This is a genomic window from Hyella patelloides LEGE 07179 (assembly GCF_900659865.1).
In the GTDB taxonomy this organism is placed as follows: domain Bacteria; phylum Cyanobacteriota; class Cyanobacteriia; order Cyanobacteriales; family Xenococcaceae; genus Hyella; species Hyella patelloides.
Map to the genome: position 1 here is coordinate 1 of NZ_LR213793.1, position 40,717 is coordinate 40,717.

37 protein-coding genes and 1 pseudogene are annotated in these 40,717 nt (G+C 37.2%); 23 read left to right on the top strand and 15 right to left on the bottom strand.

What is annotated here, in order from left to right:
- Both H1P_RS06805 and H1P_RS06810 read right to left on the bottom strand, forming a co-directional pair.
- Positions 1-533 (bottom strand): CocE/NonD family hydrolase (locus H1P_RS06805; protein ID WP_144865413.1); only part of this gene is annotated, 533 nt, incomplete at its 3' end.
- A 25-nt stretch (positions 534-558) separates the two neighbouring features.
- Positions 559-1,557: an alpha/beta hydrolase family protein gene (locus H1P_RS06810; protein WP_144865415.1), complete on the bottom strand. Its 999-nt coding sequence runs from the start codon at positions 1,555-1,557 to the stop codon at positions 559-561.
- 233 nt (positions 1,558-1,790) lie between these two features.
- Here H1P_RS06810 and H1P_RS06815 point away from each other — a divergent pair, with 233 nt between their 5' ends.
- The 4 genes from H1P_RS06815 to lpxA all read left to right on the top strand — a co-directional run bounded on the left by H1P_RS06815 (position 1,791) and on the right by lpxA (position 5,210).
- On the top strand, positions 1,791-2,774 hold the full coding sequence (locus H1P_RS06815; RefSeq protein WP_144865481.1) for a tyrosine-type recombinase/integrase: 984 nt from the start codon (positions 1,791-1,793) through the stop codon (positions 2,772-2,774).
- A gap of 142 nt (positions 2,775-2,916) precedes the next feature.
- Positions 2,917-3,744, top strand: a complete 828-nt coding sequence (gene lpxC, locus H1P_RS06820; RefSeq protein WP_186375870.1) for a UDP-3-O-acyl-N-acetylglucosamine deacetylase — start codon at positions 2,917-2,919, stop codon at positions 3,742-3,744.
- A gap of 115 nt (positions 3,745-3,859) precedes the next feature.
- Positions 3,860-4,297 carry a 3-hydroxyacyl-ACP dehydratase FabZ gene (fabZ, locus tag H1P_RS06825; RefSeq protein WP_144865417.1) on the top strand — a complete coding sequence of 146 codons (438 nt, stop codon included), beginning with the start codon at positions 3,860-3,862 and terminating at the stop codon, positions 4,295-4,297.
- A 112-nt stretch (positions 4,298-4,409) separates the two neighbouring features.
- Positions 4,410-5,210 carry an acyl-ACP--UDP-N-acetylglucosamine O-acyltransferase gene (gene lpxA, locus H1P_RS06830; protein WP_144865419.1) on the top strand — a complete coding sequence of 267 codons (801 nt, stop codon included), beginning with the start codon at positions 4,410-4,412 and terminating at the stop codon, positions 5,208-5,210.
- A gap of 332 nt (positions 5,211-5,542) precedes the next feature.
- Here lpxA and H1P_RS06835 read toward each other — a convergent pair whose 3' ends face one another.
- Complete coding sequence (locus tag H1P_RS06835) at positions 5,543-5,785, bottom strand: hypothetical protein (RefSeq protein ID WP_144865421.1); 243 nt, start codon at positions 5,783-5,785, stop codon at positions 5,543-5,545.
- Between the two features lie 441 nt (positions 5,786-6,226).
- Here H1P_RS06835 and H1P_RS06840 point away from each other — a divergent pair, with 441 nt between their 5' ends.
- The gene (locus tag H1P_RS06840; RefSeq protein ID WP_144865423.1) at positions 6,227-6,487 is read left to right on the top strand and encodes a glutaredoxin family protein; all 261 of its coding nucleotides are present in this window, start codon (positions 6,227-6,229) and stop codon (positions 6,485-6,487) included.
- A gap of 52 nt (positions 6,488-6,539) precedes the next feature.
- Positions 6,540-8,024, top strand: a complete 1,485-nt coding sequence (locus H1P_RS06845; RefSeq protein WP_186375872.1) for a UDP-N-acetylmuramoyl-L-alanyl-D-glutamate--2,6-diaminopimelate ligase — start codon at positions 6,540-6,542, stop codon at positions 8,022-8,024.
- 289 nt (positions 8,025-8,313) lie between these two features.
- Here the strand turns inward: H1P_RS06845 and H1P_RS06850 are convergent, their stop codons facing one another.
- The 4 genes from H1P_RS06850 to H1P_RS06865 all read right to left on the bottom strand — a co-directional run bounded on the left by H1P_RS06850 (position 8,314) and on the right by H1P_RS06865 (position 12,690).
- Positions 8,314-9,372 (bottom strand): peptidylprolyl isomerase, encoded by a 1,059-nt coding sequence (locus H1P_RS06850; protein WP_144865427.1) that lies wholly within the window; start codon positions 9,370-9,372, stop codon positions 8,314-8,316.
- Between the two features lie 233 nt (positions 9,373-9,605).
- Entirely contained in the window at positions 9,606-10,289 is a 684-nt protein-coding gene (gene rppA, locus H1P_RS06855) for a two-component system response regulator RppA (RefSeq protein ID WP_144865429.1), read from the bottom strand.
- Positions 10,290-10,501: 212 nt separating this feature from the next.
- On the bottom strand, positions 10,502-12,127 hold the full coding sequence (locus H1P_RS06860; protein ID WP_144865430.1) for a DUF3352 domain-containing protein: 1,626 nt from the start codon (positions 12,125-12,127) through the stop codon (positions 10,502-10,504).
- 83 nt (positions 12,128-12,210) lie between these two features.
- A complete protein-coding gene (locus H1P_RS06865; protein WP_144865433.1) occupies positions 12,211-12,690 on the bottom strand; it encodes a YraN family protein in 480 nt (159 codons plus the stop codon).
- A gap of 136 nt (positions 12,691-12,826) precedes the next feature.
- On the opposite strand from H1P_RS06865, the gene H1P_RS06870 reads away from it, so the two are divergent.
- The 7 genes from H1P_RS06870 (at position 12,827) to H1P_RS06900 (ending at position 18,601) form a co-directional block, all read left to right on the top strand.
- The gene (locus H1P_RS06870) at positions 12,827-13,273 is read left to right on the top strand and encodes a pentapeptide repeat-containing protein (RefSeq protein ID WP_144865436.1); all 447 of its coding nucleotides are present in this window, start codon (positions 12,827-12,829) and stop codon (positions 13,271-13,273) included.
- Between the two features lie 102 nt (positions 13,274-13,375).
- Positions 13,376-14,326, top strand: coding sequence for a GTPase Era (gene era / locus H1P_RS06875; protein WP_144865438.1), 951 nt, complete (start codon positions 13,376-13,378; stop codon positions 14,324-14,326).
- A 382-nt stretch (positions 14,327-14,708) separates the two neighbouring features.
- On the top strand, positions 14,709-14,960 hold the full coding sequence (locus H1P_RS06880; protein ID WP_144865441.1) for a MoaD/ThiS family protein: 252 nt from the start codon (positions 14,709-14,711) through the stop codon (positions 14,958-14,960).
- 318 nt (positions 14,961-15,278) lie between these two features.
- On the top strand, positions 15,279-16,850 hold the full coding sequence (locus tag H1P_RS06885; RefSeq protein WP_144865443.1) for a hypothetical protein: 1,572 nt from the start codon (positions 15,279-15,281) through the stop codon (positions 16,848-16,850).
- A 426-nt stretch (positions 16,851-17,276) separates the two neighbouring features.
- Positions 17,277-17,618, top strand: a complete 342-nt coding sequence (locus H1P_RS06890; protein ID WP_144865445.1) for a hypothetical protein — start codon at positions 17,277-17,279, stop codon at positions 17,616-17,618.
- A 240-nt stretch (positions 17,619-17,858) separates the two neighbouring features.
- On the top strand, positions 17,859-18,194 hold the full coding sequence (locus H1P_RS06895; RefSeq protein WP_144865447.1) for a hypothetical protein: 336 nt from the start codon (positions 17,859-17,861) through the stop codon (positions 18,192-18,194).
- Positions 18,195-18,220: 26 nt separating this feature from the next.
- Positions 18,221-18,601, top strand: coding sequence for a hypothetical protein (locus H1P_RS06900; RefSeq protein ID WP_144865449.1), 381 nt, complete (start codon positions 18,221-18,223; stop codon positions 18,599-18,601).
- 509 nt (positions 18,602-19,110) lie between these two features.
- Here the strand turns inward: H1P_RS06900 and H1P_RS06905 are convergent.
- Positions 19,111-20,085 (bottom strand): Gfo/Idh/MocA family protein, encoded by a 975-nt coding sequence (locus tag H1P_RS06905; protein WP_144865451.1) that lies wholly within the window; start codon positions 20,083-20,085, stop codon positions 19,111-19,113.
- Between the two features lie 518 nt (positions 20,086-20,603).
- On the opposite strand from H1P_RS06905, the gene H1P_RS06910 reads away from it, so the two are divergent.
- Positions 20,604-20,897 carry a ferredoxin gene (locus tag H1P_RS06910; protein ID WP_144865453.1) on the top strand — a complete coding sequence of 98 codons (294 nt, stop codon included), beginning with the start codon at positions 20,604-20,606 and terminating at the stop codon, positions 20,895-20,897.
- A 592-nt stretch (positions 20,898-21,489) separates the two neighbouring features.
- Here H1P_RS06910 and H1P_RS06915 read toward each other — a convergent pair.
- Together H1P_RS06915 and H1P_RS06920 are read right to left on the bottom strand one after the other, a co-directional pair.
- Positions 21,490-21,798, bottom strand: coding sequence for a DUF6679 family protein (locus H1P_RS06915; RefSeq protein WP_144865455.1), 309 nt, complete (start codon positions 21,796-21,798; stop codon positions 21,490-21,492).
- Between the two features lie 132 nt (positions 21,799-21,930).
- Complete coding sequence (locus H1P_RS06920; protein ID WP_144865457.1) at positions 21,931-22,914, bottom strand: hypothetical protein; 984 nt, start codon at positions 22,912-22,914, stop codon at positions 21,931-21,933.
- 543 nt (positions 22,915-23,457) lie between these two features.
- On the opposite strand from H1P_RS06920, the gene H1P_RS06925 reads away from it, so the two are divergent.
- The 3 genes from H1P_RS06925 to H1P_RS06935 all read left to right on the top strand — a co-directional run bounded on the left by H1P_RS06925 (position 23,458) and on the right by H1P_RS06935 (position 29,309).
- The gene (locus H1P_RS06925) at positions 23,458-25,734 is read left to right on the top strand and encodes a ribonuclease R family protein (protein WP_144865459.1); all 2,277 of its coding nucleotides are present in this window, start codon (positions 23,458-23,460) and stop codon (positions 25,732-25,734) included.
- 185 nt (positions 25,735-25,919) lie between these two features.
- Positions 25,920-27,221: a TldD/PmbA family protein gene (locus H1P_RS06930; RefSeq protein WP_144865461.1), complete on the top strand. Its 1,302-nt coding sequence runs from the start codon at positions 25,920-25,922 to the stop codon at positions 27,219-27,221.
- A gap of 432 nt (positions 27,222-27,653) precedes the next feature.
- Positions 27,654-29,309 carry an acetolactate synthase large subunit gene (locus H1P_RS06935; RefSeq protein ID WP_144865463.1) on the top strand — a complete coding sequence of 552 codons (1,656 nt, stop codon included), beginning with the start codon at positions 27,654-27,656 and terminating at the stop codon, positions 29,307-29,309.
- A 188-nt stretch (positions 29,310-29,497) separates the two neighbouring features.
- Here H1P_RS06935 and tsf read toward each other — a convergent pair whose 3' ends face one another.
- Entirely contained in the window at positions 29,498-30,157 is a 660-nt protein-coding gene (tsf, locus tag H1P_RS06940; RefSeq protein ID WP_144865465.1) for a translation elongation factor Ts, read from the bottom strand.
- A 267-nt stretch (positions 30,158-30,424) separates the two neighbouring features.
- Positions 30,425-31,378: a 30S ribosomal protein S2 gene (rpsB, locus tag H1P_RS06945; protein WP_144865467.1), complete on the bottom strand. Its 954-nt coding sequence runs from the start codon at positions 31,376-31,378 to the stop codon at positions 30,425-30,427.
- Positions 31,379-31,931: 553 nt separating this feature from the next.
- On the opposite strand from rpsB, the gene folD reads away from it, so the two are divergent.
- From folD to H1P_RS39260, 3 genes are all read left to right on the top strand, one after another.
- Positions 31,932-32,810: a bifunctional methylenetetrahydrofolate dehydrogenase/methenyltetrahydrofolate cyclohydrolase FolD gene (gene folD, locus H1P_RS06950; protein WP_144865469.1), complete on the top strand. Its 879-nt coding sequence runs from the start codon at positions 31,932-31,934 to the stop codon at positions 32,808-32,810.
- Between the two features lie 68 nt (positions 32,811-32,878).
- A complete protein-coding gene (locus H1P_RS06955) occupies positions 32,879-33,850 on the top strand; it encodes a DNA cytosine methyltransferase (RefSeq protein WP_144865471.1) in 972 nt (323 codons plus the stop codon).
- Positions 33,851-33,887: 37 nt separating this feature from the next.
- Entirely contained in the window at positions 33,888-34,145 is a 258-nt protein-coding gene (locus H1P_RS39260; protein WP_222426966.1) for a HaeII family restriction endonuclease, read from the top strand.
- Between the two features lie 18 nt (positions 34,146-34,163).
- On the opposite strand, the gene proB is transcribed toward H1P_RS39260, so the two are convergent.
- The gene (proB, locus tag H1P_RS06965) at positions 34,164-35,273 is read right to left on the bottom strand and encodes a glutamate 5-kinase (RefSeq protein WP_144865473.1); all 1,110 of its coding nucleotides are present in this window, start codon (positions 35,271-35,273) and stop codon (positions 34,164-34,166) included.
- 99 nt (positions 35,274-35,372) lie between these two features.
- Between proB and H1P_RS06970 the strand changes: the two genes are divergently transcribed.
- From H1P_RS06970 to H1P_RS06980, 3 genes are all read left to right on the top strand, one after another.
- A complete protein-coding gene (locus tag H1P_RS06970) occupies positions 35,373-36,101 on the top strand; it encodes an ABC transporter ATP-binding protein (protein WP_144865475.1) in 729 nt (242 codons plus the stop codon).
- 354 nt (positions 36,102-36,455) lie between these two features.
- A complete protein-coding gene (locus H1P_RS06975) occupies positions 36,456-38,168 on the top strand; it encodes an ABC1 kinase family protein (RefSeq protein WP_144865485.1) in 1,713 nt (570 codons plus the stop codon).
- Between the two features lie 457 nt (positions 38,169-38,625).
- Complete coding sequence (locus H1P_RS06980; RefSeq protein ID WP_144865477.1) at positions 38,626-39,510, top strand: SWIM zinc finger family protein; 885 nt, start codon at positions 38,626-38,628, stop codon at positions 39,508-39,510.
- Between the two features lie 86 nt (positions 39,511-39,596).
- Here H1P_RS06980 and H1P_RS06985 read toward each other — a convergent pair whose 3' ends face one another.
- Complete coding sequence (locus tag H1P_RS06985) at positions 39,597-40,340, bottom strand: DUF1995 family protein (protein WP_144865479.1); 744 nt, start codon at positions 40,338-40,340, stop codon at positions 39,597-39,599.
- 121 nt (positions 40,341-40,461) lie between these two features.
- Positions 40,462-40,717: pseudogene (locus H1P_RS37265) on the bottom strand (hypothetical protein); the annotation flags it as partial.

Below are 40,717 nucleotides of genomic sequence, written 5' to 3' on the forward strand. Positions count from 1 at the left end.
TAAGCCGTTTCATCTCCATTTAGTCTGGCTGTTTCTGCTGCTAATTGAATCGCCCAACCCAGGTTAGCCTGTAAACAAAACGCACCGTTTTCATACGCCCAGTCCGAGTATAAATCGTATCCTACCATAGCAGGTGAGATCGCCTTTAATCGAGAAGACTTCCCCATAGCTGCATATAGTTGCGTCATTCCCTGATAGGAAAAACCATACATCCCAATATCACCTGTACTTCCTGGTAATTGGGATACCCAATCAATCGTATCAATCCCGTCTGTTATTTCTGTTTCAAAAAGCTTGAATTCTCCTTCTGATGTACCTCTTCCCCGCACATCTTGAATCACCACTAGATACCCTTGGGCAGCATACCACATGGGATGAGCATAAACCACCGTAGATGCGATCGCTTTTCCATAAGGCTGTCTCATCAGTAGTATTGGTAGCTCTTCTTGAGTATCAGGGCGATAAATAGCTGCGTCTAACCTGACACCATCTCTGGTAATCATCGAAGCAGTTTCTTGACGAATTTTCAGCATTATTAACGAATAAGGAGCTAACTTTTTACTTCATATGAGATTTAAACCACTCAATAATTCTCTTCTCGCTATTTTCTCGATTAAATGACAAGAAATGGTCATCTCCTTCGTAAACGATTAATTGATGTGATTTTTGAGATTCTTGTAACTTTTGTGCCAATGCTAAAGCTTGGCTATCTAGGTTACATCGCCAATCGGCACTGCCATGTAAAATTAGAATTGGGGAATCAAGCTTATCTGACCAGTATACAGCAGAGCGATCGCGTAAACATGACCCACGATTTTTTTTAAGATCGGGGATTAATTTTTGCCATCTATTGAGCAGTTCGGGAAATGTATTAAGATTGGCTTCGAGGTCTGACAAACCACCAATTACTGCCACAGCATTGACACTAATACCCTGTTTTAGAGTCAAATAACTCGTCATTCCGCCACGCGATGCACCAAACATAAAAATATTGTTTGTATCGATATATTCTAGAGATTTAGCAAGCGGAATTAAATTTAGAACGTCATGAATATCTGCACCACCAAACTCTTCTTTTCCTTGACCTCCATCATTACCACGGTATTGCGAACCTATTACGACAAAGCCGTTGCTAAGAAAATTATAAAATCCAAACCTTAACCCCAGTCTAGGAGTTAACTTTCCTAATTCGAGACTTCCACCTCGATTAACAATAATTAGTGGTAGCTTTCTACCTTCAGTATTCTTGGGCTTCCAAATATAGCCGATAACTTTTAAGCCATCACTCCAATATTCGATACGCTTACATTCAAAACCCACATAAGCTCTTTTTAATTCAAACTCTTCTTTGGTTGGAAGAAAAGGTACAAGTTGCTCCCAAGATTGCATGACAACACCTCGTTGTTGAGCATATTCAAATTCCGATAAGTAAGCTTTTTTCTGTTTTTCAATAAACTGCTCATATATTTGATGTTTTGGCTGACAGACAGACTGCTTGATAATAACGCCATTCTTCTGTGATGCAACATCATATTGTCTAAACTTTAAGACACCCATAATTTTCTACCACTAATCCATTGCAGCATTTGAGATAATTTCATAAAGAGCTTTTTTAAACTAAAGACTTGAGATTATTTTACTGTGGCTTGCTTGCACCATAAATACTTTTGCGACACTTCTAGTTCTCCAAAGATACTTGAGATTAAGGGAAACTGGAATAAAAATGTTATGATTGTGCCAATTTTATAACCATATATCCAAATTATTACCTGAAATTCATATAAAATATGATGCTGGCAACAAATAATACTAATACAGCAATAATTACTCCCGTTTCCATAGATTATTTATTGGAAGTTTTTGCTGAATTTTTAGATATAGATGTTAGTGCGGGAGACGCAGCATCAGACACATTAAAAACTTATCGCCGTCAATTACAACAGTTTCTTCAGTGGTGCGATAAACATCAAATTCATCCTGCCGATGCGATCAAAGATGATGTGAAACGCTATCGTCGGTGGATGATTAAAACTAAACAATATAAACCCGCTACTATCGCTCTAAAATTAGCAGTTGTCAGACGTTTTTATCAAGCTGCTGTAGAAAAAGGTTTGCTGGGAATTAATCCCGCAGCAGGTGTTAAACCACCAAGAGAAAAACGCGATCCTGCCGATAAAATAACTTATTTAGAAACCGAAGAAGTTAATCAATTATTACAAGTAATTCCTGAAGATGGCTCAATAAAATGTGCTAGAGATCGAGCTATTATTGCAATTATGGCATTAGAAGGAACTCGTACCATTGAGTTACATCGAGCAGATATTTCTAGTTTAGTTAGGCAGGGAAAGAATCTCGGTATTAGAGTAGAAGGAAAGCGCAGTATTCGGGTAGTTCCTTTAACACCAGAAATTGCCAAAGTATTGGTTTTTTATCTGAAGTTAAGAGAAGCAACAGGAGAAAAACTCAGACCCCATCGCCCTCTCTTTATTGCTGTAGGAAATCGTGCAGGAGGTAAGAGAATTTCTCGGCGAGGTATCAGATTAATTGTGGATAAATACCTCAATAAAGCAGACTTAAAACACAATCCTGGGAGAACTATTTCCGCCCACAGTTTAAGGCATACTGCGGGTACTTTAGCACTTAGATCGGGAGCAGAATTACGCCAAGTACAAGATTTACTAGGACATAGTGACCCCCGTACTACTTGTATTTATGCTCATGTAGGGGATAGATGGGAAAATAATCCTGCTTTGAATTTGGATATTGATATTTAATTTAACTGGTTAGTAGTTAGTAGTTAGTGGGTAGAGACGTTCTGTCAAAATGTCTGTACATTAGTTAGTAGTTAGTGGATAGAGACCTCTTATTTCGTATCTCTACAGTATTGATTGATAAATGTTAAATGTTAAATAATAAATGATGAATACTATTCTCAAACAAGCATTTGAATTATCAGGAGTAGGGTTACATTCTGGTATTACTACTACAGTAAAAGTAACTCCCGCATCATTAGGGAAAGGAAGATATTTTATTCGTATAGATTTACCAGATAAACCAAAAATTCCTGCTACTGTTAACGCTGTCAGTCAAACTACTCTTTCTACAGAATTAGCAGCAGGAGAAGCCAAGGTAAGAACGGTAGAACATTTATTAGCTGCTTTATCCGCTAGTGGCATTAATGATGCTTGTATCGAAATAGATGGTGCAGAAGTTCCCCTATTGGATGGTTCGGCAAAAGTTTGGGTAGAAGCAATTAAAAAAGCAGGAATGGTAGTAAATGAGCCTCAATTATCCGATCTGCAACTTCTTTCTCCCATAGTGATTCAAGAGCAGGACAGTTTTGTCGCAGCCATACCCGCAGCAGAAACCCGTTTTACCTATGGTATCGATTTTCCCTATAAAGCGATCGCTAATCAATGGCATAGTTGGCATCCTACAACAGAAGATTTTGCCACAGAAATCGCTCCCGCCCGCACTTTTGGTTTTGCCGAACAAATAGAACAATTAAAACAAGCGGGTTTAATTAAAGGAGGAAACCTTGATAATGCTTTGGTTTGTAGCCATGAAGGTTGGTTAAATCCACCATTGAGATTTACGAATGAGCCAGCCCGTCATAAACTATTAGACTTAGTGGGAGATCTCAGTTTACTGGGTTCATTTCCCCAAGCTCATTTTATTGCTTATAAAGCGAGCCACAAATTACATATTGAACTAGCAAAAAAATTATTAATGGTTAATAGTTAGTTGTTCGTTGTTATTACTCATGACCTTAATTACTTGCTACTTACTACTTAAAAACTCCCTCATTTCTCATTCCTCATTCCTCATTCCTCATTCCTCATTCCTCATTCCTTAAAGTATGACCCCTGTTTTAACCGTCGAACAAATTCATCAACTACTACCCCATCGTTATCCTTTTGCTTTGGTAGACCGCATTATTGAGCAAGTCCCAGGAGAAAAAGCAGTAGGTCTTAAGAATGTTAGCTTTAATGAACCCTATTTCCCTGGGCATATACCAGAAAGACCTTTGATGCCTGGCGTGCTACAAATCGAATCAATGGCACAGGTAGGGGGAACAATTTTGATGCAAATACCTGAATTGAAAGGTAAATTTTTTGCCTTTGCAGGAATTGATAAAGCCCGCTTCCGCCGTCCTGTTGTTCCTGGCGACCAATTAATTATGACAGTGGAACTTTTATCCTTAAAACGCAACCGCATCGCCAAAATGCAGGGCAAAGGAGAGGTAGATGGACAACTTGCAGTACAAGCAGAAATGCTGTTTTCTTTGATTGATTAGTTAATTGTTGGTGGTTGGTTATTCGTGGTTAATTGTTATTTGTTGATAGTTAGTTGTGACCTATTACCTATTCCTATTACTTATTACCTATTACCTTTTCTCCTCAAATTAAATGTTCGCTAATTCCTTAATTCATCCGACAGCGATTGTCCATCCTGACGCTGAACTCCATCCCACAGTTCAGATAGACCCTTATGCCATCATTGGTGCGGAGGTAAAAATAGGTGCCAACACCAAAGTAGGCTCTCATGTAGTAATCGATGGTTGCACAGAAATTGGTAGAGATAATCAGATTTTTCCTGGTGCTGCCATTGGTCTAGACCCCCAAGACTTAAAGTATGAAGGAGCAAATAGCCTAGTTAAAATAGGAGATCGCAATAAAATCAGGGAATACGTCACGATTAATAAAGCCACAACAGAAGGGGAAGCGACTGTTATCGGCAATGACAATCTGTTAATGGCATACTCTCATGTAGCTCATAATTGCCTCATTGAAAATCAAGTTATTATTGCGAATAGTGTGGCAATGGCTGGTCACGTTACTATCGAATCTCAAGCTGTTATCAGTGGGGTGTTGGGCATCCACCAGTTTGTTCATATCGGACGCATGGCAATGGTAGGAGGAATGACCAAAATTACTCGTGATGTTCCTCCCTATATGTTGGCCAACGATAATCCCGCCAGAGTGCGATCGCTTAATTTGGTTGGTTTAAAAAGAAAAGGCTTAACCACCGCAGAAATTAAACAATTAAGAACAGCCTTCAAACTTTTATATCGTCAAGGCTTACCTGTAGAAACTGCCATTTCTAAGTTAGAAACTATTGCTGATTCCCAATATATTCAACATTTAAAAGATTTTCTTCAACTTTCGATTGCTGATGGCAGAAGAGGTTTGATCGCTGGAAGTAAGTAAGCCTGTATATATTAGTATTTAATGAAATATTGAAAAGTTTGAATAATGCGATCGCTAATTGTTAATCTTTATAAGAATCATTTTTAATTTAAAATTTTCTTAAAATTCCTTTAGTCTCTATTCTTAAATCTTCGATGTAGCTTTCTAAAGCCTCTAAAACATTTCTTTCAGTTGATTTATTTCCAGAGCCAAATATTGCTTTGAGCGCCTATCATACTGTCTTGCTGGTAATACTTCGACTGCTATACAAGCTCCCTCCAAACAAGAAACCGCTCACGTTTATCACACCTTTTAACTTCTGCCTTCGATTGACAGCCTGGCTAGTTTTACCCCTATTTCTTTATTTGATGATGAAAATAAACACTCAAACGATCGCCTATGAAAGGACAAATAACAAGAAATATTCCTAACATAGTCAATTTAATTAATAAAGAACTAAATAAAAGACTCAAGAAAAAAATTACAACAGCAAGTAATCTAGTAACTAGAGCTTCTACCTCATCTTCAATTTTAGAGCTAAAATAGATAACTAAAAAAGTAATTAAAAATCCTAAAAATGATAAAATTAAGCTCATAATTATAAATTTAATAATTAGTTTAAAAAAAATCACATGAATAATATGATTCAGATATTTATTACTGAATAGAATTTATTTTAAAGCATTATTTACACAAGTTTTAGCTCAACTTCTTAAATTTATTGAATAATTTAAAAAATGTTACTTTTGTCTAAATATTATTTAATACTTTGTTTTTTCATTTTTATTATTGTCTAAATATTATGAAGTATCCTTTACTTTAATTTATTATACTTAATACACTCTTTTGTTACACCACTAATTCACTTAGGTCATAATTACTATTATACTATGTCTACTTGCTACAGTAGATTTGATTGCCATCAGCTATTAACAATAAAACCAGTTAATCTTTAAATTTACTCTAATCAATTAAAGACGACTACAATCAACACAAACTGATTAATTTTAAACTCCAAACCCATAATAAATAAATGTATGCAACTAATCTTATATAGCAAACCAGGATGTCATCTTTGCGAAGGCTTACAAGAAAAATTGGCTCAGGTGGCTAAATATGATTTCGATCTGGAGATTCGCGATATTACCACCAATGATGAATGGTTTAATGCTTATCAGTATGAGATACCTGTATTAACACAAAAACTGGATACCGCAGAAAAACCCTTACCTCGGCTTTCTCCTCGCGCTTCTGTAAAACAATTGGAGCAAATGTTACAGAAATATTTAGTTATTTGAGGATAACTAAACAAAAAGTTAAAACAGAAGCGATAAGATTGGGGCAATTATGATGAAACTAAGGGAATTACTCAGCTTAGTAGATAACATTCAATCAGTAACCGAACATCAGGCTCTAGATCGAGAAGTGACTCGATTGTGTACTAATTCTCAAGCTTGTCAAGCAGGAGACTTGTTTATCGGAATGCCTGGTACAAGGGTAGATGGTGGGGAATTTTGGCAGAGTGCAGTGACAGCAGGAGCGATCGCTGCTTTAGTAACTCCTGAAGCTGCAACTAAACTACCGCCCCAGGAAGATCAGTTTTTAATTCAAACTGAAGATATGATTGCTACTTGTGGTGAGTTGGCATCTGCTTTTTATGATTATCCTGCCAAGAAGCTCAATCTAGTGGGGGTTACAGGCACAAATGGTAAGACTACCACTACTCATTTGATAGAGTATTTTTTATTGCAGTCTGAATTAGCTACAGCTTTGTTTGGTACTCTTTATACTCGTTGGCAAGGCTATCAAAAAACTGCGACTTACACCACTCCTTTTGCAGTGGATTTACAGTCTCAATTAGCTGCCACGGTATCAGCAGGGAGTCAATGTGCAGTGATGGAAGTTAGCTCTCATGCGTTGGCACAAGGTAGAGTTAAAGGCTGTAGTTTTGAGGTGGGTGTGTTTACTAATTTGACTCAAGATCACCTTGACTATCACAAGGATATGGAAGATTATTTCCAAGCCAAAGCTTTACTGTTTAGTAAGGAATATCTTCAGGGTAAAGGGATTATTAATCTTGATGATGAGTATGGAAAAAGACTAATTGAGCAACTAGGTAAAGATCGAGTTTGGAGTTATAGCGTTAATAACTCTGAAGCAGATTTATACACCAGCGATCTTAATTATCAAGCTACAGGGGTAAGTGGTACTTTACATACACCAGAGGGAGACATTCCTTTTACTTCTCCGTTGGTGGGACAGTTTAACTTAGCTAATTTATTGGCAGCTACAGGTACAGCTTTACACTTAGGAGTCAAGCTATCGGTGATTGCTGCTACCCTACCCCAGTTTAATGGTGTTCCTGGCAGAATGGAACGGGTACAAGTAAACGAAGAGCAAGATATTACAGTAATTGTGGATTATGCCCACACTCCTGATAGTTTAGAAAACCTGCTCAAGGCATCCCGTCCTTTTATTAAGGGTAGAATGATCTGTGTGTTTGGTTGTGGAGGCGATCGCGATCGCACAAAACGCCCCCTCATGGGTAAAATTGCAGCCGAATTAGCCGATGTGGCAATGGTTACGTCTGATAACCCTCGTACGGAAAACCCCCAACAAATCTTAGATGATGTGGTTGCAGGAATTCCCGAAAATACTGAATTTATAGTAATCGGCGATCGAGCAAAAGCGATCGCTCAAGCAATTAGTAATGCCCAACCAAAAGACGGAGTTTTAATCGCAGGAAAAGGACATGAAGATTATCAGATTTTGGGTACAGAAAAGATTCATTTTGACGATCGCGAACAAGCTAGAGATGCTTTGAATAATCGTTAGTAGTTAGAAAAGACGTTCCATCAGAACGTCTGTAAAGTAGTTAGTGGTTCAATACTGTTCGGTTAACAATTATTGGAGCGAGAGTGAGGTGAGGGGAAAGGACAAAGGGGAAGGGGAAAAGGTTATTTTTACATTCCTTTTCCCTTTACCCATTAACCTTTTACCAACCCTACCAATCAATAAAAGAGGCTTATCCGAACAGTATTGGTTAGTGGTTAGTTGTTCTTTGCTCGTAGCTCGTGGCTCGTTGTTTAATACGGAATCTACTTATTACTTGCTAGCTTGTTTCTTAAACTAATGCTTCAAAAGCGACTCCTTGATCGGTAAAAATTTCCGATAAATTGGAGTCGCTATTAATATTTGCTGTTTCCTCTGGTCCTGCAAATAAGAAAGTATTGTTAATATTATTTTGGAAACGGTTAAATTCAATTCCTTCTCCTGTCCCAGCACCATAAACATAAAACGCTAAACCTTCTTCAGCAAAAGATTCGGAGAAGTTTTCGTTAATGCTTTGCCGTTCTGATTCTCCTGCAAAAACGTAAGTACCAGGAACGTCAATGCTTTGAAAGCGATAAAAAGCTGATAAATCATCTCCATCTTCAGTACTGGCTTTAAATGCAGGCTCTCCATTTCCTTCTAACTCAAAAGTTTGATTGAGATTGGGATCGCTTTGAATGTTATCTCTTTCTGTTGCACTAACATAAATATAATTTCCAGTAGGAAAGTTGGTATTTCTCAAACGGAATAAATCAATTGCATTAAGATTTTCTAGACCATCAATTACTTCTGCATCCTCAAAGCGATCGCCCTGCTCAATGCTATCGACAACATCTAAACCCTCGGTGACATTACCAAATACGGCATAATCCCCATCTAGAAAAGATACTTCCTCCAGAGCAAAATAAAACTGAGAAGATGCCGAATCAGGTGGTTGAGAACGAGCCATTGCCACAGCACCGCGATCGTGTTCTAGTGTGACATCTGGAGTTTCATTTCCTCCCAATCTACCTAATTGTGTACTGTAAGTAGGTTCTTCATCTCCTTCTAACTTGATTTCTAAAGGAATACTCCGTCTTTCTCCAGTAGCAGGATCGATAAAACCGCCACCACCCAAGCGATCGATGGGAAAATTAGGATCGAGACTTTGAGGATCGCCTCCTTGAGCTACAAAGTCGTCAACAACTCTATGAAAGGCTACGCCATCATAAACTCCGCGCTCTACCAAATCAACAAAATTACCAGCAGTAATGGGTGCATCGTTTCCATTAACTTCGATGATGATAGAAGAGCCATCAACGATTAATTCTACTAGTGCTGTACCGTTGAGTCTTGGCAAATTCTCAAACATTATGTTTTTTAATTTTTTGATTGATAATTGTACTGCTCAATCTTATCCGTGAAAAATCTTAATTGACAATTATAATTTTAAAATTGTCAGTGATGACACTCAAAAAAAAATAAGTACAAAGTAATAATAAAGGAAAAAGAGATAGACTCAACCCTTTTTATTCAGGGATAATACTAATAATACTAATTAATTTTTCAGAGCAAATTATGTAAAAATATGGAAATAAATTCATTTTATTCTGACAATCCAAAACGATAACCTTTGCCATAGACTGTATGAATCAAAACAGGTTGTCCTTTAATTTCTATTTTGCGTCGCAGTAAACGAACTAAAGCAGCTAATACGTTGCTACTGGGCTGTTCGCTATCTTGCCATAAATGATTATAGATTGCTTCATGGGTTAACAGTTGCCCTGAATTTTCCATAAAGTATTCTAAAAGCTCTAATTCTTTTTCTGATAAGTCGATCGCTTTTTGGTTACGATAGGCTGTATAATTTTCTTTGTCTAGTTCTAAATCTGCTACTTTTAGTTTGTTAGTTTCGGTATTTTCTGGAGTTATTCCTCGCCGTAATAAGGCTCTTACTCTGGCTAAGAGTTCTCTCAATTCAAAGGGTTTTACTATATAATCATCTGCTCCTGCATCTAAACCCAATACACGATCGTCGATAGTGTCTTTTGCTGTTAAAAAAAGCACAGGAGTTGTTAAACCTTTGACACGTAATTCTTGACAGATTTCTAAACCAGATTTGTGTGGTAGCATCCAATCAAGTATTAATAAGTCATAGTTATTTGATAAAGCTAATCGAATTCCTGTATTACCATTATTAGCCACATCTATGGTATAGCCTTCGCGGGAAAGAATTTTGCATAAAGGTTCAGTTAATTCTGTTTCATCATCTACTAGTAGAATACTCATGGGTTATGGAATCGCGGAATAATTGATCCCATTTTAGGCTCATTTCAGCCATAGATAAAGTGAGATGTTGTCTTGTCTCTGCTTAGTCATTCATTTTATAATTTTAGACAAAAGACTAATGAAACAAGACCAACGGTCAGAGCAGGCTCCGTCGTTTCATTTATCCTCGAATGGGGACGGCGGAGTAATCTCTGACTAATAACTAATTTTTATTATTTAAATAAAACAATAAGTTCTGTTTTCGTGGTATTAGCATCTGCCATTTTTGATACTGAACCGATGCTTTGTATAGAATTTAAAATTACCATTGATTCTGAATCATTATCAAGATACAACTCTGATATTTGTTTGATTTCTGCTAAAGCTTTTTCCATATCAAGATAAAAATAGCTCAGGTTTTTATTGGGAAATTTTTGAGCAAGTTGTTTAAAGTTAGAGCTATTTTGGAGAGAACTTGTAGAAGAACTATCCATAGATTCAAATACATTATTTCCGACGGTTAATAGTAAATTATTATTGTCTAACCAACCATAAGATACATCTACATTAGTATAAGGAACAGACAATTGAGTTACTGTTTGCTTGTTTATTTGCTTGGTTTGAGAAACAAGTCCTACCTGTTGTTGTAATTGATTATTGATAGCATTTAAAGTGTTTTCTGCCGTATCGCGATCGCTACTTTCTAAGATAAATGCTAGACCAGACTTGAGGCTTAATTCAGGAATCATAACTTGTTTTGTGGGGACAATTCCTATGGCAAATTCTCCATCCATCCAGCCAAATACGTCTTCATCTAAATCTAAACCTGTAAGCCATCTGGTAGAAACTCTCATGCCATCAATAGCTTGTTTAAAATCTTTATCCTCTTCGCTAATGGTAACTAGAGTAGTCCAAAATGTATTAATTCCTTGACTGTTAATAAAAGCAATAGTTTGTTCGGGAAAATTGCTAGCTATTTTATTTTTTACAGGTTGATATTTGGGAAGTTTAAGATTAGGGTTTAGGGTAGTAAAACTTTGTAATTTTAATTCTTTTTCTGATACACCAATACCTACTACTACAGATTCTACTGGTTGTAAATGAGCTAGTTTTTCTTTAGATACAGGCTCTTCAAGATTACTTACAAGTAAGCGATCGTAGTTAGGAAGATATACGTTTACTAAATTATTTTTAAGCTTTAAGGGTTGTTTAAGAACTGCTTGATTTTCGGCATCACTAGCAAAAGATGGTTCACCTTTAAAAGTATCAATAGCTTGTTTAACTGTTGCTGTTTCATTGGAGATAACTATTTTGTTACCCAATAATGCAAGATTATTTTGATTACCCTGGCTGTTGGTTATAAGATTAATTTTGATGCCTTTATAGTTAACAGATTCTAAGGCTTCTCCTTCATTATTTTGAACTTTTTTCAAGAATTTATAGGCATTAATTGGATTTTTGATTCCTAAAACAACTAAAAGATTTTGTTCCCCTGGAGATTGCGTTTCAGGAACTACAGCTAACATTGCATTACCTAACCAAGATTCAAGATCGTTTCGATAATTAATATTGGATGCACTAAGCTCTTTTTCGATATCGGTAGTTACTTGTTCAATTACTTTTGGGGTTTGTTCAATACCTAATTTTTCTAACTGTTGCCAATGTTTTGAGTTAGTAGAAATAAAGCTGGTCATCACCGCTTCATCAGGAATTACTGTTGCTCCTGTTAAAGGAGTTAAGCTACGACTAAATAATAATTGGTGCCAACCTTTTTGATAGACATACCCTCCACCAATAGCCAAAGCGGTAATTAATCCCATAATTGGTAAGCAACCGCAACCTGATTTTTGAGAATTCATAATCTATATCTAGTTTAATAATTAATATAAAAATATCTTTTCTAATATAGCCTTTAATTTCAATAATATTTTTAAATTTATGATTAACTTTCCTCAAAAGCATTCTCTAAATAATTGACAATTGTCAAAATATAGCCATTTTTAAGCTCGGTGATAATTTGGGGTGGTAATATTTGATTATTGTGGCTATTTTCTGGCACGTAATTATCCATAGATATCTTTAGCTGTTTTGGTTTACGTTGCTTTTTATAGTTGACCAGTGCCACATCAAAGCGCATATAATAATCTACATATTGAGAATTTTCTGCTAAAAATAAAGCTGCACTACGGCTAATTTTTTGTTGCTTAGAGAGAGAAATTGCTTCTAATCCATCAGTATCCCAATTAGAAATACTACGAGTTTTAACTTCGACAAAAATTAAGGTCGAGCTAGTTTTATCTTCCGCAATAATGTCCACTTCTCCCCATCGGCAATGCCAGCTATGGTGTAAGATGCTGTAGGATTTAGACTGTAGCCATTGACTAACTAACTGCTCTCCTAAGTCCCCAATTTTGGTTGTCATTAAAATCTACTGTTTTTTTAGTAATATTTAATTAAATAAAAGTTAGCAAAATTTGGAGTATGACATGAAATTTATTCACAATAGACAATCACTTTCCTTAAGAAAAATTACTGTTAGAATATGCTTGAGTTTAATAATGGCTTTCTTGAGTATGGCGATCGCAATTCCTGATGCTGTTGCCATTGATTATGGTAAACAAACGTTGATGGAGCATGATTTTTCTCATCAAGACTTAACTGATGCTAGCTTCGACCATAGTAACTTACGTGGCAGTGACTTCAGTTATGCAAATGCCCAAGGGGTACGTTTTTTTGGAGCTAATCTAGCTTCGGCTAATCTTGAAGGGGCTAACCTCAGAAATGCAGATTTAGAATCAACTCGTATGACTCGCGTTAACTTAACTAATGCGATTCTAGAAGGTGCGTATATGACGAATGTTTTGCTTGATGGAGCAGTTATTGAAGGGGCTGATTTTTCTGGAGCATTAATGCGCCCGATCACAGAAGAAAAGTTATGCGAAATCGCTACGGGTACAAATCCCGAAACAGGAAGAGATACTAAAGATACTTTGTTTTGTCCGTAATGTAAGTTACGAGTTACCAGTTATTAATAAATAACTATTAACAACCAACTACTAACTACCGACAACCAACCAATAACTACCAACTACCAAACAATAACAAAAATGACTGATGCATCATCAATAATTAACGAATCTCTAATAACAATTCCTATTGCTCCTGACAATTTTAGATCGGGTTTTGTCGGGATTATTGGTAGACCAAATGTGGGAAAATCCACCTTAATGAATAAGCTAATTGGACAAAAAGTTGCGATTACTTCTCCTGTTGCTCAAACAACCCGTAACCGACTTCAAGGAATCTTAACTACCCCTGAAGCTCAAATTATTTTTGTTGATACTCCTGGGATACATAAGCCTCACCATGAACTAGGAAGAGTTTTAGTAAAAAATGCTCAATTAGCTATAAATTCAGTAGATTTGGTAGTTTTTGTGGTTGATAGTTCTAGCCCTTCAGGAGGTGGCGATCGCTTTATTATAGAGCTTTTAAATAAAACAAAAACTCCTGTAATTGTTGGTCTTAATAAACAAGATTTACAACCAGAAAGTTATCACGATCTTGATGATAGTTACTTGGATTTAGTAGCTAATCAACAATGGTCTACAGTTAAGTTTTCTGCTATTACAGGAAAAGGGACAGAAACCTTACAAAATATGATAGTAGAAAAGCTCGAAACAGGGCCTTATTACTATCCTCCCGATTTAGTAACCGATCAGCCAGAACGTTTTATTATGGCAGAATTAATTAGGGAACAAATATTATTATTAACTCGCCAAGAAATTCCTCATTCTGTAGCTATTGCTATTGAAAAAGTTGAAGAAAATCCTAAAATAACTAAAGTGTTTGCTGCAATTAATGTCGAACGAGGTTCTCAAAAAGGAATTCTTATTGGCAAAAAAGGTAGCATGCTAAAACAAATTGGCACAGAAGCAAGAAAGCAAATTCAAAAGCTAATTGCAGGAGATGTTTATTTAGAGCTATTTGTTAAAGTAGAACCAAAATGGCGACAATCTAGATTGCGTTTAGCTGAATTTGGTTATCGTGTTGAAGATTAGTTATTAGTGAATTATTTTCGCTTATAAAAACAAAAACTTCTGACTTTTAACTTAATTACTTACTACCATCCAGACGCGACTCCGCGTACAAGACGGACGGCTGAAATTAGGAATTCAACCACCACATCGCGTCCTCCTTTTGAGGAGACCTCAACAGCGTGATTGGATAAGCACAGGGTACACCAGCATCCCTCACGCTCAAAAGACAGACCCTCATATATCACGTCTCTACTTGCTATGTGTGACGCAAAGCTTATGCCCTAAAGGACTTCCTTCGGTCGCGCGATGCGTAGCGAGTCCTAAGGCGGAAGCGGTATCCGTGATAGAAATCCTTTAGGGCTACTTCAAAACTTCCTCGTTTGGTATTTTTACTTCTTAAATTATGTCTATGAAAATTACTGTCAAACTTTTTGCTGCTTATCAAGAAGCTTATGATAAACCAGAGTTAATTTTTGATTTCGCTACTCCTGTTACAGTAAGTGAGGTCTTAGACAAAATATTACAAGAAAAGCCAGAATTAAAACAATGGCGCGAAGTTACTCGTTTTGGAGTTAATTTAGAGTTTGTTCAAGGTAATACGTTACTTAATAATGGGGATGAAGTTGTGTTGATTCCTCCTGTAAGTGGAGGTTAAGTAGATGTGAATTAATAAATCTCGGTAAAGCATTATGGTGGGATGCGGTAGTACGGTAAATTTTATTTTTAGTTTAATTATCAAGCCCAACGGCACTAAGGTGATGAGTGATGAGTAATAAATAATAAGTAATAAGTAAAAGCCCGAAGATAGTACAAAGCCAATTGCTTCTCATTAGAGGTTTCCCCAGCTTATGCAATCACCTTGTTGAACAATCCTTACTTTTTAAGGCAGAGTTATTGAGTTATTTATTGCTTATTGCTTGTGAAGTAAAGTCGCTCTACTTAATTTAATCAATTATTTATTAGACAAAATTAGATGGGATTAGTAGATAACAATTTTATAAATCAATTAACCCAAGCTATCAAATATTTATCTCAAAAAATCGAGAAACATGAACCTTACATAGAATTAATCAACGAGCTTAAATTAATACAAGAAAAAATTGCTAATTATCAGATTAAAGTAACTATAGTTTGCGAACAGCCAAAAATAATCGATATAGTAAAAAAAAATAGTTTAGAAAGCAAGCCAAAAAACTATTCAGTTACTAACATTACTATATCTGCCTCAATTAATAAAATCCTTCAAAATTGTGATTTGCTCTTACTGGTTTTAGACTCTACAAAATCTATAACATCTCAAGAAGATCGTTTAATAAAAAAAGCGATCGCATCTGAAATATCCCTAGGTATTATAGTAAAACAAAATACCCTTAAACAAAATAATGATTTCAATTTAGCTAAAAAATATCAAACAAAATTAAATGTCTTAAACGTTCTAGACAACAATAATATAGTCGAACGATATCATTCTTTCTTCGCTCCTTTATTAAATCAAAGCATATCTTGTAAATTATTAGAATTCAAACAAGATACTATACAAACTATTAATCATTATTTTGAAACAAATAAAAAGATAACTTGGCAACAAATTCAACAAAGCAAAGACTTATACTTATCAGGGAAAAATCCCGATCAAATACAACAAATTATCAATCAACTATTTCATCGCTGTAATCGCCTAGCTCAAAATCATCTAAGAGTATTCAAGCAAAACAACCATCAAAATAAACTAAATCTAGTTAATCCTTTTTTCAGCGATAGCTTGATGTATAGAGTACAAAATGCGATTCAAGATGCAGAGGTAATCAGCCAGCAAGGAAAACAAAAAACTTATTTATGTCTGTTACTAAAACACAATAATAATACTCAAGCAATTCACACATACGTGATGGAGATTTGCCAGCAATCATTAGAAACTTGGTTGGATTCAGAGTGGCATAACATAAACTCTCAGTATAACGATGGAGGATTAAACCGATTACAACAGCAATTACAGTTAGAAATACAACCTCTAGCTAATTTATCCCCAGAAGCTACTATTTCTCAACCTCAAATAAAACCCCAATTACAATCAGAAAACTATATCTGTTTATCAGCTTTAGAAAACAATAGTAAGATCGATTTTGATTATCATTATGCCCAAAGTACTTGGTTTCGTTTATTAGTTGCGGTCAGTATTGGAACAATTATTTATTTATTAACCGAACGTTTATTTGGCTTTATTTTGTTATTGGTACAAATTATTAACCTAATTACAGGACAAGATACTAAAAGCATTAGACTAAGACAACAAACTAAAGAACTCAAAAGAATTGTTGATGCTAAATATCAATTTTTAGTACGTTTTCTTACTGATAACTTAGTCCAAGAAATTGCGATCGCTTTAGATGACATTAACCAAGACTATCAAGATCAAATCACTAATATTATTCAATCAGCTACGCAAAAATTACATGAAATCAAACAAGATATCAATACAGATCGAGAAAAAGTTGATGAATTAAAAAAATCTCATCAAAAAATCCAAAAAATATTTAAACAATAAATTACAGATTATTTACCTTAGCTCTTCATGTATCCAGTATCTTTTATATAAGTCTTGGTAGACGCTAAAGAACAAAAAAAGTTCCCATAGTTCCTGTTCTGAATCCTCGCGGATTATGGCAGAGGTCTTGCTTATTATTTGTTACTTACTACTTATTAGTTATGAACGCAGATAAGTAACTTTACCTAAAGAAATAATGCAAACTGCTTAAGAAGATTTTCCTTCTCGATCTAGCTTCTTTAATTTTATTTTAATTTATTCTCAATTCCTTTCATTCTGGATATTACTGAGGGATTTGTTTCATAAATATTCTTTAACCCTATCGACTTTTTGTTTTTTTTTGATCAATCATTGTTATCAAGCTAGAAAATACATCTAGTTTTTTGACAAGGTTAATTTGGATTTTCATAGAGAATATTAAAAGTTATGAACACTCAAACATTCGCTATCGGAACAAAAAGACTCATCGTTGGCTTGCTTGCCATTTCTGCTTTAGGGGCTATTGCTCTCCCAGTCAGAGCAGATGAGGCAATTATACAAGAGTCTCGCCAAGAGTCGATCAACACTGGAGAGGGAAACACTTCTGTCCAAAATTCTAATCAAGAGAGCCGAATCCGCAATTCTCGCGATGGATACCGTCGTTATGACGACGACAGTACTGGTGTTGTGCAAACCAACGATCAATTCTGCGATCAGTTAGGGGAAGATAATGTCTGCGCCCAAAATACCGACCAGCGTACCAATATCCGCCAGCGTCGCGACCGCTAATAGAACAAAACGGTATTTGCGTGCCACAAGGAGAGTGATTTCAGTCAAGGTTAGCTCTCTCAATTAAGCACTGTCTTACAATTTTAGAGAGAAAGGAGGGATGTTGCTCTATCTGCTGCGACAATCTTTCCCGCAGTCTCCGCCATTGCACTACTGAGTAAATTGAGTAGATTTTTGGCTCTTGAGACCAACACATTTTCTCCTTTCTTTCTAAATCTTAAAAAGTTGAGGATTCAACTAATGCAATTTAAAAAGCTAATTTTCGTTTTCGTTATCTTGGCTTTCTTGTCACCTGTAAAAGCCCATGGTGGCGAGATTGATGTCGAAGCTGGAGATGTCAAAATTAGAACCGAGCAAGATGGTCAAATTTCTGTAGATACTGGTAGCAATCGGGTCGAGCTAACCGAACAAGAACAAGATCGTCGCTCTACTCCCTGGTGGCAGCCCTGGAATTATTTCAACCGTCACCGAAGTAGCAGCAATTGTACCAGCAGCACTTACCAACGGTCTACGCAAACCACCACAACTAATGGACATACCGAGGAAAGTAGTGTTTCTACAAGTACTTGTCGCTAAACAACGCAATTTTTGGGAGGTCATTAATGAAATTGACAGGATATTATCTGAGCTTGTTATCTTTTTCTAGCTTTCTCATGGTCGTCGCCTCTTCTGTGACTAATTCCGCTTTGGCGCAATGCGTACAGGCTGATGTAGGAGTTCAATACAATATTAGTGGCTCAAAAGAACCAACAGAACGTAGCAATGATGTAGATATGCAGAGTGATGGAGATTGTCGGGGAAATTCCAGCGTAACTACAGGAGTACAAGGTAACGTGGGTGGTAATGGTCGAGTGCGTCAAGAACGGACAGTTCGTCATCGCTCTCAAGGTAGCGAAGATGATACTGGAGCAGGGGGGTCAACGGTTCAAGTTGAAACCAATCCTCAAATTGATGTCTACAATCCAGCCGATAATTTGAGATAATAGCCTTATCTTGTTGTAAGAGCAATTAATCAATTCCTAGGAGCATGGCACTTTATCAATAGCTTTATTCTATCTAATCGATGAATCGATGATGATGGTTTGGAGTTTAGTATTTAGTTCCATGCTTCATTTAGTTTCTACTCAATTTACAGCCGTTTTCAGTTGGATAGACTCCGTTTTTAATTAGTTAGTTCGGAGCTTCCAAGCTCTAAGCTCTAAGCTTTTTAAAATTTGATTGTGGACAACGAGTATGAAAAGCGCAGTAATTTAATTTAATCCTGACATTGGCTTTTTCTTGTCATTTTATCTCTAAACTAAGTCAGAGAGTGACTTTTGAGAATAGATTTTATTTTTAAAAAACTGCGATATACTCCTGTGATTTTTTCAGTTTTTATATACCTCTTGATGAGATCGTGACTCACTTTTTGTGGATGTTCTGCATAATTAGTTTACTTAACAAATTATTTTCTATTAGAAAAAAGCTCTTGACCTCTTGTTATGCTTATTACCTAATCAACCCTTACGGGTTGACCTATTTTCGCAGATTGACAAGCAGCATTAGCTACTTTGGTTGCATAAAGACTTGCAGAGGGTTGGACGTAAAGACCTTTATTATCAAATAAGTGATTTAAAACCATTGTGGTATCTTTCGCAAACAAACCACGACGGCTGGTAACAGGAATTGGAGTTCTTTCTTTGCCTTTAATGAAAGTCCCTTTTTCCCCTTCAAATAATAATGTACCTCGATCGCCGTGAATTTCAAAAGTGCGATGTCCCCACCAAAAAATATCTCCTTTACCATAAGTGATTTCTGCCACAATACCGTTAGTAAAATTCAACTGAGCATTACATAAACAAGCAGTAAAGTAATCAGTTCCCTCAAGATTCCAATAGCGATTTTGACAAAATACCTTCTCTACTTCACCAAATAAATCGGTTAAGCGATGAACTCTAGACAAAGCAGCATTTAAAGGAAAACCAAACATTTCTTTATGATATTTCCAATTACGAGGAACATCTCTTTGGGGTGCAATAGTGTTGTAACGAGCGTAAAAAATATTTCCTATTTGTGGTAAATACTCCCTGATGGCTTGGTGTAAACCACCAATAATTTCCATGTGTTCAATGTGGAGTAATTTTTGCTTTTCTTTGGCTAGAGCAATAATTTCTAATGCTTCTGTATAGTTAAGAGCCAAAGGGTATTCTACTATAACGTGTTTATCTGATTGTAGCGCAGCACGAGCGATCGCACCATGATCTCGATTGACAGTACAAACAATTATTAAATCTAATTCAGCTTGACCAACCAGCCTCTGCCAAGAATCTACCGCAGAAACAGAGTAACTACTAGCAAACTCCTGAATTCTCTCTGGGCTATTTCCCGTCACACTAACCAGAATAGCCCTTGTATCTTCGCTGATAGCTTCCGCTCTTTTTTTTGCAGCATATCCTGTACCTACTATGCCAATTTTCAATGTTTTCATCTTTTCTTCGGCGTAGAGACTTCCTGCTACATTAGCGGAAGGAAACGCCGTCCTTATAATTAGGGTTTTTACGTTTTTTTAGTATTAAGTCGTGAGTCTTGGGAATTCTTAGCCTCTAGCGTTGGGAAAATGTCAACATCTAAGTACAATTCATCAATAATAGGTATAACTATAACTAATAGTTATTTCTCAAGAAAATAAATCAAAATTTTCACCAGAGTTCAACTTGCTAAATAACTGTGAATAGGTGATTACAAGCTATTCCTTTACTAAAAATATCAGAATTTAGGCTCTTGCTCATAGTATAAATAAAACTTATTTTAAGTTAGATTAAGAATCTCATTACTAATGCACGACATACTTGGGAAGTTTTTCGCTTAGTATCAAAAATGGAAGCAGTAGAAAAAGTATTCGATCTATTTCCAACATAACTGGAAAAGATAAAGCTTTGATCTTGATTCCTTCAAATTACAGAACACTAACTGCCGTTTCACTTATAAAAATAGAGGAGTCACAAAATGGCAACTTATAATGTAACCCTAAAAACCCCCGATGGTTCAGAAACTATTGAAGTACCCGAAGATGAGTACATTCTTGACGTTGCTGAAGAACAAGGTTTAGACCTTCCATACTCTTGTCGTGCGGGTGCTTGTTCTACCTGTGCTGGTAAAATCGAGTCTGGTGGTGTAGACCAATCCGATCAGTCTTTCTTAGATGATGACCAAATCGAAGCTGGCTATGTTTTAACTTGTGTAGCTTATCCTACTTCTGATTGTACTATTGTTACTCACCAAGAAGAAGAACTTTACTAAGATTAAAACTTTTAACTGTGGAGACGTTGCTTTATGAGTAGCGTCTTTATTGTTTTGTGGTGTTGCACCCGTTATGAGATGGTGGGGCAAAAGTGGCAAGTGCTTCATGTAGAGGAGCGACCACGAAACGTAGTTTCCGTCAGAATCGCGAACGCGCGAGGTAGCAAGTAACAGAATCTAGACAACGAATAAGGAAGATTTTAAAGCCGATAATTTAAAAATAATCCCGCAACTATGCAACGCCTATTTTGTTAGTTGTGTTGTAATTGCCTTCAGGTAAACATACCCTCGTTACAAATAATTGTCATTTCTATTGGGACAGCTTTTTTTGAACAATATCTTAATTAGTTGCTCTAACCTTGACAAAGTTAAATGCTCGATAGTTTATCTGGAATGTGGTTGATTGGTAATGTTTCCATTACAGCTTGAGTTGGCATGATATTTGGGAAATTATCCCCATAGCTTTTACCTGAGTTAATCAGCGATTAACAACTAAAAAATAACAAGAGTGCGCGTTTCCTAGAGCAAGGAAACATCGGCACAAGAAGGTCTTAGTCTTACTAGGTTGAAAATCATCGAGCTCTAACCATTACTAAACATCTGTTTCAGGCGATTGGGGACGTATTTGCTCTGCTTCGGGACAGTCATCAGAGATCGCAATTTCGGAATTAACCTTAGATACAGAGGCTAATTTTCTCATTACAGAGCCAATGCTTTCTAAGCGAACCATTTCTTCCCAGGAACTAATTTCGTCGTCTTCTTCGGTTTCGTAACGAATAGTGACAAGATCGCCTTCAAAATCGACAATCTTACCATTATCAATCCATCGTTGCTGATCCCGCAAGAAGATACAAACATCATGACCGTCTTGATATAGTTGATAAATCTTGCGGTGTAACATGGGCTTCTCCTAACTATGAGTAAAAATCCTCGAAATTGAATCAAACTTGTGATTTACTCACTATATATATTTATTGTGACATAATTCTTTGCCAACAATAGAGTACTTTTTGCTAAAACACCATATAGTAACTTAGCTAGGAAGATTTTCTAAATAATGCCAAAATTCTAACAGTTCCTCATCGGTTAAGTGAAGACGCGCTCGCTTACCATAGGTACTCAGTAGATAATCTCTTCCTTGTTCTTTTGTCCAACTGAGGCGTTTCATTTCTAAATCTATTTTGTGTCGGATTTCGTTGAAATCTAACTCTAGGGTGTTTCCAGCTTCTACAGGTGTTATTTCTTCTGGGGGAGGAGGGGTCAGGGGTTGATCGAAAATATTGCTCTGAGATTCTATTGCAGGAGTAGTTTCTAGGCTAATTTCTTTTGTAATAGGTGTGGGTACAAAATCTGCTATTTCTGGCTGAGTATTTGGTTCGGGAGTTGTGATAGGGTTGCTGACTACTTTTTCTGGGGGAGATAGTGTTACTGAAGGAGGGTTGTAACTTTGGTGATTGCTAGTTTGATTTCGAGGGGTTGCTGTAACTACTGTTTGGGCTGCTGTTGACCAACTGTCAGAGCAGGCTCCGTCGTGTCTTGGTGGGCGTTCCTTGGGCGAGGCAACCTCGCCAGGGGTGGATAGGGGGGACTTTTCTGGTTTGATGTTTGGCTTCTCACAGTTGATTGCGGTCTGTTGAAGTCCCCCCATCCCCGCGCACCGCTCGTATGGCGGAGTCCCGTCAAGCGGGATCGAGATAATCTCTGACTGAGACTGTGGGGTTTGAGGACTAATAGCAGATTTTTCTAAGTTAACAGTCATTAAGGCTCTTTCTCTGGCTTTATCTTCTGCTTTTTCTATAGTTTCCGCAGCAGCTAAACCTGTTCCGAAGATAGTCTCTTCATTTTGCACAGAGACTTTAACTATATACAATCCTCGGTCAATATTAATTAGTTCACTAATGAGACTTCCTTGGGGATAAAGATGGCGAAATTGATGCAACATGAGGTTGATTGTGCTTCCAGTTAATATACTTAATACTAAATTACTATTGGCTTGGGGTAAAGAAAAAGTTGCCAATAATCAAAAGAAACTTAAAATATATAGAAGCTAGCTCTAAAACTAATTTTCACTATTGAATTTCTAAAATGTTTTTGGTAAATCATTTGTTTTTTCAGTAGTATCAAGTTCAATAGCTACAGAGGTTAACTCCACTGGGTTAGATTAAACAATCAGATAGTTTATTTTGAGAGGTCAACTTTAGGAAGTGAATAACCGTATCGTCAGCCAAGGGCGTAGTCATGTTCACTTTATTAGCTAAAACTATACTTTTCTTGCTGAATTCCCAATCTAAAATAAATAATTGTTAATCAGACGAACCCAATAATAGTAACTTCTCTGAAAGCAAAATACTATGTTTGGCTGGAAATCTTTATTAATTGCTAACCATAACTCCAAGCAACTAGAACCAACAAATATTAGTAATCGTAGCTATAGATCGAAGCTAGCTTGTCTACTTCGTTGCGGTAATACTAGCATATAGTCCGTATCTGGAGTTAGATTCAATCATTTCTTTTGAGAAGCGTTTCCTATTTTTTTATTAACTAGAAAGGATTATTATTGATGGATTTTTCAATCGCCACGCTACTATCACAGTTTGTAGATGATAAATTAGTTGCCAGAAAAAACCTAGAGAAAAAACTAGGCTGTGAAGATGAGGAGAGTATCCAAAAATTAGAAATTGTGCTGGATGCCTTAGAAAGAACTAATGTTTTGGCAAAAGAACGAGGTAAATATCGCAAAATCGCTGAAGAAGGGGTGGTAGAAGCCAAATTACGCTGTTCTAGTAAAGGATTTTGCTTTGCGATTCAAGACGATGAAAATGCGGATGATATTTATATCAAAGAAAGTCATCTTAGTAATGCTTGGAATGGCGATCGCGTTTTAGTGACAACAATTAAAGAAGGTAGTCGTCGTCGTTCTCCTGAAGGGGAAGTAAAAGTTATTTTAGAACGAGCCAATCCTTCCTTATTAGCCACTGTTACCGAGACAGAAATAGGTTATCGAGCAATTCCGCTAGACGATCGCTTATTATTTGAATTAGACCTTCAAGAAAATGGCAAAAATTTAAAAGAAGCCATTGAACATTTAGTTCATGTTTCTGTTTTACGTTATCCCATCGCGCAAAATTCCCCTTTAGGTCAAGTCACTAAAATCTTGGGGAGTGATGCAGAGGAAGCTTCTGATATCGATATTGTTTCTTGTAAACACGATCTACCCCATGAGTTTAAAGAGACTGTCACAGAAGCAGCTAGTAAATTACCTTCTAGAGTTTTAACCGCCGAAATCAAAAAAAGATTAGACCTTAGAGACAAACTTACTGTAGCGATTGGTTCAGAAGCAGAATCCTCTGATGAAGGTTGGATTGAAAACGCTCTTTCTTTAGAACAAACTGATGAGGGAAACTGGGAATTAGGCATTCATATTGCAGATGTAGCACATTATATTGAAGCAGATACCTTATTAGATCGTACTGCTCAAAGAAGAAGCACCGCTATCAATTTACATACTAAAGTAATTCCCATTTTTCCCGAACAAGTAAGTAAAATTTGTTCTCTTAAACCAGGTAAAAATCGCTTAACAATTTCGATCCTGATTACTATTAATCCTCAAGGAGAAATTATTGAATCTCGCATTCAACCTTCTGCGGTGTCTGTAGATCATTTCTTTACTTATCAAGAAGTCCAATCTTTGCTTGGTGAATCAGAAAAAGTAAGTAAGAAACTCGAACCAGCAGTTAAAGTACTTAACGATTTATTTTTTACCCTGAGTCCTCTAATTAAAGCCCAACGCTTACAAAGAGGAGGCTTTGAAATTGTTACCCCAGAAATCACAGGGATTAATAAAGACGAAGGAAAATTAGGAGCGATTTTAGTAGCGTCTAACTTACCAATTAATGCTTTATTAACTGAATTGATGATCTTGGTGGGTAAAGTAGTCGCCGAGAGGTTAAAAAATTGGGGAGTACCAGGAATTTATTGCATTCAACCTCAACCCGATGTCGATGAATTAGAAGACTTACTCAAGTTAAGTAAAAATCTTGGATTAGATATTACTCTCGATGCAGAAGATTCTGAAGGCGAAATTCAGTCCCAAGACTATCAACTATTAACCCAACAGTTTGCTAGTTCAGAAGAAGTCTTAGTGCTTAACTATCTGCTGCAAAATACTCTCAAACCAATTAAATATGTTACCAAACCAGGAATGCACTTCGGTTTAGCCTATGAAGACGGTTACACCCACTGTATTTCCCCTGGACAAAGGTATATTGATTTAATTGTGCAACGAATTCTCAAAGTTGTTTTTGAACATGGACGAGATCGCCGTACCACAAGAACTAAAACAGGAGTAGACCTCTATAGTAGTAACTGTCACGGAGAAATTAATTGGAATGTCTTACCCCCTGCAATGCACGAACAAATTGATAACGAGATTCACGCCATGTTACCCCGTCTCAACGATCGCGAAAAAGTAGCTGAAGATGCTGAAAAAGACCTCGAAGGGTTAAAGAAAGCCGAGAAAATGAAAGAACGCACAGGCAAAGTTTTTGAAGGCTTAATTGCAGGCGTACAGTCCTATGGCTTCTTTGTGGAAATAGAAGATTTGTTAGTAGAAGGCTTAGTACACGTCAGTTCCCTCAAAGACGATTGGTACGAATATCGTTCCCGTGAAAGCTGTTTGAGAGGACGTAAAAATAATACCACCTATCGTTTAGGCGATCGTGTAGAAGTAGAAGTTAAAAGTGTTGATTACTATCGCCAACAGATTGATTTAGTTACCATCAACGGTAAAGATAACAACGATAACGGTAACGGTAATTCTAGTTGGGAAGAAGAGTAAATTTAAGGATTAAGTAGGGTGGGCGATCGAAGGAAGTACGAAGAGTGCATTGCCCACCTTACAATTACAATTATTTAGCCGAAAACCAGCACGATCTATAAGTTTTGAGAAACTAACAACTGATAACCCATAACTGTACAAGCAAACAACCGTTTGCCACTACCCACTAACCATTAACAAAAATAATGAACAAACATTTAGCAAAAGTAATCGATCTAGCAAAACAAAAAGGTATTGAAGCAGAGGTTTATTATCTTTCAAGTCAAGATACTCCTATCGAATTTGCTAATAATCGTTTAAAATCGCTGCAAACTAAAGCAGTAGAAGGTATTGCTCTCAGAGTGATTAAAGATGGTCGTTTGGGCTTTGCTAGTGCTAGTGATTTAAGTCGTTTAGAGGAATTGGTAGATGCTGCTGTAGCTACTTCTGAAATAGGCGATCCTGTAGAATTTGATTTTGCCAAGGATGTGCAATTAACCGAGCCAGATAGTAACTATCAACTACCAAGCACCAATAAATTAGTAGAGATTGGCGAAAAAGCGATCGCTAAAGTTCATCAATACAACGGCGAGATTTTAGTAGATGTGGGTTTTGACAAGGGTTCGTCCCAAGTGCAGTTAGCCACTACTAGCGGTACTTTTGCCCAACAAAGTGATAAAACTGTGAGTGCTAGCGTATCGGGTAATTTAGTCCAAGGAGAAGACTTTTTACAGGCTTATGCTTACCAAGTAACTAGAGACGAAGAACCAGATTACGAGCAAATTATCCAAGATTTGATTGCTAAGTATCAAAAAGCGGAACAAAGCGCGACTATTGCCAGTGGTAATTACCCTGTTTTATTTACTCCCTTTGCAGCAGCCTTTACTTTAGGCGGACTTTTCAAAACTATCTTGTCGGGACAAGCAATAGTGCAAAAATCTTCTCCTTTAGTAGATAAAGTAGGGGAAAAAGTCTTTGACAATCGCTTTACACTAACTGAAGAGCCCGCCTTTGGTGCTTCTGCTTGTAGCTTTGATGATGAAGGCACTCCCACCAGCAAAAAAACCCTGATTGATAACGGCGTTGTGAAACAGTTTTATTGGAATCGTCTTTGGGCTTCCCGTGGTGGTACAACCTCTTCTGGTAACGGTTTTCGTGGTGGTTTGTCCCGTCCTGGTACAAGCTTAGTGAATCTTTGTATGACCCCTGGAAGCACTTCTCTAGAAGAGCTCATTGCAGGCATGGAAGAAGGTATCATTGTCGATCAAGTACTGGGTGCAGGACAATCTAACCAATTAGCAGGAGAATTTTCTGTCAATCTCGATCTAGGCTACAAAGTAGAAAAAGGGGAAATTGTCGGTCGAGTCAAAAACACTATGGTAGCGGGTAATATTTTTGATGCCTTTAACAATTTAGTTGATTTTAGCGATCGCTCACAATGGGTAGGTAGCAGTTCTCATCTACCTTATATTCTTTTCTCTCAATTAGGTGTAGCCTCAAGAAATTAAGAAACGAGAAACGAGGAAAAAGACAAAATATTCTATTTATCAATGGATAATTGTTAACTTTTGTTCATTGTTCATCGTCAACTGTTAAATCTTTTTTCTTCAATCCCTTATCTACGTGAGTCCGATAAAAACATAATTTGTTAGCCTTTCTACGAAATAATAATAGTTTCAGTTGAAGAAAGAATCAGACTTTGAGTCTCTGTCGAACTCACGTCGATCTGTCTTTCCTGATTTTTTTAATAAGTAACTCTTTATTTTAAAGCCAATAATATTACATTATCTGATAATTGATCGGTTAATATTTGACACTTCCTTGTATCCCTTGTCTTCCCAGCATTCCTGGTCTTTTTTTTGTCAAGCGCAGTACCCAAGAATTAGTTAGAATAGCCACCATTACGATCACAAAATTGACAAAACAGAGGGGATGCTGTTGTGGGAGACTTGAACACTGCGGAATTACTAATTAAGTGTTTGGAAAACGAAGGAGTGAAGTATCTATTTGGTTTACCAGGAGAAGAAAATCTTGATATTCTGGAAGCTTTAAGAAATTCTTCGATTCAATTTATTACTACCCGTCACGAACAGGGTGCTGCTTTTATGGCAGATGTTTATGGTAGGTTGACAGGCAAAGCTGGGGTCTGTCTTTCTACCTTGGGTCCTGGTGCAACTAATCTGATGACTGGGGTAGCCGATGCTAATTTAGATGGTGCGCCTCTAGTAGCGATTACAGGACAAGTAGGTACAGATCGGATGCATATTGAGTCTCATCAGTATCTCGATTTGGTAGCTATGTTTGCTCCCGTAACAAAATGGAATACGCAAATTGTTCGCCCTAATAATACCGCAGAAATCGTTCGTAAAGCTTTTAAACTAGCCCAAGCAGAAAAACCAGGAGCAGTACATATAGATCTTCCTGAAAATATTGCAGCCATGTCCATTGGTAATCTCAAACCTTTGCAACAAGACGATCGCGAAAAAACTTATGCTTCTTATAAGAGCATCAATAAAGCTGCTGCTGCGATCGCAAAAGCCAACAATCCCCTCATTCTAGTAGGTAACGGAGCGATTCGCGCCCACGCCAGCGAAGCCCTTACAGAGTTTGTCACTCAGTTAAACATTCCTGTGGCAAATACTTTTATGGGAAAAGGCGTAGTTCCCTATACTCACCCTCTCTCACTCTGGACAGTCGGTTTACAACAGCGAGATTTAATCAGTTGTGCTTTTGATGAAGCAGATTTAGTGATTGCGGTGGGTTATGACTTAATCGAATACTCCCCCAAAAAATGGAATCCTGAAGGGACAATCCCCATTATTCATATTGGGATGACTCATGCTGAAATTGATAGTAGCTATATTCCTTCAGTAGAAGTCGTCGGGGATATTTCCGATTCTCTGATGGATATTATGAAGCGTACAGATCGTCAGGGTAAATCTAGTTCTTCGGCTACTGGCTTAAGAAGTAAGATCTTGGAAAATTACGAATACTATGCCAAAGATAACGAATTTCCGATTAAACCCCAAAAAATCATTCATGACTTAAGACAAGTCATGGGACCAGAAGATATTGTAATCTCTGATGTCGGGGCGCATAAAATGTGGATGGCGCGTCACTACCACTGTGATAGTCCTAATACCTGTTTAATTTCCAATGGCTTTGCTGCGATGGGGATTGCGATTCCTGGAGCGATCGCTGCTAAATTGGTTCATCCTGATAAAAAGGTAGTGGCTGTCACTGGAGATGGTGGTTTTATGATGAATTCTCAGGAATTAGAAACTGCCCTCAGAGCCAAAACACCCTTTGTCACTCTGATATTTAATGATGACGGTTACGGCTTAATCGAATGGAAGCAAATCAGTCAATTTGGTCATTCTTCGTTTGTTGATTTTGGTAACCCAGATTTCGTTAAATTTGCTGAAAGTATGGGTGTAAAAGGCTATCGTGTTAAATCAGCTGCCGATCTGATTCCTACTCTTAAAGAAGCTCTAAGTCAAGATATTCCTGCCATAATTGACTGTCCTGTAGATTACAAAGAAAACTTGCGTTTTTCCCAAGAATCGGGGGATTTAAGCTGTGAAATTACAATCTAATACCAATAGACAGTAAAAATATAGGGTGGGCGACCGAAGGAAGTACTTTAGTGCATTACCCACCCTACCAATGTTTGACGAGCGACCCCGCGCCGACGATAGTGCGCGACCGAAGGAAGTCCTTTAGGGTGACCGAAGGGAATCCTTTAGGGCAAGGGAACGCGCTCGTCGTGACTAAATTCAAAAACTTATTTCTGACCAGTTTGGGCTGCTACTTCATCAGCAAAATTAGTCTCTTCTTTCTCAATACCTTCACCCAAGATAAAGCGAGCAAAACGGCGTACCTGAATGTTTTCACCCAGAGCAGCAACAGTATTTGTTACTAACTCTTCTACTGTAATACTTTGGTCTTTAATGTAAGGTTGAGGCATCAAAGCTAGTTCATTGAGACGCTTACCAATTCTACCTTCAACAATCTTTTCTTTGATGTTGTCGGGTTTACCTGCTAAATCATCTCGACCTTTTTCAATTTCTTTTTCTTTCGCCACAATCTCTTCGGGAATATCTTCTACTCTGACATATTCGACGTTAGGACAAGCAGCGACTTGCATTGCCACATCGCGAACCAATTCCTTAAATTGATCTCCACGAGCCACAAAGTCAGTTTCGCAGTTAACTTCTACTAACACACCGATACGCCCACCAGTATGAATGTAGCTATCAACCAAACCTTCTGATGCTATTCGACCTGATTTTTTCTCTGCCGAGATAGTACCTTTTTTCCTCAGCCACTCCATAGCTTTGGTAATATCTCCGTCATTTTCTGCAAGAGCTTTTTTGCAATCCATCATCCCCGCACCAGTTTGAGTACGGAGTTCTTTGACTAATTTTGCTGATATTTGCGCCATGTTTTTTATTCCTAGTCTATCAATCTTGATAACGAAATAACCGTCAGTGATATTGTCCTATGTAATATTGTTTATCAAAAATAATTCAATTGATTGATTAACGATCGATATCAAATATTGTTGGTCTAGGGAAAAGACTTGATATACGCAGATATTACATTGTATATGTTATGGCTTTTCCCTTAAAAAGTTATTTTGTAGAAAAGATTTTTTCTGATTTACAAAATACACTCATTAGTCAAAAAAAAACAACCAACAACCAACAAATTACTCTTCGCTATCTCCATCAGCAGTTTCTTCTACGGCTTCTACGGCTTCTGCTGCTTCTGCTACTTCTACGGCTTCTACGGCTTCTACGGCTTCTGCTGCTTCTGCTGCTTCTACGGCTTCTACGGCTTCTACGGCTTCTACAGCTTCTACGGCTTCTACAACTTCTACGGCTTCTGCTGCTTCTTCATCGTCATATTCTTCCGCATCGGGATATTCACCATCATAAATTCCCTCTTCAAACTCTTCGTAATCTTCTTGAGCAGCAGCTTCACCATGACGACCTTCGTAAATAGCATCAGCTAACTTACCCACAATCAATTTGATGGAGCGAATAGCATCATCGTTAGCAGGAATATGGACATCTACTATGTCAGGGTCACAGTTAGTATCGAGAATAGATACTACGGGAATGTTTAGCTTCTGGCATTCAGAGATAGCATTGTGTTCTCTTTTTTGATCGACAATTACAACAATATCGGGTACTTTACGCATGGTTTTGATACCACCGAGATATTTTTGCAATTTGCCCAACTCTCGACGCAACATAGAAGCTTCTTTTTTGGGTCTTTTATCTAAAGCACCACTTTCTTCTAGTCTCTCTAATTCTTTTAATCTTTCTACTCTGGTTCTAATAGTTTCCCAGTTAGTCAGCATTCCACCAAGCCATCTTTGATTCACATAGTAAGAACCACAACGACTAGCTTCTTGAGCAATAATTCCTGCTGCTTGGCGTTTTGTACCAACAAAAAGTACTCTTCTACCTCGTTCAGAAGAGTTACGCATAAAATCATACGCTTCTTCCATTAACTGTGCAGTTTGCACCAAGTCAATAATATGAACGCCGTTTCTGGCTGTATAAATATACTGAGCCATGCGGGGATTCCAACGACGGGTTTGGTGTCCAAAGTGAACACCAGATTCTAACAATTCTGCTAGTGATACTACTGGCATTTAATTTTTAACTCCTTTTCGGGTTAATCCTCCATTCAGGGACATTTTCTTGATTTCTGGGAAAACACCCGAATTCCTGAATGTGCGAATTTTGACAACCTTTCAAGTTTATCACTATTTATTTAGATTTGGGATAGGGATTTTTGGCTTATGACCTTGAGACTTAGTTAATTAATTGAAATGATGAGGTGAAAATTTTTTGACAATACAAAAAAAATAAAAATGCTTTTAGTTATTAATTTTTTGAGAGTTCAATCTATACAAATAATAAAATTAACTATTGTAATAATGGCGATAATTGTTATTCATTATTTTCTAGGAAATTAGAACTTTTCCCCTATATTGATTGATTAATACCTAATTGTCATTTTAGCTAGGAAGCGATCGCTAAAGACATTTTTCAGATCTTCATAAATAATTTATAGATGTTGCAATAGATTTTTGCACTTTTTAATATTACATTGTGAATAAAAAATATGTCTTAACACTTTTTTGCTAATATTTTTGTTTCGATCGTAATTAGAAACCGAAACTGATAGAACCTACAGGGTAGATGAATACAACTAAAGCGCAAATCTTAGACGGAAAAGCCTTAGCGAAAAAAATCCAATCTGATTTACAACAAAAAATTGCTACTTTAGAACCGAATATTGGTCGTCCTCCAGGGTTAGCAGTTTTAATGGTGGGCGATAATCCTGCTAGCGCAGTTTATGTACGTAATAAAGAAAAAGCCTGTAGCAGAGTGGGTATTGCTTCGGTAGGAAAACATTTTTCAGCACAAGTTACCCAAGAAGAATTAACCGCAGAAATTCATCGCCTGAACGAAAACGATCGCGTTGATGGTATTTTAGTTCAGTTACCCTTACCCGATGGTTTGGACTCAGTGGCTTTATTACATGAAATAGACCCCCAAAAAGATGCTGATGGTTTGCATCCCGTAAATTTGGGTCATTTAGTGCGTTCTGAAACTGGTTTGCGTAGTTGTACTCCAGCAGGAGTCATGAAGCTCTTGGCAGAATACAATATTGCTTTATCAGGGAAAAAAGCGGTAGTAGTAGGTAGAAGTATTTTAGTGGGCAAACCCATCACATTAATGCTTTTAGAAGCCAATGCAACAGTAACCATTGCTCATTCTCGTACTCAAGATTTAACCGCAGTTTGTCGCCAAGCAGATATTTTAGTCGCAGCAGTGGGTAAACCTGAAATGATTACCCCAGATATGGTAAAACCAGGTGCGGTAGTTATTGATGTGGGAATCAATCGTGTTACAGATAGTGATGGAAAATCTCGCTTAGTTGGTGATGTAGCTTATGATGCTGTTGCGGAAGTAGCTAGTTATATTACTCCTGTACCTGGGGGTATTGGTCCTATGACAGTAGCAATGTTATTGAGTAATACCGTGTTGAGTTATCAGGAAAAGATGACAATATAATAAATCCAGTTCGGTACAATTCAGAGTATTGTGAATCAGCAAAATTCAGTCAATTAGAATAACAATTAATGAAGTTTAGATTTATAGACTTATTCGCTGGTATTGGCGGTATTAGACTGGGCTTTGAGAATATTGGCGGAAAATGCGTTTTTTCATCTGAATGGGATAAATACGCTCAAGATACTTATGAGGCTAATTTTGGCGAACGTCCCCAAGGTGATCTTACTCAAATAAAACCTGAAGCAATTCCTGACCATGATATTTTATTGGCAGGATTTCCTTGTCAAGCATTTAGTATTTGTGGAGATCAAAAAGGTTTTTTAGATACAAGGGGAACTTTGTTTTTTAACATCGAAGAAATTCTTAGAATCAAACTTCCCTACGCTTTTTTATTGGAAAATGTTAAAAACATAAAATCTCATGATAGAGGACGAACATTTAACACTATTATCAGACATTTAGAAAATTTAGGTTATTGTGTTTATCATACAGTTTTAAACTCTCTGGATTTTGGAATTTCCCAGAAAAGAGAAAGAACTATTATTGTTGGATTTAGGGATAATATTGAGTTTTATTTTCCCAAATCAATTGGTATTAAACCAAATTTATCAATAATATTAGAAAGTGATGATGATGTTGATTCTAAATATTTTGTTTCTCCAGAAATTAGAAAAAAAAGACTATTAAAAGTCAAACCTAACTATCCAATCCCTGCGATTTGGCATGAAAATAAAAGTGGTAATATTTCCGCACTTGAATATTCTTGCGCTTTAAGAGCAGGAGCATCTTATAACTATCTTCTAGTTAATGGAATTAGAAGATTGACATCAAGAGAATTACTTCGTCTTCAAGGTTTTCCTGATAACTTTAAAATTGTTGTTCCCTATACTCAAATTCGGAAACAAACGGGTAATAGTGTGACTGTCCCTGTAATAGAAGCTGTTGCTCAACAAATAATTACCAGTATTCAATTAAAATATTCTGCTACGCCCAAATATATACGAAAGAAATTATGGGAAACAGTTTCTCCAATACTATAAGTGATGCTCAAAATGCTCTTAATTCAATTATTAAAAAATTTCTTTATTAACTCAGATTGGTTGGCGATCGCGTATTCAAAGTATTATTACTATTGAAGAATTATCAACTTGGTACGATAAAGCATTAACAGGAAAACATCATCTTTTGCTGGGAAACAATTTATTAGAAAATATCAGAGAACAAATTCAGCTAGAATTTCCTTCAGTTGGTAATAACGAATTTGATGACTTTATTAAAAGCAGAGGATATCACCAAATTAAGCACGATAATTGGAAATCTTTTTATACGAAATAAGCTAATAACCAACCATTATCAATCTTTAATCACTAAATTATCACGGTGAATTGCGGTGTCGGAGGCATTATAGCCCAATATACTGGCAATATCAGTAGAATGAGAGCCTTTTACTTTGTTTAATTCTTGACTACTGTAATTTACTAAACCTCTAGCGACTTCTTGTAAATTGCGATCGCATAATTGAACTGCATCTCCCGCCGTAAATTCTCCTTCCACATTAGTAATCCCTGCGGGTAATAAAGATTTGCCTCGTTGAGTAATTGCGGTTACTGCACCATCATCAAGATACAGTTTACCCATAGGAATCAAGCCATAAGCAATCCAGCGTTTGCGAGCGTTATCGGTTTGGGTTTGGGGTTCAAATTTAGTTCCCAGAGATTCCCCATCAAGGATTTTGAGAATGTTTTGGGGTTGTTGACCTTGAGTAATTACCATAGTAACCCCTGAACTGGTGGCAATACGGGCTGCTGCTAGTTTGGTCGCCATACCTCCTGTACCCCAACTCGAACCACTTCCCCCTGCTGTTACCTGTAACTGATTGAATTCGTTGCTACTAACTAAATCAATGGGTGTCGCATTAGGTACAATTCTCGGATCGTCAGAATACAAACGATCTACATCTGTTAAGAGAAATAACCAGTTTGCCTTAATTAAACTAGCCACTAAAGCAGATAGGGTATCATTATCTCCAAATTTTAATTCATCAACGGCGATCGTATCATTTTCATTAACAATCGGAATTACGCCTAAATTCAATAACTCTTCAAAGGTATTAGAAGCATTGACATAAGAATTACGTTCCATCAATTCTCGGCGAGTCAATAGTATTTGAGCAATCGGCTGTCCCAAGCTATTAAATAAATCATCGTAAGTCCGCATCAGTCGCCCCTGTCCTACCGCAGCTACTGCTTGTTTGAGAGCCATTTTACGGGGTTTTTCTTTTAAATTAAGTCTCAGACAACCCACTCCTACTGCACCAGAAGACACTAAAACTATACGATGTCCTTTTTGGCGTAAAGCAGTTAAAGTTTCCACCAAAGAAGCAATAGTAGCGATCGCAATTTGACCGTTTTTTTGTGTCAGGCTAGAAGTGCCAATTTTAACAACGATAGTTTGAGGGTTCATGTGTGTAAGTTTGATGAAGCAAGTGAAGTAGCACTTTGATAGCAGCAGCAGCAGCCAACAAAATGCCACAATAAAATAGTTAACTACAAATCATTAACAATGAGCAATCAATCTGTTATTGTCCGTTTAGAAGCAATCGAGAAAATTTACGGTACAGGAGAGACCACTGTTCATGCTTTAGATAAAGTTGATTTAACTATTCATCAGGGTGAATACTGCTCTATTATGGGTGCTTCTGGCTCAGGAAAGTCTACAGCAATGAACATTATCGGCTGTTTAGATCGTCCCACCGCAGGAGCGTATTATTTAGATCGGGTGGCGGTTTCTGCCTTGGATAAAGACCAATTAGCAGCGATTCGTAACCGTAAGATCGGTTTTGTCTTCCAGCAGTTTCATCTATTACCGCAAATGAGTGCGCTAGAAAATGTCATGCTACCGATGATTTATGCTGGCGTATCCATCGAAGAAAGAAAAGAAAGAGCAGAAACAGCTTTAGCTAAAGTGGGTTTGGGTAACAGAATTGATAGTAAACCCACTCAACTATCTGGGGGACAACAACAAAGAGTTGCGATCGCTCGTGCTATAGTAAATCAACCCCTAATCTTACTTGCAGACGAGCCTACTGGTGCTTTGGATTCCCAAACTACCCAAGAGGTGTTAAATATTTTTCAGGAACTTCACGATAGTGGCATTACGGTTATCATGGTGACTCATGAACCAGAAGTAGCCAAACAAACAGAAAGAATAGTCTGGTTTAAGGATGGTCGCATTGTTCACGATCGTCTTACTCCTGAAGAGATGTTAAAAGTCGCTGTCGCTTCGGTTTAATTTCAGGAAAAAAGATCGGAGAAGAGGAAAGAAGAAAGGAGGAAGAATAAAGTCACGACTGCGCGCATTCCCTTGTCCCCAAATGCGATGGGGATAAACACCCAATGCGACGGGTATAAAAGCCTGATGGCGGCGCGGGGTCGCTCGTCAAAAGTTTTAACAACGAACAACGAACCACCACTTTTTTTGATATTATTTTAGATTAAATAATCTGTATTTTTGTATACTAAAGTTAAATACTAAATAAAAAACTCGTCACAGATTACTCCGCCGTAAAACGACGAAGCCTGCTGTGACCGTTGGTCAATATTACATTACTAAGGGGTAATCAATAAGTTAGTGAATCAAGATGAAGTGGTTGGTGCTAACCGAAAGATAGAAGGAAAGCAGTTTGTAGGATATAATCAAAAAGCGATCGCGAAATATTATCGCTCTCGACCCTGGTTAGTACTATGGCGTGCTGTATCAGTAGCCTGGTTATTTGGTAATTTTATCTTTCATTTACTTTTAGATAAGTGGACAAATCAAGTAGAAACTAATCAACCTAAAAGAGCCACCGAATTACGAAAGATTCTAACTAACTTAGGTCCGACCTTTATCAAAGTAGGACAAGCATTATCCACTAGACCAGATTTAATTCGCAAAGACTTTTTAGCAGAGTTGATCAAGCTACAGGATCAACTACCCCCTTTCGATAATCAGACTGCTTTTAACATCATTGAAGCGCAATTAGGTCGTACAGTTAATGAGGTTTATCGCGAGATTTCTCCTAACCCAGTCGCAGCAGCTAGCTTAGGTCAAGTATATCGAGGGGTACTTCATACAGGAGAAGAAGTTGCTGTGAAGGTACAGCGTCCTAACTTGCGTCCTGTAATTAGTCTCGATCTTTACTTAATGCGCTGGGGTGCTGCTTGGTTAGCTCCCTGGCTACCTTTAAACTTGGGTCATGATTTGACTTTAATTGTGGATGAGTTTGGCTGTAAAATTTTTGAAGAAATCGATTACCTCAATGAAGCGAAAAACGCCGAGAAATTTGCAGCTAACTTCGCGGGAGATCCTGAAGTAAAAGTTCCCTGTATTTATAATCAGTATACCAATACCTGTGTCTTAACTCTTGAGTGGATTAATGGTTTGAAACTTAACGATTTAGACAAAATCAAAGCTGCTGGACTAAATGCTGACACCTTGATCCGTATTGGTGTAACTTCTGGTTTACGACAGCTATTAGAACACGGATTTTTCCACGCTGACCCCCATCCTGGTAATCTATTTGCTACTCCTGATGGTCGCATGGCATATATCGATTTTGGGATGATGGATCAGTTAAATGAAAAAACCAAAGAAACTCTTACCAGTGCAGTTGTACAGTTAATTAACCGTGATTATCAAGAGTTAGCCAATGACTTTGTGCAATTGGGTTTCTTAACTGGAGATACGGATATTAGACCAATTATCCCCGCTTTAGAAAAGGTTTTAGGTAAAGCGATGGGAGAAAGCGTTGCTGATTTTAACTTTAAAACCATTACTGATGAATTTTCGGAATTGATGTATGAATATCCTTTCCGTGTACCTTCTAAGTTTGCTTTAATTATTAGATCGCTGATTACTCAAGAAGGTTTAGCTTTAAGTCTCAATCGCAACTTTAAAATTGTGGAAGTATCCTATCCTTACGTTTCCCGACGCTTGCTTACAGGGGAATCACCCCAATTACGTAGACGTTTACTAGATGTCTTAATCAAAAATGGTAAATTCCAATGGAAAAGATTAGAGAACATGATCGTAATCGCTCGCTCTGATGCAGGTTTCGATATTTTACCCACTGCTCAACTAGGTTTACAATACATTCTGTCAGAAGAAGGTCAGTATCTACGCAATCAACTATTACTAGCACTCACAGAAGATGATAGACTTCATACCGACGAGGTACAAAGGCTCTGGAGTTTGATCGAAGATGATATCCAACCCCGAAAAATCTTCGATCTGGCTTTAAGTGCTGTCCGTGATATTTCTGTGGAAAGAGTAGCTGCGATGATGCCAACTACAATTGCAAGTTTGAATAATGAATAATTGAAATCCCCTAATTTAGATTTTGCTAAAAAAAAGAGAATAGTTGAAATTAACGAAGTCAGAGATACCCCGCCTTGAAAAGACAGGTCTTTCTCTGACCAACTTCAAGGCGATTGAGTCTAGTTCCAATCCTAGAAAAATCACTCTCTTAAAACTAGCTCTAAGCCATTAGCTATAAGTAAGCTATAAGCTTGAATCGCTTGAGACGGAGGAGTTGAACCTGGAGCTTAGAAGCTCGGAGCTTAAAGCTGTTAGCTAGTTAAAAGAGTAATCCAAGTACTTTAAAGGTGATGTGTTGACGGGAGGAAATGCGTGACTGAAAAGCGCGCTATCTTACAACAGTCCTCTGGGTCGGGAAACCCTCCTGCAAGGCTGTTGCGCTATTCCACAGCGAGTGTTGACGGAGATCGATTAAGGTCAAAAAATTATTAGAATATTTTTCGTAAATATAAATATAATGACAAACTTTCAGTTAGCAGGGCGTGAATGGTGGGTTGAAAGATGGTTAGAACTTTTAGACTCTTATCGTTTTAAAAAACGTCTAGAAAGAGGAAGAAACTATGCTAGAGAAGGAAATGTTTTAAGTATTGATATTGTAGACAATGAAGTATTATCTTCAGTACAGGGAAGTGAAGCAGAACCTTATCAAGTGCGTCTTTCTCTTGAACCTTTTAAAGATGAAAATCAAGAACGAGCTTTAAAAATGATGTCGCAACCTCCTTTTAATGAGGAAGATTGGGATTGTGTAATTAAAACCATGTCAGAAAAAGCTATTTTTTCGGCTCAGTTATTAGCTGGAGAAATGCCTAAAGATATTGAACAAGTTTTTACCAGTAATGGTTTAAGTTTATTTCCTTATAGCTTAACTGATGTTCGTTCTCGCTGTTCTTGTCCCGATAAAGCTAACCCATGTAAACATATTGCAGCAGTTTATTATCAATTAGGCGATCGCTTTTCTGAAGATCCCTTTTTGATTTTTCAGCTACGAGGACGTAGTAAAGAGCAAATATTAGGTAGTTTACGTCAATTACGTAGTAAATCCACTAAAGAAAAATCTCCTACGAATAAAGCAGCTAGTAACAAGAAAAAAGAAACAGCTTCTAAAGCAAAAACAGCAGGAAAAACTACTAGTAATTTGCAAGAATTTTGGCAATATAATGAATCTTTAGATTCTTCGTTAGTCGCAATTGTTCCCCCTACAGACAACAAAACTGTTCTCGATATTTTAGGTAATATTCCCCTAATGGCTGCTGATGCAGAAGTCGTACAGCAATACTTAACTGGGGTATATCAAACTACTAGCCACAAGGCTTTAATGGCTGCTTTAAACAGGGATAGTTAGAGACGTTTTACTGAAACTGAAACGTCTCTACTGTTGTGGGTTGTGGGTTGTGGATTAGTAACTGATAACTAGTAATTTAATACTGATTATTGGCTTAACGCTTTGAGAAATTTCTGTAAGTCACCAAAGATTCCTGGTTTTTTGCGTTGATTATTAGCTGATTCTTCTCCCTCTTCTGGTGCAGTTAACTTTAATAATAAGCGATCTAATTCTTCTCCCATTGGCTTACTAGATAACTCCACTCCTAATTCATATCCTTTCTCTTTTTCCAACCAAATTTGCCAAGGGGAAGGGTGACAACGCAAAATAGAAGCATCTTCTATAGGACGAATATAATAACAAGAATAAAGAGTACTAATAAATCTATCTCTTAACTGACGCGCAGCCAAACCAATACCTACAACAGCCACATCTTCCAATTGTGGGATCAATAATACCACAGGGCGATCGCCTGCAAGGTTACAAAGTTTTTCTACTCTTTCGACTTCTACAGAAGAAGGACAAGCCAAAATAAACACCTCATCCGTATCCGCCACTTTGCTTTCTATAGGGGTGAAGCGACTACCCATATCTGATACTTGAAAAGGCATCGATCCCCAATCTCTTTTGGCTAACATAGCAGCACCAGTATCGGGAAACAGCACCTTAACACCAGAGCCATACTCTTCAAACAGTTTGGCAAACTCCAATGCTAAATATTGAGCTTGTAGGGGAATTTCAGGAATGACAAATTCTACCTGTACTCTAGTATAACCGTCCGCGATCGCATTTTTAGTGGCTTCTTTCGCTTGAACTATAGCTTCTTGTAAATTGTCAGGAAAAGTATTCATTTTATATTTTTTTCTTAATTACTCTTGATTCTCAAATTACCAGATTACAATCAAGATCTAGATGTATGCTATAAAAAACAAATATGTTACCCATGAGACAAGGCGACGTAATACCAATTTCCTAAAGTTCAGCTACAGATAATGCATCGAGAATGAAATCAAATCCCGTAATGGAAGCGATATCTGCTTGAGTAAATTCAGCTAAGATATTTGCTAGTTTTCTTCTTAAAAAATCTAGGGAATCAAAGACTTTATTTTTCAAGAATTTTTTGACTTCTTTCCACAATCTTTCAATCGGATTAACGTTACTGACAGTAAGGAGGTTGAAATAACAAAATAATATTATCAGGTATAGACAAATCCAAACCGAGATGTGC

Bases quoted from the DNA above. Each gene is read 5' to 3' on its own strand.
- H1P_RS06810 (WP_144865415.1), bottom strand. From the start codon at position 1,557: ATGGGTGTCTTAAAGTTTAGACAATATGATGTTGCATCACAGAAGAAT.
- H1P_RS06815 (WP_144865481.1), top strand. From the start codon at position 1,791: ATGCTGGCAACAAATAATACTAATACAGCAATAATTACTCCCGTTTCC.
- lpxC (WP_186375870.1), top strand. From the start codon at position 2,917: ATGATGAATACTATTCTCAAACAAGCATTTGAATTATCAGGAGTAGGG.
- fabZ (WP_144865417.1), top strand. From the start codon at position 3,860: ATGACCCCTGTTTTAACCGTCGAACAAATTCATCAACTACTACCCCAT.
- lpxA (WP_144865419.1), top strand. From the start codon at position 4,410: ATGTTCGCTAATTCCTTAATTCATCCGACAGCGATTGTCCATCCTGAC.
- H1P_RS06835 (WP_144865421.1), bottom strand. From the start codon at position 5,785: ATGAGCTTAATTTTATCATTTTTAGGATTTTTAATTACTTTTTTAGTT.
- H1P_RS06840 (WP_144865423.1), top strand. From the start codon at position 6,227: ATGCAACTAATCTTATATAGCAAACCAGGATGTCATCTTTGCGAAGGC.
- H1P_RS06845 (WP_186375872.1), top strand. From the start codon at position 6,540: ATGAAACTAAGGGAATTACTCAGCTTAGTAGATAACATTCAATCAGTA.
- H1P_RS06850 (WP_144865427.1), bottom strand. From the start codon at position 9,372: ATGTTTGAGAATTTGCCAAGACTCAACGGTACAGCACTAGTAGAATTA.
- rppA (WP_144865429.1), bottom strand. From the start codon at position 10,289: ATGAGTATTCTACTAGTAGATGATGAAACAGAATTAACTGAACCTTTA.
- H1P_RS06860 (WP_144865430.1), bottom strand. From the start codon at position 12,127: ATGAATTCTCAAAAATCAGGTTGCGGTTGCTTACCAATTATGGGATTA.
- H1P_RS06865 (WP_144865433.1), bottom strand. From the start codon at position 12,690: ATGACAACCAAAATTGGGGACTTAGGAGAGCAGTTAGTTAGTCAATGG.
- H1P_RS06870 (WP_144865436.1), top strand. From the start codon at position 12,827: ATGGCTTTCTTGAGTATGGCGATCGCAATTCCTGATGCTGTTGCCATT.
- era (WP_144865438.1), top strand. From the start codon at position 13,376: ATGACTGATGCATCATCAATAATTAACGAATCTCTAATAACAATTCCT.
- H1P_RS06880 (WP_144865441.1), top strand. From the start codon at position 14,709: ATGTCTATGAAAATTACTGTCAAACTTTTTGCTGCTTATCAAGAAGCT.
- H1P_RS06885 (WP_144865443.1), top strand. From the start codon at position 15,279: ATGGGATTAGTAGATAACAATTTTATAAATCAATTAACCCAAGCTATC.
- H1P_RS06890 (WP_144865445.1), top strand. From the start codon at position 17,277: ATGAACACTCAAACATTCGCTATCGGAACAAAAAGACTCATCGTTGGC.
- H1P_RS06895 (WP_144865447.1), top strand. From the start codon at position 17,859: ATGCAATTTAAAAAGCTAATTTTCGTTTTCGTTATCTTGGCTTTCTTG.
- H1P_RS06900 (WP_144865449.1), top strand. From the start codon at position 18,221: ATGAAATTGACAGGATATTATCTGAGCTTGTTATCTTTTTCTAGCTTT.
- H1P_RS06905 (WP_144865451.1), bottom strand. From the start codon at position 20,085: ATGAAAACATTGAAAATTGGCATAGTAGGTACAGGATATGCTGCAAAA.
- H1P_RS06910 (WP_144865453.1), top strand. From the start codon at position 20,604: ATGGCAACTTATAATGTAACCCTAAAAACCCCCGATGGTTCAGAAACT.
- H1P_RS06915 (WP_144865455.1), bottom strand. From the start codon at position 21,798: ATGTTACACCGCAAGATTTATCAACTATATCAAGACGGTCATGATGTT.
- H1P_RS06925 (WP_144865459.1), top strand. From the start codon at position 23,458: ATGGATTTTTCAATCGCCACGCTACTATCACAGTTTGTAGATGATAAA.
- H1P_RS06930 (WP_144865461.1), top strand. From the start codon at position 25,920: ATGAACAAACATTTAGCAAAAGTAATCGATCTAGCAAAACAAAAAGGT.
- tsf (WP_144865465.1), bottom strand. From the start codon at position 30,157: ATGGCGCAAATATCAGCAAAATTAGTCAAAGAACTCCGTACTCAAACT.
- rpsB (WP_144865467.1), bottom strand. From the start codon at position 31,378: ATGCCAGTAGTATCACTAGCAGAATTGTTAGAATCTGGTGTTCACTTT.
- folD (WP_144865469.1), top strand. From the start codon at position 31,932: ATGAATACAACTAAAGCGCAAATCTTAGACGGAAAAGCCTTAGCGAAA.
- H1P_RS06955 (WP_144865471.1), top strand. From the start codon at position 32,879: ATGAAGTTTAGATTTATAGACTTATTCGCTGGTATTGGCGGTATTAGA.
- proB (WP_144865473.1), bottom strand. From the start codon at position 35,273: ATGAACCCTCAAACTATCGTTGTTAAAATTGGCACTTCTAGCCTGACA.
- H1P_RS06970 (WP_144865475.1), top strand. From the start codon at position 35,373: ATGAGCAATCAATCTGTTATTGTCCGTTTAGAAGCAATCGAGAAAATT.
- H1P_RS06980 (WP_144865477.1), top strand. From the start codon at position 38,626: ATGACAAACTTTCAGTTAGCAGGGCGTGAATGGTGGGTTGAAAGATGG.
- H1P_RS06985 (WP_144865479.1), bottom strand. From the start codon at position 40,340: ATGAATACTTTTCCTGACAATTTACAAGAAGCTATAGTTCAAGCGAAA.